The sequence below is a fragment of the Pseudoxanthomonas sp. Root65 genome (assembly GCF_001427635.1).
In the GTDB taxonomy this organism is placed as follows: domain Bacteria; phylum Pseudomonadota; class Gammaproteobacteria; order Xanthomonadales; family Xanthomonadaceae; genus Pseudoxanthomonas_A.
This window is the reverse complement of the sequence record NZ_LMHA01000001.1, coordinates 395,968-452,044: the sequence shown is the minus strand read 5'-3', so window position 1 is coordinate 452,044 and position 56,077 is coordinate 395,968. Positions and strand designations below refer to the sequence as shown.

The following is a 56,077-nucleotide window of genomic DNA, read 5'->3' as shown; positions in this document are numbered from 1 at the left end:
CGCCCCGCTGGAAGCGCAGAAGGCGTCCGGCGCATCGCGGCAGATGATCGGCCTGGTCATGGACGAGAAGGGCGTGCTCCGGCACGGCCAGAAAGTGCTCACCGCCCACGGCGACGGCGAGATCCTGTCCGGCACCTTCTCGCCGACGCTCGGCAAGGCCATCGCGTTCGCGCGCGTGCCGGCCGGCGACATCCCGCTGGGCGCCGGCGGCGACGTGCGCGTGGACATCCGCGGCAAGGAGGTGCCGGTGCGCGTGGTGAAGTTCCCGTTCGTGCGCGAGGGCCAGGCGCAGCCCGGCGTGCTGGAGTGAACGGCGTGCGGTCACTTTCCCCCGCGCATTCCTCCGCTAAACTATCTTCCCCTTCCCGAGCCACGCTGCGATCCGGAGCACCCCTATGAGCGAGATTCCTGGCGATCTGAAGTTCCTCAAGTCCCACGAGTGGGCCCGCCTGGAAGCGGGCGGCCGCGTCACCGTCGGCATTTCCGATCACGCACAGGGTCTGCTCGGCGACCTGGTCTACGTCGAGCTGCCCAACGTCGGCGACCGCATCGAAGCCGGCAACGCCAGCGCCGTGGTGGAGTCCGTCAAGGCGGCGTCGGACGTGTACAGCCCGGTCACCGGCAAGGTCGTCGAGGTCAATGCGGCGCTGTCCGACAAGCCGGAAACCATCAACGAGGATGCCTACGGCGAAGGTTGGATCTTCGTGATCGAAGCCGAAGAGCTGGACCAGCTCAACGAACTGCTGTCGCCCGACGACTACGCCGAGCTGCTCGAAGACGAAGACCACTGAGGTCGCCCACGGGCAGCCCCTCGCGGGGAATCGGTGACGGCGGAGTTCCTCCCCGGTCCCGGTTCCCCGTTTTTTTTGCGCCGTGGGGATGACGGCGAGCGGGGCGAAGAAGGCGAGGCGCCCGGCGATGCCATCGAGGCGGAACGCGATGTGCATGCCGGCGCACGCGGCGTTGGCGACCGACGAACGGCGAGCATGCGGCGGGTGGTGCCGACCGGAACGAAGGTGGTAGGGAGTGCATCGCCCGCGCCGCGCGAAGACGCTTCGCATCGTCGCGCGAGGCCGTCGACGCGTCGACAACGTCGTCGACGGACGGAAAAATCTTTGCGCATTTCCGCGCAATCGGGCTTGTGCGACGCGAAATCGGAAGGCCTTCCGGAAAGTTTTTTTTAGCCTGCGTTCAAGCCGTTGGCGCACGCGTCGGCAGGGTGCCGGTGCGCGCACCGTCGTGGCGGCGGTGCTGTCCGCGCAATGCCGCGAAGAAAAAAAAGCGCGTTTTACCGATGTTTTTTTTCAAGCCGATGTCCGTCCGGCAAATCCGGCGCGGTCGATCGTCGTGCGCCGCTGCCGTTGTCGCCGCTTTCCGATGCCGCCCCGGCATGACGGCCAAGGAAAAAAAGTTGCTCGAAGGTGTTGACACCTTGAAAAACCGTGATTAGGTTTCGCCCCAAGCAGCGCTTGCTGCGGAAGCGAGTGAGTCGAATCAACACGAAGGCGCGAGAGACAACACAGCCCATCGTCCGCACCCGGAACGCGGTGGACGCAGGACTCGCTTCCCCCGGAAAAACGCACCACCCCCTTTTCTTCGCACCCGTGTCGCCTGGCGACACGGGTGTTTTCGTATTTGTAGGGAGCCGGGTTTCGCACGCCCGGCACCCTGGGGAATCCGCATCGCCGCGCGTGTCGCGACGACGGCTGCCGACGGGTCCGACTCCCGCGGCGTTTCTTGCAGCTGGGCCTGCCTCCGGGCAGATGTGCTGTAGCCAGACGTAAAAATCCATAGTTCACTGACGAGGAGCCATCACATGGCAATGAAGAAAGCTGCGAAGAAGAAACCGGCCGCCAAGAAGGCCGCCAAGAAGGCCACCAAGAAGGCGGCTGCGAAGAAGACCGTGAAGAAGGCAGTCAAGAAGGCTGCCAAGAAGGTCGCCAAGAAGGTCGCCAAGGCCAAGAAGGCAGTGAAGAAGGTCGCCAAGAAGGCTGCGAAGAAAGTAGCCAAGAAGCCGGCGAAGAAGGCTGCCAAGAAGACCGCGAAGAAGGCCACCAAGAAGGCTGCCAAGAAAGTAGCCAAGAAGCCGGCCAAGAAGGTTGCCAAGAAGGCCGCCAAGAAGACCGCGAAGAAGGCTGCCAAGAAAGTAGCCAAGAAGCCGGCCAAGAAGGCCGCGAAGAAGGCCGCCAAGAAGCCTGCCAAGAAGTCCAAGAAGAAAGCGGCCCCCGTCGCGCTGCCGGCCACCCCGGCTCCGCTGATCTAAGCCCACCCCGGTTATCCGTAACACCATGGACTCTCTCCCTGTGCCCAGCGGGGGGAGAGTTTTTTTATGGGCGAACGGCTAGGCTGCCGTTCCCCGGATGCCGAGGAGGCGGCGCATGAAGTTCATCAGGTGGGTGCTGGCGGCCATCGTCGTGCTGGGACTGGTCTTCGTGGCGGGCGGCCTGCTGCTGCCGTCGACGACCCATATCGAGCGCAGCGTGGTCATCGACCGCAGTCCGTCCCAGGTCTTCGCCACGCTCGATTCGTTCGAGCGCTTCGCGGCATGGTCGCCATGGGCCGAGTACGATCCCCAGGCGAAATACACCTTCGAGGGACCTGCTCGTGGCGCGGGCGCGCGCATGCGCTGGGTGGGCAATCGTGCAGTCGGCAGTGGCAGCCAGGAAATCACCGCCAGCGAGCCGCACCGTCGGATCGTGGTGGCGCTGGACTTCGACGGCAGCCAGGCGCAGGCGAGCTACCTGCTGGCGCCGGAAGGCCAGGGCACGCGGGTGACGTGGGCGTTCGACAGCGCGCACGGGTTAAACCCGTTCAAGCGCTGGCTGGGCCTGGTGTTCGACCGCATGATCGGCGCGGACTACGAGAAGGGTCTGGCCAGACTCAAGGCCATGCTGGAAGCAGACCCGCGTTCCTGACGAAGGCGGCGGCCGTGCGCCGCCGCGACGTCGTCAGCGCGGCGATGCGGTAGCGCGCTGCGAGGACGTGCCGCTGTCCTTCCTGTCGGTGGCGGGCGTGCCATCCGGCGACTCGGCCAGCAGCAGGTCGTAATCGGCGGGCGTCTCGACCCATGGCTGGCCCGGCAGGCCCATCGCGCGATCGAGGATCGTCGGCAGCAGTCCGGACGGCAGCGAGCTGTCGCTGTTCCAGACCAGCGCCACGCCGAAGTCCTGGCCGGGCACCAGCGCGACCAGGCCGCGATAACCCTGCACCGCGCCGGCATGGAACACCACCTGTTGGCCCGCGTAGTCGAACACGCGCCAGCCCAGCGCGTAGCTGGCCGAGTGGATGCGTTCGCGACGCCAGCCGCCGCGCATCTCGCCCGGCGTGTTCACCACCGGCGAATGCAGGGTGGCCAGCAGCGGCGCGGGCAGCACGTCGGGGCGATGGCCGGTCTGGGCGATCAGCCATTGCGCCAGGTCGCTGGCGCTGGCGTTGACGCCGGCGGCAGGCGGCAGGCGGTAGTAGGTCGGTTTGGGCGTCAGCGACACCCAGCCGTTGCGGCTGCGCACGTGCGGACGTGCCCAGCGCGTGCTGCCCTCGATGCCTGCCAGGCCCATGCTCGCGTCGTTCATGCCCAGCGGCTTGAAGATGCGGCGATCCACCGCCTGATCGTAGAACGTGCCGGACGCGGCGAACACCACGTCGCCGATCAGGCTGAAGGCCACGTTCTGGTACGCGTAGCAATCGCCGGGCGCGCACTTCAGCGGCGCGTAGGCGAGCTTGCGGGCGACGTCGTAGTACTCGGCGTTCGCCTCGATGTCGCGGTCGAAGGCGTTGTGCGCCTGCAGGCCGACACTGTGGCTCAGCACATCGGCGACGGTCACGTGCGAGGTCGCATTGGGGTCGCGCAGCTGGAAGCCGGGCACGAACTGGTTGACCTTGCTGTCCCAGCGCAGCGAGCCGTCCTGCACCATCAGGCCGGCCAGCGTGCTGGCGAACGCCTTCGACAGCGAGGCCAGCCGGAACACGGTGTGCGAATCGACGGGCTGCGGATTGACGACGTCGGTGACGCCGTAGCCGCGCGCGCTGAGCACCCTGCCGTTGTGGACGATGGCCATGGCCAGGCCGGGCACGCGCTGGCCGACGGTCAGGTGCTCGGCCATGGTCTCGAACGCGCGCACGTCGAAACCGGCCGCGAGCGGCTGGATGTTCTGTCCCGGAAGCGAGGTGCGGTACGGCTGCGGCTGCGTCGGCGAGACGCGCGGCGCCATACTGGCCGCTCCACTGCCCGAAGTCGCGGTCGCCTCGGAGCCTGACGGGGAGGACGTCCAGCGCAGCGGCGTCTGCGCCGTGGACGACAGCGTCAACGGAAGCATCAGCCCGACCAGACCGATCCGGAAGATGTCCAGCGATCGCCGGCTTGTCTTGTGTTTCATCGTGCGTGACGCCTGCGTGAGCGGGGGCTGTCAAGGATCATAACGCCGCTTTTTTCGATTGCACAAACAACGAGAAGTTCAATGTCCATGTTGTTCATCCTGCTGCTGATGGCAGATGTGGCGGGCGTCCCAGTTTGCGGGGCTTGCCCACGGATCGACGCTCGATGAGCGCGACGCATGCGTTCATGCAGGCATGCGTGCAGGAGGACATGCAACTTCCGCGCCGATCCCTGCGTCATTCAGGCGCGGACGTGCGCGCAGTGACGCTATTCGACATGGTGGGCGCGTATTCAGCTGGATTCTCCGCGTCAGCTGAATACGCAGGAGAATCGCCTTCGCCCTCGAGAAGGCAGGCGATCGAGCGACGCGTCGCGCGGATCAGTCCGAGCAGACGAGCGCGGGGGCCTTGGGCGTCACCTGAAGCTGGCCGCCGGCCAGTGGCGGGATGCCGCGGATCAGGTCCGATGCCCGCTCGGCGATCATGATGGTGGGGGCGTTGGTGTTGCCGCCGATCAGCGAAGGCATCACCGATGCATCGATCACGCGCAGTCCCTCGATACCGCGCACGCGCAACTGCGGATCGACCACCGCGTCCTCGTCCTCGTCGTCGCCGATGCGGCAGGTGCCGACGGGGTGGTACACGGTCTCCGCCTTGGCGCGGATGAAGGCGACCAGCTCGGCATCCGAGAGGTCGTTGCGCGCGGGATGGATCGGTGCGCCACGGTACGCATCGAAGGCCGGCTGGGCGAACAGTTCGCGCGACAGCTTGGCGCACTCCACCATCATCTTCAGGTCGAATCCTTCCGGATCGCTCAGGTAGTTCGCCTCGATGCGCGCGTCGGTACGCGGATCGGCGCTGGCCAGCAGGATGCGGCCACGACTGTGCGGGCGCAGGAAGCACGCATGCGCGGTGTAGCCGTCGCCGGCCAGCCGGTTGCGGCCGTGGTCGTCCAGCATGGCCGGCACGAAATGCATCTGGATGTCGGGGCGCTCGTCCGGCGCCAGCGGGGAGCGGACGAAGGCCCCGGCTTCGGCGATGTTGCTGCTGCCCGGGCCACGGTGGCCGCGCAGGAAGTAGTCGAACGCGGTCCGGAGTTCGCTGGTGCGGTCGTAGGTGATGCGCTGGGTGCTGTGCTGCAGGGTGCAGATGTCGAGGTGGTCCTGCAGGTTGCGGCCGACGCCCGGCAACGCATGGCGTACGGTGATGCCGGTGTCCTCCAGATGCGCCGCCGGGCCGATGCCGGACAGCATCAGCAGTTGCGGCGAATTGATCGCGCCGCCACTCAGCAGCACCTCGTTGTCGCAGCGTGCGACGACCTCGTGGCCGCCGCGGGCGTAGGCCACGCCGACCGCACGTCCCTTCTCCAGCAGGATGCGGCGAGCCAGTGCGCCGGTGACGATGTCCAGGTTCTGGCGATCGCGCGCGGGGTCGAGGTAGGCGACCGCCGACGAACAGCGGGCGCCGTCCTTCTGGGTGACCTGATAGAGGCCGAAGCCGGCCTGCTCGGCGCCGTTGAAGTCGTCGTTGCGGGCGAACCCAGCCTGCACGCCGGCCTCGATGAAGGCGGCCGACAGCGGATTGGTGTAGCGCAGGTCGGCGACATGCAGGGGACCGTCGCCGCCATGCAGCGCATCGGCGCCACGCGCGTTGCGTTCGGAGCGGCGGAAGTACGGCAGCGCGCTGGCCCAGTCCCAGCCGTCGGCACCGGCATGGGCCCAGTCGTCGTAGTCCTGCGGCACGCCGCGGATGTAGCACATCGCGTTGATCGAACTGGAACCGCCCAGCACCTTGCCGCGCGGCCACCAGAGGCGGCGGTTGTCGAGGTGCGGCTCGGGCGCGGTGTCGTAGTTCCAGTTCACGCCTTTCTGGCCGACCAGCTTGGCCAGCCCGGCGGGCATGTGGATGAAGGGATGCCAGTCGCGCGGGCCGGCTTCGAGCAGCAGCACGCGGCACGCGGGGTCTTCGCTCAGGCGGTGGGCCAGGACGCAGCCGGCGGAGCCGGCGCCCACGATGATGTAGTCGTACACATGCTGCCCTGTAGCGAAGTCCGGCCGAACCTAGCGGCGGGGGATAGAGCAAATGCTCGGGCCATTGCAGCGGCGGGCGGGAGAGAGGGCCTGCATGCGTTTCCGGTCGCCGGGCGAGCATGAAACGCTGGCGATGTTGCAGTGCATCGGATACCTTGCGCGCCACAGGCGGGCGGTGCCCGCGTCCCGATGATGCGATCGCAGGCCGCGCCCCATGGACCCGTCTCCCCCAGCGATCTCCCGGTTCGGCCGATTCCGCGCGGCGGTCTCGGAGTCGCCGCCGCTGCTGTGGGCCTTCGTCTACTTCTTCTGCCTGCTCAGCGGCTACTACGTGCTGCGGCCGGTACGCGAGGCGATGGCGGCGTCCAGCGACATCGAAGCGGTGTTTCCTCCTGCGCTGATCGCGTTCTTCGCCGGCCGCGGCATCGCGCTGGGCGAGTTCACGCTGCAGTTCATCTTCAGCGCCGTGTTCCTGATCATGCTGGTGCTGCAGCCGGTGTACGGCTGGCTGGTGAGCCGCTTCCCGCGCCGGGTCTTCCTGCCGGTGATCTACGGCTTCTTCATCGCCACGCTGCTGGTGTTCTACGCCATGTTCGACAGCGGCATCGCCGGCCGCGGACTGGCCTTCATCCTGTGGATCACGGTGTTCAACCTGTTCGCGGTGGCCGTGTTCTGGAGCTTCATGGCCGATGTGTTCACCAATGTCGAAGCGCGCAAGTACTACGGCTACATCGGCGCGGCCGGCACGATGGGCGCGTTCCTCGGCCCGGCGCTGACCAAGGCGCTGGTCGTGCGCGTGGGCATCCCCAACATGATGCTGGTGTCGGCGTTCCTGTTCTCGGTCTGCGTGCTGTGCATCTTCAGGCTGCGGACCTGGGCCGTGGCACGCGAGGCCGAGCGGCGCCAGGCCAGTGGCGAGATCCCGATGGGGGGCGAGGTGCTGGCGGGACTGAAGCTGATCGTGCGCGAGCCGCTGCTGCGCTGGCTCGCCGTCATGGTGGTGATGGGGGTCGGCGTGGGCACGCTGCTCTACAACGAACAGAATGCCATCGCGCGCACCATGTTCACCTCGGCCGAGGCCCGCGCCGACTATTTCGCCACGCTGGACCTGGCGGTCAACTCGCTGACGCTGGTGGTGCAACTGCTGCTCACCCGCACGCTGCTGTCCCGCTTCGGCATCGCGCCGGCGCTGCTGATCCCGGGCGGCGCGATCATCCTCGGGTTCTCGATCCTTTCCGCGTCGCCGCTGCCGATGATGGTCGCCATCGTGCAGGTGGTCACCCGCGCCAGCGAGTTCTCGCTGGCCAAGCCGGCGCGCGAGACCATCTACACGCGCGTGGGCCGCGAATGGCGCTACAAGGCCGGCGCCGCCATCGACACCGTGATCTACCGCGGCGGCGACCTCAGCTTCGTCTGGCTGCACAAGCTGCTGTCCGCCTTCGGGTCGAACGTGGTGTTCGGTGCCGGCCTGCTGGTCGCCAGCGCCATGACCTTCAGTGCGTGGCGATTGCTGCGCGAGGAATCGAAGCTGCCGTCCGAGCGGGCCGTCGCCGCTACGCCGCCGGCCGCCGCCAAGGCCTGACGCGGGCTGGCAGACGCAGGGTCACGCAGCCGCTATGCTGCCGCGATACGACGGCAGGGGAAGCGGGAATGGGAACGATCGCGACGGTACTGGTGGTGCTGGTGGCAGTGCTGCACGCGTACTTCCTGGTCCTGGAGATGTTCCTGTGGACCACGCCGCTGGGCCTGAAGACCTTCCGCAACACGCCCGAGAAGGCAGAGACCACGCGCGTGCTGGCGGCCAACCAGGGTCTCTACAACGGCTTCCTCGCTGCCGGCCTGCTGTGGGGCCTGGTCACCGCGCAGGGGAACGTCGTGATCTTTTTCCTGCTGTGCGTGGTCGTGGCCGCGCTGTACGGCGCGTGGAGCGTCAACAAGCGCATCTTCTTCGTGCAGGGCCTGCCGGCGATCGCGGCGCTGGTGGCGGTGTGGTTTCGCTGAGCGCCTTCAGGACCGACGTGGGAGCGACGTAAGTCGCGATGGGGCCGTCAAGGCGCATGGCCAGCCTCAATGCAGGCCGATGTCGTGCGATCGCGACTTACGTCGCTCCCACGCCTGCCTCGCAGAACTCAGTGCGTGTCGCGCGCGGGCTTCGGCGACACCCACATGCCGATGCGGGCGCGGAACACCAGCTCGCCCTGCGCGTCGCTGACCACCACGTCCATCGGCAGGTCGTAGCCTTCCTCCGATTCGCGGGGCTCGAACGCCGGCGTGGCGACGGCCTGCATCGTGCCGACGGCCTTCTTCAGGTATTCCACCGTCATGCCCTTGGGAATCCAGCGCATCGAGCGCGGGATGCTGACGTCGGTGGTCAGCCCGCCGACGAACTCGGCCAGGTTGCACAGCGCGATCGCGTGCACCGTGCCCAGGTGGTTGGTGACTGAACGCCGGTGGCGGATCGTCGCCTCGCCACGTCCCGGTTCCAGCCGCGTCATGCGCGGGCCGATGCTGCCGAAGTACGGCGCCTTGAAGCAGATCAGGCGTGAGAACAGCCAGTGGCCGAACGGCTTGCGGCTCAGGCTGCGGTAGATCTTCAGGACATCGGCGCTCATCGGAACTCCTGTCGTGACGACGGCGGGACATGCCCGCCGTCGTGATCGTTGCTGGGGTCTGCGTCAGGCCGCTTCGCGCGGCTGACGCTTGTGCTGCGGCAGGTCGTAGAAACTGGCCGCGCGCAGTTCGTGGGTGTCGAAGTCGTCCACGGTGATCGTGTCCAGCGTGATCGCGCGCAGCTCTTCCAGCAGCTTGCGTTCTTCGACGGTGATCCAGCCTTCGCGCACGCCTTCGTCCAGCTGCGCGCTGTAGTCCAGGGCTTCGATGTCCTTGGTCTTCAGCGCCTTCAGGAACTTGCGCTCCACCGGCTCGGCGGCGACGGCCGCGGCCAGGTAGCTGTCGATGCGGCCGCCGGGGTTGTTCTCGCACGGGGTCAGGAACACGCCCTGGCCCAGGCGGTCGCGCGCCTCGTTCGGCGCCATCAGCAGCATGGCGACGCGGTGGCTCAGGCGGTCGCCCGGGGCCACGGCGCGGCGGCCGAACGGAAACACCACCGGCCACAGCAGCCAGCCCAGCGGCTTGATCGGGAAGTTGCGCAGCGCCTGCGACAGCGCCAGTTCGATCTCGTACGCGCTGTTGTGGAAGGCCCAGGCCAGCAGCGGCTTGTCGGCTTCCGGCGTGCCGTCGTCGTGGTGACGCTTCAGCACCGCGCTCATCATGTATAGGTGGCTCAGCACGTCGCCCAGGCGGCCGGACAGCGATTCCTTGAACTTCAGCTTGCCGCCCAGCGCGCCCAGCGAGATGTCGGTCAGCAGCGCCAGGTTGGCGGCGTAGCGGTCGAGCTTGCGGAAGAACTTCTTCGTGTACGCGTCGCCCGGCGCCGCACCGATCTTCGAGCCGGTGATGCCGAACCAGAACGAGCGCACGGCGTTGGAGATCGCGCCGCCGATGTGCGGATACAGCACCGCGTCCAGCTGCTGGATGCCTGCCTTGGTATCCGGATCCTGCGCCGCGCGCATTTCCTTGATGATGTACGGGTGGCACAGGATCGAGCCCTGGCCGAAGATCAGCAGGCTGCGCGTCATGATGTTCGCGCCTTCCACCGTGATGGCGATCGGCGAGGCCTGCCATGCGCGGCCGGCGAAGTTGCGCGGGCCCAGGATGATGCCCTTGCCGCCGACGATGTCCATCACGTCCTTGGCGACGTCGCGGCCCATGTTGGTGCAGTGGTACTTGGCGATGGCCGACGGCACCGACGGCACGTCGCCGCGGTCGACGGCAGCGGCGGTCGCCTGCGACAGCGCGCTGATCGCGTAGGCCTTGCCACCGATGCGCGCCAGCGCCTCTTCCACGCCCTCGAAGCGGCCGACCGACAGGCCGAACTGCTTGCGGATGCGCGCGTACGCGCCGGTGACGCGCGCGCCGGCCTTGGCGCCGCCGCTGGCGGTAGAGGGCAGGGTGATCGAACGGCCCACGGCCAGGCACTCGTTGAGCATGTTCCAGCCCTTGCCGGCCATCTCTACGCCGCCGATCAGCTGGCTCAGCGGGATGAACACGTCCTTGCCGTGGATCGGGCCGTTCTGGAACGGCGAGTTGAGCGGGAAGTGGCGGCGGCCGACGTCCACGCCGGGCGTGTCGCGCGGCAGCAGCGCCAGGGTGATGCCGATGTCGCGGGTGTCGCCGATCAGGCCGTCCGGGTCGTACATGCGGAACGCCAGGCCGATGATCGTGGCGACCGGTGCCAGCGTGATGTAGCGCTTGTCGAAGGTCAGGCGGATGCCCAGCACGTTGGCGCCGTTCCACTCGCCCTTGCAGACAATGCCGTAATCGGGGATCGAGGTGGCGTCGGAGCCGGCGAATGGACCGGTCAGGCCGAAGCAGGGCACTTCCTGGCCGATCGCCAGGCGCGGCAGGTAATAGTCCTTCTGTTCCTGCGTGCCGTAGTGGTTGAGCAGTTCGCCCGGGCCCAGCGAGTTGGGCACGCCGACGGTGGAGCTGACCACGCTGCTGACCGAGGCGATCTTCTGGATCACCTTGTGGTGCGCCAGCGCCGAGAAGCCCAGGCCGCCGTACTGCTTGGGGATGATCATGCCGAAGAACTTGTTCTTCTTGATGTAGTCCCACAGCTCCGGCGGCAGGTCGGCGTGGATATGGGTGATTTCCCAATCGTTGGTCATCCGGCACAGCTCTTCCACCGGACCGTCGAGGAAGGCCTGCTCCTCCTCGCTGAGCTGCGGCTTCGGATAGGCGAGCAGCTTGTTCCAGTCCGGGTCGCCGGTGAACAGGTCGCCCTCGAAGCCGACCGAGCCGGTTTCCAGCGCGATGCGCTCGGTCTGCGACAGCGGCGGCAGCGCGCGGCGCAGGAAGCCCAGCGCCGGTGCGGTGATCAGCGGCTTGCGGATCGCCGGGATCAGCAGCGGCAGCGCGATCGCCACTACGACCAGTGCGGCGACGACGGTGGCGGCGGGATTGGCGCCCAGCAGCCAGCACGCGACCAGCAGGCTGGCGGTGATCGCCGCCCAATAGGCGAGCCGGAGCCGGTGGTAGGCGGCGAACGCACCCGCCAGCAGGAAGGCGAGGAAGGGGATGACGATGCTCATGGGGTTGCTCCGGACACGGATTCGGTTACATCGGATTCGGCATTACCGGGCGAGGCCGACAGGCTTGCCAGGTATTCCAGCACGACGGCGGTAAATGCGTCGTTGTCGTCGCCGGCCACCATGTGGGTGGCCTGCGGCAGGTGCACGTGGCGCGCATGCGGCACCAGCGTCTTGAACTCTTCCACGGTCTTCTCGGAGACCAGGTCGCTGCGGCCGCCGCTGATCAGCAGCACCGGGCACTGCACCCGGCGCGCCGCCTCGGCGATGGCGTCCTGGTGCTGCGCGCTGTCGCGGGCCAGTTCGTCGACCAGGCGCGGATCCCAGTGCCAGTGCCAGCGTCCATCGGCGCCTTCGCGCAGCAGCTCGCGCAGTTCGTCGGCGGATTTGCGCGAGCGGCGCTGCGGCTGGTACGCGGCGATGGCGTCGGCGGCGTGGTCGAGCGAGTCGAAGCCGTCCGGGAACGCGGTCATGAAGGCGAGGATGCGCTGCAGGCCGGCGTGTTCCCAGCGTGGGGTGATGTCGACCAGCACCATTGCGCGGAACAGGCCGGGCCAGCGCGACTCGGCGATCAGGCCGAACAGTCCGCCCATCGATGCGCCCACCAGCACCGGCGGCTCCGGCTGTTCGCCGGCCACCACGATCAGGTCGTCGGCGAACTGGTCGCCCGTATAGTGAAGGTCGGCGGCATTGCGGTGCGACTCGCCATGACCACGTGCGTCGTAGGCCAGGCCGGCATAACCGTGCGCGGCCATCAACTCACCGGTGCGGTTCCAGGCACCGCGTGTCTGGCCGAAGCCATGCGCGTAGATGAGTGCAGGATGCGACTGCAGCGGGCCCGGTGAGGCGAACTGGCGGATCGCCAGTGCGATGCCGCCCTGTCCGTTCAGCACGCGATCCGATCCGGCGTCAGTGACGTGGGAGGAGGGCGTGAGGGCAGGAGAGGCAGGGATCACCATACGGCCTAGTATGGGTTGTCGCATTTAGAGCAGTCAATCGGTTCGCCATGGGAATTTCACATGCAACCGATTGATTCGGCTTTATTTGTGGTGCGTCGCAACAAACGTACCGCTACACACCCCGGCGTATGGTTAAATGCGGCACATGAGCACACCCCGTCCGGAAACACCCGCCGCTGCGCCCGCCCGCAATGCCCGCCTCAGTGCGGACGACTGGGCCCAGGCGGCGCTCGACCTGATCGCCGAGCAGGGGGTGTCCGCGGTCGCGGTGGAGCCGCTGGCACGCCGGCTGGGTGTCACAAAGGGCAGCTTCTACTGGCACTTCCCCTCGCGCGATGCGCTGCTGCAGGCGGCGCTGGAGCGCTGGGAGGCCGGTGAGCAGGAGAACATCTTCGGCAGCCTGGAGAAGGTCGCCGATCCGCGCGAGCGCCTGCGCACGCTGTTCCAGCTGGTCGGCCACGAGGTGAAGCCGCACATCATCTACAGCGAGCTGCTGAAGGCGCTGGACCATCCGGCCGTGCAGCCGGTCATCGACCGCATCTCCCAGCGCCGCCAGGAGTACCTGGTCGCCATGTTCCGCCAGGCCGGCCTGCAGCGCACCGATGCCACCCACCGCGCGCGCCTGACCTATGCGGCCTACGTGGGTTTCCTGCAGCTGTCGCTGCAACTGCAGCAGCCGCGCATGACCTCGGAAGAATTCGAGACCTACCTCGAACACGTCATCTCGACCTTGATCCCGACCTGACCGTAGGGTGGGCCTTGGCCCACCGCCCGTCATCCTGTCATCAAAGGTGGGCCGAGGCCCACCCTACGAAGCCGACTTGAGACGCGCCGCGAAGCAGCGGTGGCGGCGTCATTGAATCACTCCGCAGCATCTGGGATGACGCTCTTGGTCACGCCCCAGTTTTCGTCTTTCCAGTAGGTGAGCGAAAGACCGTTCCTGACGCACAGCACGATAGCGCCGCCTGCCCGATCCCACTCTTCGCAGCCGTCAGGCGCGTTGCGTCGCGCGGGTTTTCCGTAGAGCGCTTGGTATGCGCTGGACACAAACGTCGCTTCCCGATCCGTGAGTGCGGGAACAAACCGGAACGCCAGCTGGTTGACTGCTCCGTGACCGATGCCTGCCCAGAGGTTGCCTGGATGTCCGAGCATCTTGGCGGTGGGGTCCACGCAGGAAACGGTGCATTGCATGTGCGGATGCTGCTGCCGGAGCTCCGTGTAGCCGAGTCCTATGCGAGCTCCAGCCAACTCGAACGCTGTGTCATCTCCGGCGGCGACCGACATCGCGAACAGTGCTGCAACGATCATTCATCCTCCTTTGGCGCTAAACATCATGTAGATGAGGGGTAGAGAACTGGATTCCGATGGCTGCGGCGCGGCGCAACTGCTAGCGTCAGAAACCGCCGGCCTCGAAGCCTGCCCATCACTTCATCCCGCGTCGGTAACGTCAGGGGTTCTGGGCGTTCGGGATCCTCACGCCGGCCCCATCACTACTTGCCGCACCCCACCCCGCCATTCCCGCTGCTCCCGCACATACCCGCTGCGCTCCAGCCAGCGGAAGATCGAGCGCACGGTGACCACCGGGTAATCGCCCGAGAGGCGCGTACCGACCGGGTGGTCGGTGAAATCGGTGTTGGCCGAGAACAGTCCCCCCAGCACGCGCTTCGAGTAGGCGATGTGGACCGTGTCCGGCACGAAGCCGTCCCCGCGCGCGAAGGCGTAGGCACTGCGGCGGTCGTAGATGCCGCGATCGGCGAGTGCGGCGGCCATCACTTCCACGATCCACGTGGTGGAGTTCTGGTAGTCGTCGCTGCTGGGGCGTGCGATCAGGTTGTAGCGCGGGTGGTGCAGGCTGTGGCGCGGCATCTGCTGCAGGCGCTGCGCGAGCCGGTCGGCGACCTCGGGCGCGAACCAGACGATGCGCAGGTCCTGGTTCACCAGGTCGTCGGCGAAGAAGTTCACCAGTCCCTGCGCGTACAGGCCGGAGCGGTCGCTGCCGCATTCGTTGAGCAGGTGCACGACCGTCCAGCGCCCGTGCGCGTGGTCGCGCACCGCGAAGCCGGCGTGGCTGTAGACCAGTCCCTGCTTCGACAGGTCGGTGCCGACGCGCGCGAGCAACGCGACCGGCGCATCCACCTCGTCCAGCTGCTGTGCGGCGAGCAGGGCCGTGCGCGCCGCGTCCGCCACCTTGTACGGCGGCATCTCCAACGACTGGCAGGCATCGCCCGCGCGTGCCGTCCCTGGCAGCGCGAGGACGAAGACGAACAGAATCGCGAGCGCACGCATCATCCGCTCACCCGCCGTAGCGATGGCTGTGGATGTGCGGGCGGGCGGCGTCGTTGGCGATGAAGCACAGCGCCTCACCGGCGGCGCTGAGGATCCAGCCCGTGGCCACCGCCGCGACACTGACCGCCGTGCCCACCGCGATGCCCAGCCGCTTGATCGCTTCCGCGCTCAGGTACACCACGAACGAGGCCGCACCCACCACTCCCGCTGCCGCCACGGAGACTGTCACCGCCACGCTGCCGGCCACCACCGCCACGCCGGTGACCACGGCCGAGGCGCCATGCCCCAGCGCGTGGATCACCGCGACCGGTACTTCGATCGAGGCTTCCAGGCTGGCCTGCGAGAGGCGGCTGGCGCCGTCGGATTGCGCTGCGGCGTGGGCGGGCAGGGCGATGCCGCCGGACAGCGCGATCACCAGGGCAAGGGTCAGCGAACGGGCGATCAGGCGGGTCATGACGGGCTCCTGCGGGTTCGCCGCACCTTGGGCGTGGCCGGCGTGGCTGTTCAACCGGCATCGACGAGGTAAGCTCCGGCGCATCACCCGGTATAGGAATGCGCTACCGATGGCCGTCTCCGTCGACCTGATCGATGCCTTGAAGCGCTGCCTGCGCGCGCAGAACCTGACCTACCGCGAGCTCGCCACCCGCATCCGCATGAGCGAGGCCGCGGTCAAGCGCATGTTCTCCCGCCGTGCGATGAGCCTGCAGCGGCTGGAGCAGATCTGCGACGTGCTCGATGTGGGCCTGGCCGAGCTCAGCGCCGAAGCTTCGCGGGGGCGCAAGGCGATGGCGCAGTTGAGCGAGGCGCAGGAACAGGCGCTGGTGGACGATCCGCGGCTGCTGATGGCGTTGTTCCTTACCCTCAACCGTTGGCGCGAGGACGACGTGATGGGCCACTTCGGCTTCACCCCCGCGCAGTGGACCGGGCTGCTGGTGAAGCTGGACCGGCTGGAGATCATCGAGCTGATGCCCGGCAACCGCGGCCGCGCGCTGACCGCGCGCAATTTCCGCTGGCGCGCCGACGGGCCGATGGAGCGCTATTTCCGCCACACGCTGCTGACCGACTACTTCGCCGACCCCTTCGATGGCGAACAGGACGCGCTGCTGCTGCTCAGCGGCAGCCTGAGCATCGACGGCGTGAAGCAATTGCGGCTGCGGCTGGACGAAGTGGCGCGCGAGTTCGACGCCCTGCTGGCACGGGACGCCACGCTGCCGGCCGAAGACCGGGTGGGCGTCAGCCTGGTGCTGGCGCAGAAGCCGTGGCTGCTGCAGCTATTCAATCCGTACCGGCGCTCGCGCGACGCCTAGGCGCCCGGGCGGTGATCGAGCTCGGAATCCCAGGGATGGGGCTCGGAATCCCATCGATGGCCTTCAGCGCTCCATGTCCCGCCCTCCAAGCGCCATCGATGGCGCTCCGAGCTCCGTCGAGATGGCCCTCCGGGCCTCGTCGCTCGGCCTCTGAGCTCCGTCGACGGCGCTCCGAGCCCGATCGACGAGGCTCACTGCCCGGTCGATGGCTCCGGGAGTGCCATTGATGGCTTTCTGAAAGCCGTCGATGGGCGTGCAGCGCTCCGCCGTTGGCATTCCGGGGGCGATCGCTGGGGTCCGAAGCCCCATCCACGAGGCCTGGAGCCCGATCGATGGCCCTCTGATCCCCCGCGACGAGGCTCCGGGCTCCATCGGCGGGGCTCGGAGCCTAGCGCTTCGCCCTTCTCGCCGCTCCGTGAGACACAACCGCGTGCCCGTGGCGGGGATTGCGCGGCCTGCACCCCCTCGGACTGACCTCCCACCGGCCCCGGACGCGTTCTCCTCGTCAGCGGGACAGGACATTGGTATCATTTTGGTCTCACTTTTAGAGGGCGGGGCATGAACGCAGCGGTCGATGTTTTCAAACGCAACGATTTTCCGGGCAGCTCGCTGCACGCGTTGACTGCCTGGGTTGCGGAGGTCGCCGCGCTCACCCAGCCCGACCGCATCCACTGGTGCGACGGCAGCGATGCCGAAAACGCCCTGCTGACCAAGCAGATGCTGGCCGACGGCACGCTGCTGCCGCTGAACCCCGAAACCCATCCGCACAGCTGGCTGCACCGCTCCAGCCCGAGCGACGTGGCGCGCGTGGAGCACTTGACCTTCGTCTGCACGCCGCAGCAGGAAGACGCCGGCCCCAACAACCACTGGATGGCGCCGGCCGAGGCGCACGCGAAGATGGACGCGCTGTTCGCCGGCTGCATGCGCGGGCGCACGCTGTACGTCATTCCCTACTGCATGGGGCCGATCGATTCGCCGCTCTCGCGCTGCGGCGCGGAGATCACGGATTCGCCGTACGTGGTGGCGAACATGCGGATCATGACCCGCATGGGCGCGCCGGCGCTGGCGCGCATCGAGCGGGAAGGGACGTTCGTGAAGGGTCTGCACTCGACCGGCGAACTGGATCCGGACCGCCGCTTCATCATGCATTTCCCGGATGAGCTGGCCATCAAGAGCTTCGGCTCCGGCTACGGCGGCAACGCGCTGCTGGGCAAGAAGTGCCACGCGCTGCGCATCGCCTCGCACCAGGCGCGCCACGAGGGCTGGCTGGCCGAGCACATGCTGATCGTCGGCATCGAGAACCCGCAGGGCGAGACGCACTACATCGCCGCCGCATTTCCGTCGGCGTGCGGCAAGACCAACCTGGCCATGCTGATCCCGCCGGAGGGTTACCGCCAGGCAGGGTGGAAGGTGTGGACCGTCGGCGACGACATCTGCTGGATGCGCCCCGGCGCCGACGGTCGCCTGTACGCGATCAATCCGGAAGCCGGCTTCTTCGGCGTGGCGCCCGGTACGTCGGACAGCTCCAACCCCAATGCGCTGGCGACCATCAGCCACCACACCATCTTCACCAACGTCGCCGTCACCGACGAGCAGGAGCCGTGGTGGGAAGGCCTGGATTCGCGTACGCCGGCACTGGACTGGCAGGGCCGCAAGTACGACCCGGCCAACGGCCCGGCCGCGCATCCCAACTCGCGCTTCACCGTGTCCGCCCGCCAGTGCCCCAGCTATTCGACCAAGGCCGAGGATCCGCAGGGCGTGCCGATCAGCGCCATCGTTTTCGGCGGCCGCCGCGCCTCGCTGGTGCCGCTGGTGTTCGAGGCCCGCGACTGGACACACGGTGTGCTGGTCGGCGCGGCGATGGGCTCGGAAACCACCGCGGCTGCGACGGGTGCGGTCGGCGTGATGCGCCGCGATCCGATGGCGATGAAGCCGTTCTGCGGCTACAACTTCGCCGACTACTTCGCGCACTGGCTGTCGTTCGACGGCGCCGGCGCCAAGCTGCCGAAGATCTTCCACGTGAACTGGTTCCGCAAGGGCGGCGACGGCAAATTCCTGTGGCCCGGCTTCGGCGAGAACCTGCGCGTGCTGGAGTGGATGATCCAGCGCGTCGAAGGCAAAGCAGATGCCGTGGAAACGCCGATCGGCCACCTGCCGCGTGCCGAAGACCTCAACCTGGACGGCGTGGCGCTGAGCGATGAAGCGCACGAGCTGCTGTTCGGCTTCGACCGCGCCGGCTGGCAGGCCGAGTTCGCCAGCATCGGCGAGTACCTGCAGGAATTCGGCGACCGCACCCCGCAAGCCCTGAAGGACGAACAGCAGCGCATCGCCGCCCGACTGGCGAACTGATTCCCCGCCTCGCGCACCCTTTTCCTGCGCAAGCCCCGCGCACGTCCTCCCGGGACGCCGCGGGGCTTTTTCTTTCGTGGGTGGCAAGCGGCGCCAAGCCCCTCTCTCCACGGGAGAGGGGTGGGGGAGAGGGCCAACGGAGCCGTGTTCTTAGGCTGCCTTGTTCTTCACCAGAAGCGGGCCGCGGACGTTGTTGGTGCCACAGCACGCAGATCAGGCGGACCTCGCCGACCCTCACCCCCACCCCTCTCCCGCGGGGAGAGGGGCTAAGACCTCGCGCGTCTTCAACTCCCTCTGGCGAAACGCCCGGGGACTTTGCTGTGAAGATCGGCAAGCGGCTCCAAGCCCCTCTCCCTGCGGGAGAGGGGTGGGGGTGAGGGCCGACGGAGCCGCGTTCTTAGGCCGCCTTGTTCTTCGCCAGAAGCGGACAGCGGATGCTGTCGGTGTCGCAGCGCGCAGATCAGGCGGACTTCGCCGACCCTCACCGCAATCCCTTTCCCGCGGGGAGAGGGGCTTTAACCCCACGCGCCTTCAAGCGTCTCTGGCGGAAGCAAGCGCGCGTGAGAAAAAGACCGTCAAGGTTCTAAACCCCTGCGCACTTCGCTGCATCCCACTCAGTATGCTGAATGCCGTGATCGACCCTTTCGCCGACAGCCTCACGCCCGAGGACGCCGCTGCCCAGGACACCGCCCTGGCGCGCACGGCCGCCGGGGGCGACATGCGGGCCTTCGAGGCGCTTTACCGGCGCCACGCTGGCCGCGTGCACGGCGTCATCCAGCGCCTGGTCGGGCTGCATGGCGCGCGGGCGGAGGATCTGGTGCAGGAAGCCTTCGTGCGGGCCTGGCAGGCGCTGCCGGCGTTCCGCTTCGAGAGCGCCTTCGGTACCTGGCTGCACCGGTTGGCGGTGAACACCGCGCTGATGGAACTGCGCAGCCGGCGCAAGGGTCCGCGCTTCGACGACGACGAAGACGCACTGGACGGGCTGGGCCTGGCCGACAGCGCCGGGCAGGGTACGGCCCTGTCGATGGACCTGGAGCGGGCCGTTGCCACGCTGCCGCCGCGCGCACGCGCCGTGCTGGTGCTGTACGACGTCGAAGGCTGGAAGCATGAAGAGATCGCCGCCGAGCTGGGCATGGCGGTCGGCAGTTCGAAGGCCCAGCTGCACCGCGCGCGGCATCTGCTGCGCGAGCGTCTAGGAGCACACGCATGACCCCCCACGATCCCGTTCCCCTGTCCGACGACGCGCTGCGCTGGCAGTTGCGTGCCCTGCGCCAGGACGTGCCACCCGCGCGCAACCTGTGGCCCGATATCGCGGCGAGACTCGCCACCACGCCGCAGCAGGTGACGGCGACGCCCGCACGCCGTCGCCAGCGTGTGGCGCCGTTCGCCCTGGCCGCCTCGGTGCTGCTGGCGGTCACGATGACCTGGCAACTGCAACGCGCACCGCAGGGCGATGCGGTGATCCAGCGCGAAGCCGCGGCGATGACCCGCGACTACACCGGTGCCCTGGCGCAGATGGATACGCAGGCCAAGGCTTCGCCCGAATACGCCCCGGCGCTGCACGCGCTGGACCAGAGCGCGGCCGAGATCCGCCACGCCATCGCCACCGACCCGCAAGCGCGTTTCCTGCTGGAGCAGTTGCGCCGCACCTACGCCCGACGCCTGGCATTGACCCAGCGCGCGGTCATGACCTGAGGAGTTCCCCATGCGTACGTCTTCTTTCGCCCTGCTGCTGGCCACCGCGCTGCTGGCGCCCACCGCCCTGGCCCAGAGCGCCATCAACGAGACCCGCCCGCTCGATGCGCGTGGCCGGGTGGATATCAGCAACGTCAAGGGCCGCATCGAGGTGCGCGGCTGGGAGCGCAACGAGGTGCAGGTGACCGGCACGCTCGGCAAGGGCGTGGAGCGGCTGGACATCGACGGCTCGCGCGACCAGCTGAGCATCGAGGTGCGCTACCCGAAGAGCGGCGGCTGGGGCGGCAACAAGACCGGCCCCACCGACCTGGTGGTGATGGTGCCGGTGCGCGCGGACCTGGACATCGAGTCCGTGGCCGCCGACGTGCATGTCGACGGCATGGCTTCCAGCGAGCTGTCGATCAGCAGCGTCAGCGGCAGCGTGTTCGCCGCCGCCGCGCCGCGCAAGGCGGAGGTGGAAACGGTGAGCGGCAGCGCCACCCTGACCCTCAACAGCGAGGACGTAGATGTCAGCACGGTCAGCGGTTCCATCGTGCTGCGCGGTCGGTTGAACGGCGACATCGACGCGGAAACGGTCTCTGGCCGCATCGAGGTGAACGTCAACGGCGAGCGCATCCGCGACCTCAGCGCCACCACCGTCAGCGGCCGCGCCGACGTGAGCACGGCGCTGGCGCCGGCCGGCGAGATCAGCATGGAATCGGTCAGCGGCAGCCTGCTGCTGCGCCTGCCCCGCGACGTGTCGGCGCAGGTCAGTGGCGAGAGCTTCAGCGGCAGCCTCAAGGCCACCGGCGTGACCATCGAGAAGCGCCGCGGCCCCGGCGCCAGCTTCAGCACCACTTACGGCAGCGGCAGCGGCCGGGTCAGCCTGGAGACGTTCTCCGGCAGTGCGGAAGTGCGGGTGGAGTGACGCGTCGGCGGAGCCGGCGTGTCCCGTATCATCGAAGGATTCCCGATGATCGAGGCAGAGGCACCGCCGCATGACCAGCGCCGCATTCCATGTGCAACAGGCACGCCACCATCTGGAAACCGGCAATGCCGCGCAGGCGTTGGCCGATGCGGAACAGGGCCTGGCGGCACATCCCCGCGACCACGCCTTGCACCTGGTCGCCGCGCAGGGGCTGATGGCGCTGGGGCGATTCGCCGAGGCGGCCACGCGGCTCGAAGGCCTGACGGCCGCCACGCCGGAGACAGGCGAACCCTGGATGCGATTGGGTGCCTGTCGATTGCACCTGGGTGACACGGCTGGCGCGGTTGCAGCGCTGGAGCGTGGCCTGGCCTGGGCGCCGGAATCCTTCATCGCGCGTCTGCAGCTGGCCGAAGGCTTGCAGGGGCTGGGGCGGACCGACGACGCGCTGGTCCATTTCTTCCGCGCCGTCACCAGCGCGCAGGCGAAGGGACGCTGGCTCAACGAGCAGACCACCGCGCCTGATCTGCGCGACCGCGTACGACAGGCCATGGCCATCATCGACGCCGGTCGGCACGCACTGTTCTTCGAAACGATCGCGCCGCTGATCGAGCAATACGGCACCGCCGACCTGCAGCGCGTCGTGCAGGCGCTGGAAGGCTACCTGGGCCTGCGGCCCGCGGAGAGTCCCGATCCGCGGCAGAAGCCGACGTTCTTCCATGTGCCGGACCTGCAACCGGCGCCTTATTTCGACCGCGCGCTGTTTCCCTGGTACGCCGCACTCGAGCACGCCGCGGACGCGATCCGTGCGGAGCTGCAGCAGGTGCTGTCCGCGCGCGCGGGTCTGCAGCCGTTCCTGGATTTCAGTGGTGGTGCGCGCAAGGGCGACTTCCTCGAAAGCACGCAGGACCCGGACGCGGCGGCATGGGATGCCTACTTCTTCTACCGCCACGGCGAGGTGTTCGCCGATCACCTCGCCGCCTGTCCCGCGACGGCCGCTGCGCTGGCGCAGGTGCCGCTGACGCGCATCGAGGGCCATGCGCCGGAAGTGCTGTTTTCGCTGCTGTCGCCCGGCACGGTGATCAAGCCGCATCACGGCGTGACCAACAGCCGGGTGGTCACCCACCTGCCGCTGATCGTGCCGCCGGACTGCGCGCTGGAGGTGGGTGGGGTGGAGCACGCCTGGACGGAAGGCCGCTGCGTGACGTTCGACGACACCTTCCTGCATGCCGCCTGGAACCGCAGCGACCGCCTGCGTGTGGTGATGATTCTCGACACCTGGCATCCGCGCCTCAGCGAGGTGGAAGTGCGGGCGCTCAAACGCCTGGTGGAGACGATCGGCGACTTCAACGCGCGCGCCGGCGTCGCGTGAATGCCGGCTACTCGTGGGTATGGTCCGGTGTGCCGGGCTTGTCGAACAGCAGGTAGGTCGACAGGATGTACTTGTCGTTGGACACGGGCGGCGCGCCCACATGCTGGTACATCCAGTAAGGCGGGAACATCAGTAGCCGGCCGGCGCGCGGCCGCACCTCGATGTCGAGATCGGTGAAGCGGGTGGCGCCGCCTTCCTGTACGTCGTTGAGATACCAGAGGAAGACCAGGTAGCGGCCGGCGACTTCGTCGACGGAATCGAAATGCGGCTGGAAGGTATCGCCGCTGTCGGCCCGGTACTTCTTCATCGTCAACCGGTCGATGCGGGGCCGCAACGGCACGGGCAGCGTCAGCGCCAGGTCCGCGTTGTAGCGCGCCAGTGCCTGCTCGATGCGCGTCATGAAGAACCCCACGAAGGCCGGGTCCGCCAGCCGCGTCAGGTTCAGCTCGGTCCAGCGGCTGTCGTCCAGCGCGGGACGGTAGCCGCGCCCGTTCGGCATCTGGAATGGCGCGGAGGCCTCGAAGTTGTCGATCAACTGCTGGCAGAAAGCGGCCGGCAGAGCGTCGTCGTAAGTGCGGATGCAGTCGGCGAGGGCTTTCATCGGCTCATCGTACCGTCAGGTCGTAGCCCCAATGGTCGGCCACCGGCTGCAGGATCGGCAATGCGGGCGCCAGCCACGGCGCATACGGCTGCCAGCGCCCAACGGCGCGGCTGTTCACCGGTTCGACCACCTGCGAGTAGCTGGGCGTGCTGATGTAGCCCTTGCGTGCGGCATGCTGGCTGAACTGCGCCAGGAAGTCGCGGTCCTCGATGCCCAGGAAGGTACCGATGCGGTCGACCTGCGCAGGAAAGTCGCCGACCGTGTCCTCGTAGCGTAGGATCAGCGTGTCCGGCGACAGCAGCGCCTGGTGGTGGATCCAGAAACGCATCGCATTGACGTAGCTCTTCGCCAGCCGCTCCAGGCTGGAGCACAGCACCATGAAGGCCGGCGAGCGGAAGTTCTGCATGTAGCAGCTGAGCAGCACGTCGCACGGGTGGCGTAGCGCCAGGATGATCTTCGCGTGCGGGAACAACCGCACGATCATCGGCAGGCGCAGCATGTTGAGCGGATTCTTGTCGACCAGTTGCTGCCCAGGCTGGAGGGTGATGACTTTCGCCACCTCGGCCCAGTAGACAGTACGCAGATCGTCGGCCGCAGCCGCATCCAGCCGGCCGAGCCCGTGGGGATAGTCGAAGCCGCGTTTCTCTATGTGCTCGATGCAGCGCTGCAGCGTCGCGCGTTCGTCCATCGAGGCGTAGCCAGGATGCGCATCCAGCATCTGTTCGAGCATGGTGGTGCCGGAACGCGGGAAGCCGACGATGAAAACAGGAGAGGCCTTTTCGTCGGGGACGCGCGGGTCGTGACGGAAACCGCACGCGTCGTCGGCGAGCCATTTGCTGGATACCTTCAACGGTTCGGCATCGGAGTGGGCGATTTCCGGCACCACGTCTTCCGCGAGCCGGAAGTGGATGGCATGTGCCTTCTGCAGGTGCGCCATGGCCGTCGCCGGATCCTTCCGCTTGTCGGCGATGCTGGCCAAGGTGAAGTGGGCGTTGGCTTCCGCCTGCACGTGCGGTTGCAGCGCGATGACGGCGTCGGCAGCCTGATGGGCGCTGTCGTAGTCCTTGCGGCGCATGGCCAGCGAAGACTCCAGGTGCAGCAGGTCGATCTGTTCCTGGCGGCCGGCCACGGTGAGGGCGGCGCGGGCGCGGACCAGCAGTGACTCGGCCTGCTCGATCCGGTTGGTGCGCTCGTTGAGCTGGGCCAGGCGGATGATGCCGGACGCCGACTGCTGCATGCCCGGCGCCAGCAGCAGGGCTTCGGCTTCTTCGGTGCGACCCACCTGCATGAGGGCCGTGGCCAGTTCTTCCCGCAGGTGCGGTGGCAGGCTGTGCCAGACCCCGGCGGGCGGGATGAGCGACGCGGCCCGCTGCGCATCGCCGCATTCGAAACAGGCCAGCGAGGCATAGATATGGGCTTCGGCGGCACCGGGCTCCAGGTCCACGGCGTCGAGGAATCGGTGGCGCGCATCGGCGATGCGGCCCATGTCCATCAGCAGCAGCCCGTAATCTATCAGGAAGCCGGTGTTGCGGGGTTCCAGTGCCAGCGCGCGACGGTAGGCGTGTTCCGATTCGGTGTATTCCCCCAGACGACGCAGCACCAGGCCAAGGTTGGCCCAATGGCCGGCAGCCTGAGGGTGCGCGCGCGCGAGCTGCCGGTAGACCGGCGCCGCTTCCTGGTCGCGTCCCAGGTTCTGCAGGCTCATCGCCAGCAGCGTGGCGAAACTCTCATCGTCAGGAGCGTCCGCAAGCGCCTGCCTGCTCAACGTCGCCGCTTCCTCGAAGCGGCCGGTCTGCAGCAGCACGACCGCTTGCTGGATCAGGGATTGGTTCATCGCGGGATTCTAGCGTGGCAATAAAAAGGCCGCGCGGCTTACGCCGCGCGGCCCAGGGTACAGCGGTCAATTCAACCTGCTTAGAAGTTCATCGTGTAGCGTGCCCACAGGTAACGGCCGACCGTATCGAAGGTCTGCACGTCGGTGTTGGCATTCAGCACGTTGTTCTGGAACAGGGTCTGCGGCTGCTTGTCGAACGCGTTGTCCAGGCCCACCTCGACCTTCGAGTTGAACCACGGCAGCGAGTACGCGGCGCTGAAGCTGTGCACCAGGTAGTCGTCGAAGCGACGGGCATAGCAGAACTCCGGCGCGAACGTCGCGTTGCAACCCGCGTCCGCACTGGTGCCCTGGCGCAGGTCGTTGCTGCCGATGTCGAAGCCGCTGACATAGCGGGCACGCCAGCTCAGGCCCAGGTCGCCCTTGTTCCAGTTGACGAACAGACGGCCGCGGGTGCGGGCGTACATGCCGTACGACGGGTTGTAGGTGCCGGCGATGTGCTTGACGGCATCGTCTTCGCTGAGCGGGTTGGTGTCGTTGTCGTAGCGATCGATATAGGTCGCGTCCAGGCCGAACAGCCAGCTGCCCCATGCGGTGTCAGGCAGGCGGTAGCGCACGGCCAGGTCGTAGCCCTGCGTGTCCAGGCGGCCCAGGTTGACGATCGGCTCGCGGATGAAGTCCACCTGGCCATCGCTGCGACGGTTGATGAATTCGCAGAACGGGTGGCTGTCATCGTTGTAGCAGGTGTCGACGACGGTCTGCGCATCGGCGCGGGTGATCGTGTCGTCCAGGTACAGGCGCCAGTAGTCCAGGCTGACCGACAGGCCGGGAGCCCACTGCGGGTCGTACACCACGCCCCACGAGAACGACTTGCCCGATTCCGGCTTCAGGTCGAAACCTGCCGCGACGGCACCGGACCACACGCCGTTGGACTGGCTGGTGGGCGCCGGGCCGATACCGCCGGCCGGGATGTTGGTGGCGCCTGCGCCCGCGCCGCACGCATTTTCGTGGTTACGCGGCGTGCCGGTGGCGCCGTAGCCTTCGCACTTGTCGTTGAGTTGCGGGGCGTTGCCCTGCGGGCCGTCGTACAGGTTGCCGATGGTCGGGGCACGGAAGACTTCCGCCACCGTACCGCGGAACAGCAGGTTCTCGATCGGACGCCATTCCACCTGCAGCTTGCTGTTGGTGGTGTCGCCGAAGGTCGAGTAATCCGAGTAGCGGCTGCCCAGCGTCACCGACAGCAGGTGCGCGAACGGCAGGTCGGACAGGATCGGCACGTACAGTTCGCCGTAGACTTCCGTCACGTCGTACTTGCCACCGACCGGGGACGAACAGGCTTCCTGCGAGATCATGCAGCGGCCGGTGTCGTCGGCGATCGCGATGTAGTCGACTTCGCTGCGCTGGTATTCCTCGCGCCATGCACCGCCGAACGCCAGCTGCACGGCACCGGCCGGCAGGCTGAACAGTTCGCCCGAGGCATTGGCCTCAAAGCTGCGGGTCTGGTACATGGTCGAGTAGACCGGACGCGCTTCCGCCGCCTGCATGGTGGCGATCGACTGCGGGTCGAAGATGTTGAAGATGTTGAGCGGCGTGCAGCCCGCGATGATCGCGCCCGGCGCACCGCACTTCACCACGCCATCGGTGTCCATGAAGGACGGGCCCAGGGCGTCGGTCAGGCTGGCGTAGTCCACGTAGCCGTAGCTGGTGTTCTCGCTGAAGTAGTGGCCGTAGTTGAAGGCGGCATCCCACTTCCAGCTCTCGCCCACGAAGCCTTCCAGGCCGGCGACGACCTGCGAGGTGGTGGTGTCGTAGTACGAACGGCGCTGGCCCAGCGAGGTCCAGCGGGTCAGGAACTGGTTGACGCTACCGTCAGCCGCCGGACCGAAGTTCTGGTCGAACGGGTTGTAGTAGTTGTCGGCCGAGATGACCACGCCGTCGCTGTTGGCGTCGAACGGCAGGGCCGCGATCGCGAAGTTGGACGAGGTCTTGTTGTGGTAGACCTCGGCGAACGCGTTGAGGTTGTCGGTGATCTGATAGTTCGCCAGGAAGAACGCATTGGTGCGCTCCTGCGGCGTCATGATCAGGTTGGTGGCCTGGTAGTTGTACGAGTCGCGCGCACCGTTGTAGCAGCGGAAGTCGCCGGTCGAGGTGCCGCTGGTGCCCGGGGTCAGCGTGACCGACGAGCAGCCGTACTGGGTTGCCAGCGCGCTGCCGGCCGGGAAGTAGATGCGGCCGTTCGGGTTGCGGCTGGAACCGAAGACGGTGACGTAACCGCTGTACAGGTACGTGGCGTCCTTCGAGAAATCACGATCGTTGGACGAGATGCCGTCGAACTTGTTGTAGTTCAGGCCGGCGATGATGTTGCCCTTGTCGCCCACCTGGCCGAAGGTGATGGAACCGCCGCTGCGCTGGCCGTCCTGCTTGCTCGGGGTGATGCCGAAGTCGACCGAAGCGGTCAGGCCGTCGAAGTCACGCCGCAGGATGAAGTTGACCACGCCAGCGACAGCGTCCGAACCGTACACGGCCGAGGCGCCGCTGGTCAGGATTTCGATGCGCTCCACGGCCGACGCCGGGATGGAGTTGACGTCGCTGTTGACAACGCGGCGGCCGTTCACCAGCAGCAGGGTGCGGGCCGAACCCAGGCCACGCAGGTCGATGGTGGACGAACCGTCACCGCCGCCGTTGTTGACCTGCGGGTTGGTGGGGGCGCCCGACATGGCCGGCATTTCCTGGATCAGGTCGCCCAGGGTCAGCTTGCCGGTCTGTTCGATGGCGGCGCGGTCGATCACGACGACGGGGCTGGCGGTTTCGGTTTCGACGCGGGCCACACGGGAGCCGGTCACCTGGATTGCATCCAGGGTCTTGGCGCCTTCGTTGGACTCCTGCGCGAAAGCGAAGCCGGTGCCGGCGGCGCTGGTCGCACCCACTGCCAGGGCAAAGCCGATGGCTTCGCGCAGCTTGGTGGTCTTGTGGTTCATTCTCTCTCCGGGTGACGTTGATAAAGCCCTAGGGATACCCTGCCGGCCGGCCAAAAAGCGGCGACCAAAGAGCGGGGGTGGCCCGATCATAGTCGGGGGCAGCGAAGAATTAAAGTGTTGTTAAGCGGCCAACATGTGGCAAAGCGCCCAGTCAGGACGGGCAAAGCAGCCCACGCGTTTCGGTGCTCTGCCTGAATAGGGGGGGGGTGCCCCAAAGCGGTGCGCACTATCCCCGAAGACGGGCGCCGGCCGGAGCACACGGTGCCGGGAGCGGCCCGTTTCGATTGCTTCATTAACACCGCGGGCAGCGTGACGTATCGGGATGGTTGCAAGGAGCCACCCATAAAAAACACGGCCCCTTTCGGGGCCGTGTGGGTACTGCCTACGCGGAGGCCGCGATCAGAACTTCTGCTGGTACTTCATGTACATGAAGCGGCCAATGTCGTACTGACCGTGATACGACACGTTCGCGCTGGGCTGGCTGTAGAACTGCGGGCCCTGGCGATCGAACACGTTGTTGGCACCGATCGCGATGGTCGCATTCCACGGGGCGCTCCAACGGAACTCCAGGTCGTTGAACGTGACCGAACCCATCTTGTTGACCGCACGCGTCTGTGCCGGGTTGGCGGCGACGAACGTCGGATCCGTGCACTCGTCGGGGAACAGCGCGGCAGAGAGGCAGGTTTCCTTCTGCGAGGAGTAGTAACGCGCACCCCACGTGGCGCCGAAGCTGCCCAGATTCCAGGTCACATTCGCGTTGGAACGGACGCGATGCGTGCCCAGGAAGCCCGGCGACGTGGCGTAGCCCACCAGTTGCTGCGGCAGCGTGAGCGGGTTGGTATCGGTCTTGATTTCATCCTTGCTGGTGTAGGTGGTCTGCCAGGTCAGGTTGAAGGTACCGAAACCTTCGGTCGCCAGTCGGTAGCTCAGGTCTAGGTCGTAGCCTTCGGTTTCACGGAAGCCGGCATTGATGCCAGTGAAGTTCAGGCTGTTGACGTAACCCAGCACCGGATCACGCGTGAAGTTGGTGCAACGCGACGCATCGCCCTGGATGTAGCAGTCGTTGAGCATCTGCGTGGGCGTATCGGCCACGATGGTGTCTTCGATGCGGATGTTCCACCAGTCCAGGCTCACGTTCAGACCTTCCAGGAAGCCGGGGCTCCAAACGACGCCGAAGGTCTTCGACTCGGAGGTTTCCGGGATCAGGTTCGGATTGGCGCCCGAGAAGAACGCCACCGGCGTCTGCGAGTTGGTGCCCGCTGCCGGGGTGAAGCCCTGCTGCAACTGGCGGAACGTCGCTGCATTGACGATGTCGCGCTGGCAGGCGGCATTGTTGCGAGCTGCACCGAAAGTGGTATCGCAGGGATCGGTGTAGAACGAGAACGTCTGCGAACCGCCGCCGTACAGGTCGGCGATCGTCGGCGCGCGGAAGCCCTCGGCGTAGGTGCCGCGGAACAGCAGCGAATCGATCGGCTTCCACTTGAAGCCGAACTTGCTGTTCAGCGTGTCGCCGAAGGTGTCGTAGTCCGAATAACGCGTGGCGATGCTGAAGCTCAGCTCCTGTGCGCCCGGCAGGTCGGCCAGCAGCGGGATCGCCAACTCGGCGTAGATTTCATCGACCTTGTAGCTGCCATCGGTCGGGCCGGCGGACAGAGTGGTCGAATTGCCGGTGACGGCCATGGCATCGGGAATGAACTCGCCCGATTCCTTGCGGCTTTCCACGCCGACCGCGAAGCCCAGGTCGCCGCCCGGCAGGGCGAACAGCGAGCCGGCCAGGTTGGCGGTGAACACTTCGGTTTCGGTCTCGCCCGACGAGTTCAGCGTCTGGAACAAGAAGTCGATCAGCGCCTGGTTGCCGGTCAGGCCACCATCGCCCACGCGACCGAACGGGATGAACGGATTCCACGGCACGCAGGATGCCAGCGGAATCGGGGCGGCCGCGGTACCGCACTGGACCACACCCTGGGCGTTGAGGAACGACGGACCCACCGCCTGGCCGACACGGGCCACGTTGAGGTTGCCGTAGTTTTCCTGGGTGACCTTGTTGTTGTTGTACAGGTAGCCCACATCCCAGTCGAAGATGCGCTCGCCGATATCGAAGCTGCCTTCCAGTCCGGCCGAGAAGCGCCAGTTGGTCGTCGTCGGGCGATCGACGCGCGGGATTTCCCACGTGCGGCGCCAGTAGTTGACAGTCTGCGGCGTGGCGTAGCCGTGGAAGGTGCCCACGGGGTTGTAGTAGCTGTTGATCGCCATGGTGGTGCCGGCGAAGGCCGCGCTCTGGAACGGGTAACCCGCCACCTGACGCTCAGCATCGCGCTGGCTGTACATCATGTTGCTGCGGAAGCGAACCGCATCATTGATGTCGAACACGCCGTCGACAAACAGCGAGCGGCTCTCAAGCGGCGTGCGCAGGTGCGTCTGCTGGTTGGTATTGCTCTTGTCCGTCGGCGAGCCGTTCGGGTCCGCAGCACTGGTACCGGTATTGGTGTTCAGCGCGTGGAAGTTGTTGATGTTGCGCCAGTCGGCGCCGGTGTTCAGTACGCGGTTGCCGCCGGCGGCCGCCGGCAGGTTGATCACGCCCCACTGGCTGACCGTGGTCCAGCCGCGGGTCGGATGCCACTGGCCCTGCGGGTACGCGGAGTACTCGCGGTCGCCCGACATCACTTCCTCTTCCTTGCGGTACTCCACGGCGGCGGTCAGCGAGCCGCGGTCACCGGTGAAGCCCATCACGAAGTCGGCACGGGTGGTTTCGCCGTCGCCTTCGCCGTACTGGCCGTAGTAGGCCTGGGCGGTGGCGCCTTCGAAGTTGGAGCGGGTGATGATGTTGACCACGCCGGCGATGGCGTCGGAGCCGTAGATCGAGGAGGCGCCGTCCTTCAGCACTTCGATGCGCTCGACCGCAGCGGTCGGGATCAGCGAAATGTCCTGCAGGCCGCTGGTGCTGATGCCCAGGCGCTTGCCGTTGACCAGGATCAGGGTGCGCGTGGAACCCAGGTTGCGCATGCTGATGAACTGGCCACCGACGTTTTCACCGGCCGACAGCGGCTGCGCGCGGCTGATGGCGGGTGCGCCGACGGCGGAGATGTTCTGCAGGATGTCGGCGACCGACTGGAAGCCCTGCTTTTCGATGTCCGCGCGGCTGATGGTCAGCACGGGAGCGGCGTTTTCGACGTCGACCTGGCGGATGCGCGAGCCGGTGACTTCGATGCGGTCCAAGGTGGTGGTTTCGGTCTGGCCGGACTCTTGCGCGAACACCGCACCGGTGCCCACAGCCGACACTGCGCCTACCGTCAGCGCGAACGAAATCGCGTCACGGAGCTTCGTGGTTTTGCAGTTCATTGTTTCTCTCTCCCGTAAGGGGTATCCCAAGGTGTCCCTCGAGGCGGTCAAACAGGCGACCACGAAACGAGGGGGTGCCCGGATACTAGTCGGCTTTTAACGAGAATTAAACCCGCGTGAAGACCGAAGGCGGATAGAGATAAGCTTAGTTACGTAATTGTGATGTCGAGCACGCATTGCTCACGGGTCGTGCGACCCTCGGTGCCACGCAACAAGATGCCAAGCGGCAGGCACGCGTATCCGCCGCGCTGCATCAGCACGGTGGCAGGGACTTAACAAGGGGGCGTTACAGGTCCTGCTCGTACCGGACGTAAGGCACGGTGCCTTCGTCGGCGTTCTCGTTGGTCAACGAGAAAGGATTCTTGCCGCGGGTGATGACGTTCTCGGCGCCGACGGTGAGCTGTCCGCTCCACGGCGTGCGCCAGGTCAGGCCCAGGCCGAGGCCCTCGAACTTGCCGGGCTGGCCGGGTACGTCGATGACGCGCCCGATGATGTTGGCGCTGAAGGGGCCGTAGCCGCCGCCGACGGTGAGGCTGCGGCTGTTCCAGCGGTCGGCCAGGGCAGGTAGGTCGGAAGCGGGCACCAGGGTGGCCTTCGCGACGGCGCCGCCGATGGAGACGAAGCCTTCGCGACCGATGTTCTTCTGCCCGAACACGGTCAGGTCGTTCTGCTCGACGCGGCCGGTGCCGCGCCCCGACGACAGCCAGGCGGGCAGGGTGTCGCGGCCGGTGCCGGCCGACAGGCCGAGCTTGCCGCCGGGGCGGCTGAGCACGGCCGAAGCGCTGACGCGCTGGCTTGCGTTGGTGTCGTCGCCCTCGTCGCCGAGCGTGGCGAGCATGCAGTGGCTGGCCAGGTTGCCGATGTTGCCGACCACGCCGGCCTTGCGGTTGCAGACCAGGCCCAGGGAGTCGCCGCTGTCCAGACCGAAGGCGGTGGTCAGCGAATTGCGGCCCAGGCGCCAGCGGGCACCGGCCTCGGCCTGGCCGGTCGGCTCGAGCAGCAGTACCGCCTCGACCTTGCCGTCGTTGTTCCAGATCGGCAAGGCGGTGGGCTGGGCGTCGGCGGCCGGTTTGCGCGTGCTCTTCTGCGCATGCGCGTCCGCTGCCACGCCGGAGGCGAGCAGCAGGGCAAGCGACAGTGACAGGCTACGCAGTTTCATGGCTCGCTTCAGACTCCTGGGTCGACCCGGAGTTCCCCTCCCGAAGGGGAACCGATGCTATGCCGTTTATGTTTCTTTAACAAGTCCCCGGGCGGCTTGCCGGCTGCCGGACTACTGCAGGCGGCTGGGCGCGTCCACATCGACCTTGGGCTGGCTGAAAAGTTCCGCGATCTGGGGAGGCGAAAACCGGTACTCCTGCCCACAGAACTCGCAACGCACTTCGACCACCCCATCGGCCAGTGCGGCCGTCGCCTCCTCTTCCCCCAACGACTGCAGCATGCTCTCGACCCGCTCGCGCGAACAAGAGCAACCGAAGCGAACTGGGCGCTGGGTCAGGATTTGCGGCGATTCCTCGTGGAACAGCCGGTGCAGCAGGTCCGGCACCGGCGTGGCCAGCAGCTCGGCCTCGCCCAGGGTGTCGAACAGAGCGCCTGTGCGGTTCCAGCCGTCGTCGTCGCCCTCGTCGCCGGGCAGCTTCTGCAGCATCAGACCACAGGCACAGTCGCCGTTGGCGGACAGCAGCAGCCGCGTGGGCAGCTGTTCGGACTGGCGGAAGTAGTCCTCGAAGGCTTCGGCCAGCCGGCTGGCCTCCAGGCCGACCAGGCTCTGGTAACGCTGCGGCTCGCGCGGATCCAGTCCCGGGTTCTCGATGGTGATGGCCAACAGGGCATCGTCGCCCAGGTCACGCAGGTCGCGCGGTGCGTCCTGGTCGGCGGACAGCTGCGCGATGCCGCGCACGGTGCCCGACGCCGTGCATTCGGCGAACAGGCTGCGCAGGCTGCCCTGGCTGCGCAACTGGATCGACAGCCGGCCGTCGACCTTGGTGTGGCCGGTGAACAACACCGCGGCCGCGCTGGCTTCGCCCAGCAACTCGCGCGTCGACGGCGGGTAGTCGGCACGGCTCGCCACGGCCTGCCAGGTGTCGTCCAGGCGCACGGCCACGCCGCGGACGCCGGCGGCGGGGAGCAGGAATCGGGTCAGGGTGTCGGCGGAGGCGTCAGTGGCCATGGGAATCCATGCGGGGAATGCGGGGCGGTCGCGTGTCTCGGCATAATGCCGTCGATGACACGTACGAAGGGAAACACCACGATGGGGGCAAGCAACGCCATCCTCAAGCGCCGGCTCGCCCGATGAGTGCAGCCGCTGTCGCCCACGTACCGCGCCGACGCCGCTGGTTCCGCTGGCTGCTGGCCCTGCCGTTCCTGTTCGCGGCCGCCAGCGTCCTGCAGGTCGTGGTGCTGCGCTTCGTCGACCCGCCGTTCACCGCCTTCATGGCGGCGCGCGTGTTCGAGGCCTGGGGGCAGGGCGAGTTCGGTTTCCGGCTGGCTTACGACTGGCGCGACCTCGACGAGATGGCGCCCAGCCTGCCACTGTCGATGGTGGCGGCCGAGGACCAGAACTTCGCCACGCACCATGGCTTCGACCTGGCGGCGATCGAGAAGGCGCGCGTGCACAACCGCAAGATGGTCGAGCGCGCCGAGAAGCGTGGGCGGCCGGTGACGCGCCTGCGCGGGGCCAGCACCATCAGCCAGCAGGTGGCGAAGAACCTGTTCCTGTGGCAAGGCAGCAACCGTGTCACGCGTTGGGCGCGCAAGGGGCTGGAAGCCTGGTACACGCTGCTGATCGAAACGCTGTGGTCGAAGCGGCGCATCCTGGAGGTGTATGCGAACGTCGCCGAGTTCGGCGATGGCGTGTACGGCGGGCAGGCCGCCGCGCGGCGTTACTGGGGCAAGGACGCGGCACGCCTGAGCGCCAACCAGAGCGCGCGCCTGGCCGCCGTGCTGCCGTCGCCTCGCCGGTACAGCGCCCAGCGTCCAGGCCCCTACGTGCAGCGGCGGGCGACGCGGATCGAGCGCCAGGTCCGGCAGATCGGCGGCACCGGCTACCTGGAGGCGTTGCCATGAGCGGCGCGTCGCCCTGGCAGGTCACCGTGGTGGTGGCGGCCTACAACGAGGCGCAGTCGCTGCCGCTGCTGCATCCGCGCGTGATGGCGGCGCTGGATGCACTGAAAGGCGTACAGGGGCGCGTGCTGTATGTCGACGACGGCAGCCGCGATGCGACGTGGACGGTGATGCGCACGCTGGCGGCGAACGATCCGCGCGTGTCGGTGCTGCGGCTCTCGCGCAATTTCGGCAAGGAGGCGGCGCTCACGGCGGGACTGGACCGCGTCGAGACCGGCGCGGCGTTGATCCTGGATGCCGACGGGCAGGATCCGCCGGAGCTGATCGGCGACTTCGTGCGCGAATGGCAGGCCGGCTACGACAACGTCCACGGCACCCGCATCGCGCGCGATGGCGAGGGCTGGCTGAAGCGCGCCACGGCGCATGCGTTCTACCGGGTGATCGGCCGCCTGTCGAAGACGCCGATCCCGGCCGACACCGGCGACTTCCGCCTGCTGTCGCCGCGCGCGCTGGCGGCGCTGCGCGAACTGCGCGAGCGCCACCGTTTCATGAAGGGGCTGTTCGGTTGGGTGGGCTTCAACCAGAGGGCGCTGCCCTACCATCGCGAAGCGCGCGTGGCGGGCCGCAGCAGCTTCGGCTTCTGGAAGCTGTGGAACTTCGCGCTGGAAGGCATCACCAGTTTCACCACCGCGCCGCTGCGGATGGCCACCTACATCGGCGTGCTGACCGCGTTGCTGGCCTTCGCCTTCGCGCTCTACATCGTCGGCAAGGCCCTGCTGTTCGGCGATCCGGTCGCGGGCTGGCCGACGATGATGACGGTCATCCTCTTCCTGGGCGGCATGCAGCTGGTGGCGCTGGGCCTGATCGGCGAATACCTCGGTCGCCTGTACGAGGAATCCAAGCAGCGGCCGCTGTACCTGGTGGATGCCTGGCAACCTGCCTCGGCAGGAGTATCCTTGGTCGGGCCAGATCGACCCGCTCCCCTTTCCGGAGATCGCCATGCGCACGGTTCGTCAGTTGCTGGGGGCCAAGGCCCCTGAAGTCTTCTCGGTGTCGCCCGACGCGTCCGTCCTCGATGCCATCCGGCTGATGGCCGAGAAGGGCGTCGGCGCGGTGCTGGCCATGCAGGGGCCGCGGCTGTGCGGCATCGTGTCCGAGCGCGATTACGCGCGCAAGGTCGTCTTGCAGGGGCGCTCGTCTTCTAACACGCCGGTGCGCGACATCATGACGGCGAAAGTGGTGACGGTGCGGCCGGACGACAGCGTCGACCATTGCATGCAGGTGGTCACCGAGCACCGCATCCGCCACCTGCCGGTCGCGGAGGGCGAGGCCATCGTCGGCGTCATCTCCATCGGTGACCTGGTCAAGGCGGTGATCGAGGACCAGCAGGTGGAACTGGACCAGCTGCAGCGCTACATCGCCAGCTGACTCACCCTACTTCGCGTACTGCCCGCCGCAGGCACTGTCCTCGCCGGGGCCGACCTCGAGCGTGGCCAGCAGTGCGGCCGGGGGCGCGATGCTGCCCAGCGCCACCGCCACTGCGCCTCGCAGTCCCAGGCGCTTGAAGTCCGGGCGGAACGACGGATCCTTGAACGTGCCGCCGACCACCAGCGGCGAGCGCAACGCGAGGATGCTGCGATCCTTCGGGCGCGGGCGCATTTCCAGATCCAGCGTCTCGTCCTTCAGGCTGATCTGGCCCTTGCCGATGATGATCGTGTCGGTGGTGTCGAAGGCGAGCGTGCGCGCCTGCATCACGCCATCCTTCACCGCAAAATCGCCGAAGGCACAGCGCACCGGCACCGTCTTGTCCCGGGTGACCAGGAACTTCAGGGCTTCGGCGATATCCAGGCCGGCCAGTTCCATCAGCAGGTTGCTGATCTGTCCGCGTCCCATGCCGAGCGCGATGTCGCCATCCGCGGTCCCGAGGATCCCGGCAATGGAGTTGCCGGTGCCCGTCACCTTGATGTCGCCGCCGATGCGGCCGATGGCCGTCTTGGTCAGTTCGGCCTGCGGGAACAGCTCGCCCAGGTCCAGTCCGCGCGCGGCGATGGTCGCCTGCGTGCGGATGGTGTCGCTGCGTGCATCCATGCGGATCTGTGAACGGATGTCGCCCTGCGCCACGCCGAAGTTCAGCGGCTCCAGCCGCAGCAGGCCGGCGTCGAGCAACAGATGCGCATCCATGTCCTCGATGGGAAGGCGGGGAGCGTTGATGCGCTGTGCCTTCCAACGGACGTCGGCGTCCATCGCACGTAGCTTGATCAGGTTGTAAGGCGTATCGGGCAGCAAGCGCGCGTCCGTGGCCAACGCAGCGGCTTCTGCGCGCTGCTGGGCGTTGCTGGCCTCGCCCCCGCCCGTTTGCGGCGGCGCGCCGACGAACCCGGCCAGGTCATCGAAGTCCAGTCGCTTCGATACCAGGTTCGCGGTAAGCAGTGGACGCTCACGACCTACCGTCACGCTCGCCGATCCAGCCAGGTCGCTGTCGCCGACCACGCCGGTGAACCCGTCGTAGCGCCACGTGTCGCCATCGCGGGTGAAGCGCCCGTCCAACCGGTACGGCGGCGTCGGCGGCGTGGCAATGCCGATCAGCGGGAACAGGTCTTCCATGTCCTCGCCCGCCAGCCGCAGCTGCAGATCGAAATCGCGCAGGCGGAACGGGTCGGTGAGCGTGCCGCGCGCATGCGCGCGCGTCGGGCCCGCGGTCGCGCGCAGGTCGATGCGGTAGGGCTTGTCGGTGTCGCGCAGCGCGAGGGGCGAAGCGACCTGGCCTTGCAATGACAGCGCGTTGCCTGCCCAACGGCCCTTGCCCTTCAGTTCGACGGCCGAAGGTTCGTCGGCTTTCGGCTGCCGGATACTGGAAAGCCGGATGTCCAGATCAGTCTTGCGTGCGCCGTCCAAGAACAGCAGGCGTCCGTCATCGATCCAGAGGTCGCGGTACTGGGTCCGACCTTTGCCGGTGGTGTCGCCGAACACCCAGTTGCCCACGCCTTCGGGTCCACGTTCCAGTCGCATCTGCGGCCGGGTCAGGTGGATGCGCGGGATGCGGGTCTGGCGGCTGAAGATCAGCGGGAGCACTTCCACGCTCATTTCGGCGCGGTCGGCGGCCGCCATCACGGGCACCTTCGACCATGCGGCATTGCCGAACGTCAGCGCGTCCGCGCGCACCGTCGTCACCCGGCCCAGGTCCACGTCCAGATTGCCGGCTATGTGGAAACTACGGCCGGTCTGCCATTCGACGACGCGTTCGATGGGGCGCCGCAGCCAGTTCCACTCGAACAGGATGGCCACCACCACGATCACCGCCGCCAGCACACCCAGCGTGACGGCGCCGGTGCGCGACAGCGGGCGCAGGGCGAAGCGACGGCGGGGTTGGGGTGCATCGTGCATGACCCCATCCTCGGCCGCGCGGTGTTCACGTGCCGCGAAACGCGGGGTCAGCGGTTCACGCGCGGGACACGAACGTGGACGCGCAGTTCACGCCAGGCGCGGCGACAACACCTGCTGGGTCACGGCGACGAAGTGGCAGACGCTGCCGCCGATCACGAACAGGTGCCAGATCGCATGCGAGTAGCGGATCGATTCGCGATGGTAGAAAAAGGTGCCCAGCGTGTAGAACAGGCCGCCGGCCAGCATCCATCCCAGCGTCACCAGGTCGACCGAGGTCAGCAGCGGCTTGATCGCCACCACCACCAGCCAGCCCATCGCGATGTAGATGATCGTCGACAGCAGCTTGAAGCGGCCGGTGTAGAACAGCTTGAACACCACGCCGGCGAACGCCAGCGTCCAGATCGCGATGAACAGGCCCCAGCCCCAGGGGCCGCGCAGGCCGATAAGGGTGAAGGGTGTGTAGGTGCCGGCGATCAGCAGGTAGATCGCGCAGTGGTCGAAGACCTTCAGCCGTCCTTTCGCCACCGGGTGCTGGATGGCGTGGTACAGCGTGGAGGCGGTGTACAGCAGCAGCAGGGTCACGCCGAAGACGATGGACGCGCCCAGCTGCCAGCCATCGCCATGGATTGCGGCCAGGGTGATCAGCACTGCGCTGCCGGCCAGGGCCAGCAACGCGCCGAGGCCATGCGTCAGTGCGCTGGCGATCTCGTCGCGCAGGTCGATCAGGTGGTCGGCGCGCTTGCGGGCGCGCAGGGTGCGCAACGGAGTGGGGTCGGTACTCATGGCGACAAAACTACCGCAACGCAGCAACCGGCGCATCCCTGCGCCCGCCGTGGATTCAGCATGGCCGAGCCGACAGACGGTTTGATCGACACCGATAAGCGCGGATAACGGCAGATAAAGCCTTTCTCATCGGCTTTATCCGCTTTTATCCGTGTCTGCCTTCTTCGGCCGCTCGGTCGAGATTGGCGCCGCTCCTGCAGAAGCGCCGTCAGCCGAGGTCGACGCTGTGGGCGTGCTCGCGGGTCGCCAGGAACTGCACGTCCGGCGCGCGTTCCTGCGCCAGCTGCAGGTTCACCCGCGTCGGCGCCAGGTAGACCAGCTCGCCGGCCGCGTCCAGCGCCAGGTTCATGGCGTTCTTGTCACGGAATTCCTCGAGCTTCTTCGCGTTGTCGCAGCGGATCCAGCGCGCCGTGGCCACGCTGACGTTCTCGAACGACGCATCCACGCCGTACTCGTCCTTCAGCCGGTACGCCACCACGTCGAACTGCAGCACACCCACCGCGCCGAGGATCAGGTCGTTGCTCATCAGCGGACGGAAGAACTGGGTGGCGCCTTCCTCGCTCAACTGGGCCAGACCCTTCTGCAACTGCTTGAGCTTGAGCGGGTCGCGCAGGCGCGCGCGGCGGAACAGTTCCGGCGCGAAGTTCGGGATGCCGGTGAACGACAGCGCCTCGCCCTCGGTGAAGGTGTCGCCGATGGAGATGGTGCCGTGGTTGTGGATGCCGATCACGTCGCCCGGGTACGCCTCGGCGGCGATCTCGCGGTCGCTGGCCATGAAGGTCAGCGCGTTGGCCAGCTTCATCTCCTTGCCGGTGCGCACGTGGAAGGTCTTCATGCCGGCCTCGAAGCGGCCCGAACACACGCGCATGAACGCCACGCGGTCGCGGTGCTGCGGGTCCATGTTGGCCTGGATCTTGAAGACGAAGCCGGTCAGCTTGTTCTCCGCCGGCTGCACCTTGCGGCCGGTGGTCTCGCGCGGCTGCGGCGACGGCGCGTGCTCGACGAAGAAGTCCAGCAGCGGCTGCACGCCGAAGTTGTTGACGCCCGAGCCGAAGAACACCGGCGTCTGCTTGCCCTCGAGATACGCCTGCTTGTCGAACGGATGGCTGGCGCCTTGCACCAGTTCCAGTTCGTCGCGCAGCTGCGCCAGCATCTCCTCGCCGATCTTCTCGGCAAGGCCGGGCGCGTCGAGCGACGGGAAGATCGTCGAATCCTGGCGGGTGAAGTTGCGGCCCGGCTCGTACAGGTGCACCTCGCCGGTCAGCAGGTGCACCACGCCTTTCAGGCGCTGGCCCATGCCGATCGGCCAAGTGACCGGCGCGCACTGGATGCCGAGCACGCTTTCCACTTCGTCCAGCAGGTCGATCGGGTCCTTGCCCTCGCGGTCCAGCTTGTTGATGAAGGTCATGATGGGCGTGTCGCGCAGGCGGCAGACTTCCATCAGCTTGATCGTGCGTTCTTCCACGCCCTTGGCCACGTCGATGACCATCAGCGCGCTGTCCACGGCGGTGAGCACGCGGTAGGTGTCCTCGCCGAAGTCGGCGTGGCCCGGCGTGTCCAGCAGGTTGACGATCTTGCCTTCGTACGGGAACTGCATCACCGACGAGGTCACTGAGATGCCGCGCTCCTTTTCCAGCGCCATCCAGTCGGATGTCGCATGGCGCGCGGCCTTGCGGCCCTTCACCGAGCCGGCCATCTGGATCGCGCCGCCGAACAGCAGCAGCTTCTCGGTCAGCGTGGTCTTGCCGGCGTCGGGGTGGGAAATGATGGCGAAAGTGCGGCGACGTGCCGCTTCGGGCGCCACGGGGCTGTTCGGATCGGACATGGGGCGGGCGCCCGGACGGGCGTGGCGGAAGCAGGGAAGGGCGCGATTATAGCGGGCTGCGCCGGCCGGATCGCCGGGGTGGGCTCAGCGGCTGGCCGGGAACTGCAGCTGCCCCAACGGCCCGAACATGCGGAAGGGCACCGATTCCAGCCGCATGCCGCGGTTGGCCTGCACCACGAAGTGCAGGTGCGGTGCCGTCGAGAAGCCGGTGTTGCCGGACAGGCCGATGTACTGGCCCTTGCTCACGTACTGGCCCACGCGCACCTGGGCGCCCTCGGCCTTCAGGTGGGCGTACAGCGCCATGCTGCCGTCGGGGTGCAGGATGCGGATGAAGTTGGCGCGGCCGCCGTACTTTTCGCGGTTCAGGCCGGCCTTGTCGAAGTCCGACTCCACCTGCATCACCAGCCCTTCGCGTGCGGCGACGATCCGCGTGCCTTCGGGCACGGCGAAATCGATGGCGTGCAGGTTCTGCGCGTCGCTGTGGCTGAAGCGTCCGCCCGGCCCCTGGTCCACGCGCACGCGGCCGTAGTCGAACGGCAGGCGGTACTCGTAGTCCTGCGGCTGGCTGGCCGGATCGCCGGGCATGCCGTCCAGGGTGAGCTCGAAATCGCCGCCGCGCAGCGGATCGGTCACGCTGATGTCGGCGACCCGCACGCTGCTGCGCGCCGGCACCACCGCACGGGCGGGCAGGGCGGGGGCGCTGCGCACATCGCGCTGGCGGCGGAAGCCCAGTTGCACTTCCACCGGCCCGTGCATCAGGTTGTCGGCCCAGGCTTCGTAGCGCGCGCCCTGTTTCTCCAGGCGCAGCCGCACCAGCGCACTGGGCGGATTGCGGAAGCGCATGACGTCCAGGCCGCTGCCGGCCAGCTGCTCCGGCGGGGGCGGCTGGTCGCCGTACTGGGTGTAGCCCTGCTTGTCCTTCCAGCGGTACAGGCGGGCGGCGTCCGCCCCGCCGACGCTGCCGACCAGCACGGCGACGCCGCAGGCCAGGGCCAGCAGGCGCGCCTTCACCGCGGACAATCGCCTTGCAGGTCGAGCGCGCGGGCGATGTCGCGCAGGTCGAAGGCCGCCAGCGACACGTCGTTGTGGAGGGCGAACAGCGCGCCGGCCGGGAAGCGCGGAGTGGGCATGGCGTAGACGGTCTCACCGTCGGTGTTGGCGGTCACGTTGCCCGAGAACACGCCGGCCGGCGCCAGCGTGGCGCGCTCGAACAGGCGGAAGCGGGTGGGCGTCAACTGGTCCACCGCCACCCAGTAGCCGCTGTCGGCGCTGCACGACCATAGCGCGATGCCCTCGGCATCGGCGTCGAACACCGGCAGGCTGTGGCGGTTGTAGGTGCCGGTGGCCAGCCGGTAATCGCGCAGCGTGGACCCTACGCGGCGGTCCTCTTCGGCGACCAGCAGGCGCCCGTGCGCCGGGTCGCCGGCGATCGACTCGACCATGCGCAGCGCGCCGGCGGGGCCGGTATCGCCGAACTGGCCGAGCAGCTGGGTTTCCAGCGTGCCGCCGTCCTCCACCCGCACCCGGAACCGCTTCACCCGGCCGTCCAGTTCCGCCATCGGCGGCAGGGTCATGGTGCGGAAGTCGGCCATGTAGCTGTCGGTGACGAACAGCTCGAGCTCGCCGGGCGCCGCCTCGTGCACCCACAGGCCGTAGGGCGAGCGCAGCACGTCGGCGCCGAACGCGCCGAGCGGCGCGAACTCGGGCAGGCGGAACGCCTGCACGCGATGGTTGTCGCGTTCGGCCACGAACAGCAGATCGCCGAACACGGCGATGCCGTTGGGTCGGTTGAACTGGCCCACGGCGCTGCCGGGTCCGCCCACGGTGCGCAGTCGCTGGCCGCTGTCGGCATCGTAGAGGGCCAGCCGATGGGTCGCCTTGGCGGTGGCGATCAGCCAGACCTGGCCGTCTTCGGTGGGCCAGGCGACCAGCGAGTCCAGCTCGTCGCCGGCGACGGGTTCGGAGACCCAGACCTCCGCGATGACCGCATCGGCGGCGGTTTTCGGGGCCGGGGCGGGTGGGGTGGAGGTGTGCAGCGGGGCGGTGGAGCAGGCGGCCAGGCAGGCCACGCAGAGAGCGCCAAGGACGGATTTCAATGTCATGTAAGGAATTATGCGGCATTGCCGCACCGGCCGGCAGCGCGACCGCCGTCAATATTCATCGCTTCATCCGAATAAAGCGATTGACATCCGCGGCAGAGGCGGGCAAAGTCCGTCCACCATCGAGACCGGCAGAGGGACAGGCCCGAAGAAGCCGGGGCAGCCAGCGACGCGCAAGCGCCGTGGTGGTGCCAAATCCTGCGGGGACCTCAGCGTCTGCCGGAAGATGGTTCGTACCGTGTCCTCAGCACGGCGAACGCGAGCTCCGCGAAGCTCGGTGGTGCAGTCCCGTCCCGCAAGGGATCACGCCCACCGGATGCCGCCATGAGTTACGCCAGTCCCGCCCTGAACCGCCTGCCCGAACCGTCGTCGATCGACGGTTTTCCGTTCCCGTCCACGCAGGACGACGGTCCGCGCGCGCTGCGCGGCGAAGTGGTGGTGGAACTGGCCATGCGCCACGCCGGCACGCGTGCGGTGACCCTGCGGTACGAACTGCAGGGGCCGGCCGGCGCGCCGGTCGTGTTCGTCGCCGGCGGCATCTCCGCGCATCGCCACCTGGCGGCCAGTGGGGTGTTTGCCGAAAGCGGCTGGCTGAACGAGCTGGTCGGCGCGGACCGCGCGCTGGACCCGTCGCAGCGCCAGCTGCTCGCCTTCGACTTCGTCGGTGCCGACGGCCGCCTCGACGCGCCCATCGACACCGCCGACCAGGCCGACGCCATCGCCAGGCTGCTGTCGGCGCTGGGCGTTGCGCGGCTGGAGGCCTTCGTCGGCTATTCCTACGGCGCGCTGGTCGGCCTGCAGTTCGCCGTGCGCCACGCCGAGCGCCTGAAGACGCTGGTCGCCGTCAGCGGTGCGCACCGCGCGCATCCGTATGCCGCCGCCTGGCGTGCCCTGCAGCGCCGTGCGGTGACGCTGGGCCAGCTGCAATGCGCCGATGCGCAGGGCCTGTCGCTGGCGCGCCAGTTCGCCATGCTCAGCTACCGCACCCCGGAAGAATTCGGCGAGCGCTTCGATGCCGCCCCGGAGATCGTCAACGGCCGCGTGCGCGTGGCCGCCGAGGATTACCTGGACGCCGCCGGCGCGCAGTACGTGGCGCGCACGCCGGTGACCGCCTATGTACGCCTGTCCGAATCCATCGACCTCCACCGCGTCGATCCCGCCGATGTCCGCGTGCCCACGCTGGTGGTCGCGGTGGAAGGCGACCGCCTGGTGCCGCTGTCCGATTCCGTGTCGCTGGTCGAAGGCCTCGGCACGCTGGGCCAGCTGCGCGTGCTGCGCTCGCCGTACGGCCACGACGCCTTCCTGAAAGAAACCGACCGCATCGATTCCATCCTCACCTCGGCCCTGCGCGCCGCCGGAGACCTCGCATGAGCAGCTACGCCCCCACCGATACCGACGCGCCCTGTCGTCCCGCCACCGCCGCCGTGCGCGCCGGCATCGACCGCGACACCGCCTATGGCGCGGTGACGCCGCCGATCGTGCTGTCGTCGAACTTCAGCTTCGCCGGCTTCGCGCAGAAGCGCGAATACGACTACACCCGCAGCGGCAACCCCACCCGCGACCTGCTGGCCGAAGCGCTGGCCGACCTGGAAGGCGGTGCCGGTGCCGTCATCACCGCCACCGGCATGGGCGCCATCACGCTGGTGTTGAACGCGCTGCTGGAGCCGGGCGACCGCCTGGTGGTGCCGCACGACGCCTACGGCGGCAGCTGGCGCCTGTTCAACGCGCTGGCGAAGAAGGGCCACTTCGAGCTGATCACCGCCGACCTGACTGATCCGCGCTCGCTGGCCGACGCGCTGGCGCAGTCGCCCAAGCTGGTGCTGATCGAAACCCCGTCCAACCCGCTGCTGCGGATCACCGACCTGCGCTTCGTCATCGACGCCGCGCACAAGGCCGGCGCGCGCACGGTGGTGGACAACACCTTCCTGTCGCCGGCATTGCAGACGCCGATCGCCTTCGGCGCCGACGTGGTGCTGCATTCCACCACCAAGTACATCAACGGCCACAGCGACGTGGTCGGCGGCGCGGTGATCGCCCGTGATGCCGACACGCACCAGCAGCTGGTGTGGTGGGCGAACGCGCTGGGCCTGACCGGTTCGCCGTTCGACAGCTTTCTGACCCTGCGTGGCCTGCGCACGCTGGATGCACGCCTGCGTGCGCACCAGGAGAACGCCAACGCCATCGCCGCGCTGCTGGACGCGCACCCGGTAGTGTCGAAGGTCTACTTCCCCGGCCTGGCCGCGCATCCGGGCCACGCCGTCGCGGCGCGCCAGCAGAAGGGCTTCGGCGCCATGCTGAGCGTCGAACTGGAGGGCGGCGAAGACGCGGTGCGCGCTTTCGTCGACGGCCTGCGCTACTTCACCCTGGCCGAATCGCTGGGCGGCGTGGAGAGCCTGGTCGCGCACCCGGCCACGATGACGCATGCGGCGATGACCCCGGAAGCGCGCGCCAAGGCCGGCATCACCGATGGCCTGCTGCGCCTGTCGGTCGGCATCGAAGCGACCGACGACCTGCTGGCCGACCTCAGCGCCGCGCTGGCGCGCGCCGAGGCCGTTGCCGCGGAATCCAAACGCAAACTCGCCGACGCATGAGCACCGTCGTCCGGCTCGCGACCGCGCCGCGTACCGCGCCGAAGCTGGCGCTGCTCGGCACCGGCGTGGTGGGCAGTGCGTTCGTGGCGCGCTACGAGCGCTTGCAGGAACGCGCGCTGCCCGTGCCGGCGCTGGCCTGGCTGGCCAACTCGCGCGCGCTGCAGGCCTGCGGACGCTCGGCCCGGGAGGCATTGGAGGCTGCCAACCTGTCCGCCGCCCATGACGGCGACGTGCCGCCGTGGGCGGAGGGCGAGGCGCTGCGGGCGGGCGACATCGTGGTGGATGCGACCGCCAGCGACAGCGTCGCCGACTGGCATGCCGAATGGCTGTCGCGTGGCGTGCATGTGGTGACGGCCAACAAGCTCGGTGTCGGCGGTGCATGGTCTCGCGCGCAGGCCATCGCGCGCGCGCGCGCCGGCTCCGGCGCCCGCTACGGCGATGCCGCCACCGTCGGCGCCGGCCTGCCGCTGCTGCGCAGCCTGCGCGCGCTGGTCGCTGGCGGCGACCGCATCCATCGTGTCGAAGGCGTGCTGTCCGGTTCGCTGGCGTGGCTGTTCAACCACTATGACGGCATGCGCGCGTTTTCCGGCTTCGTCCGCCAGGCGCGGCAGGCCGGCTACACCGAACCCGACCCGCGGCTGGACCTGTCCGGCGAAGACGTGCGCCGCAAGCTGCTGATCCTCGCCCGCGCCGCCGGGCTGCCGTTGCAGGCCGAGGACGTGCGCGTGGATTCGCTGGTGCCGGCGGAACTGGCCGCGCTGCCGCTGCCTGCGCTGGACGCGGCATTGCCGCAACTGGACGCGCCCCTGGCCGCGCGGTTCAAGGAGGCCTACCGCAACGGCGCGCGCCTGCGTTTCATCGGCCGCTTCGATGCCGAACGGGCGAGTGTCGGCCTGCAGGCGTTGCCGCTGGACCATCCGCTCTGCGGTGGCGGCGGCACCGACAATCGCGTGGCGATCTACAGCGACCGCTATCCCGACCAGCCGCTGGTCATCCAGGGGCCGGGTGCCGGTGCCGACGTCACCGCCGCCGCGCTGCTGGACGACGTGCTTGCGATCGGCGAGTGAGTCGAGAGAAGTGAGGAGTGAGGAGTGAGCCGGCGGCGCGGGGAGGCAGGAGCAAGCGCTTTCACTCAGTCCTCACTCCTCTCCGCTCACTCCTGCATGTCCCGTCTCACTGCAGCGCGTCGAGCAGGGCGCCGTTGAAGCGCGCCGGATCCTCGACCTGCGGCGAGTGGCCCAGCTCGGCGAACTCCACCAGCGTTGCGCCCGGGATCGCCGCCGCTGCGCGCTTGCCGAGCACCGGATAGTCGCCGATGCGTTGCGCCACTTCGGGCGAGGCGAGGTCCTTGCCGATGGCGGTACGGTCCTTCTGGCCGATGAAGAGCGTGGTCGGTACCGCGATCTGCGGGAGTTCATGGACCACCGGCTGGCTGAACACCATGTCCGAGGTCAGCGCCTGGCTCCACGCCACCACCTCGCGTCCCTCACCGGCGTACATGCCGCCGAGCATCCGCACCCAGCGCTCGTACGCGGGCTTCCATTCGCCGCCGTAGTACACGGTGCGCTGGTAGTCGCGGATGCTGTCGAACGAGGTCTTCTGCTCGCGTGCGTGCCAGGCGTCGACGCTGCGCCACGGCACGCCCTCGGCCTTCCAGTCCTCCAGCCCGATCGGATTGACCAGCACCAGCCGTTCCGTCGCCGCCGGATACTGCAGCGCATAGCGGGCGGCGAGCATGCCACCCATCGAGTGGCCGACGATCACCGCACGCTCGATGCCCAGCGAGGCGAGCAACGCGTGCGTGTTGGCCGCCAGTTGGCCGAACGAATACTGGTAGCCCGGCGGCTTGCTCGATTTGCAGAAGCCGATCTGGTCCGGCACGACCACGCGGTAACCGGCGTCGACCAGCGCGGCGATCGCCGCTTCCCAGGTGGCCGCGCAGAAGTTCTTGCCATGCAGCAGCACGACGGTGCGGCCGTTCGGCGTGGCCGGCGCGATGTCGAGATACGCCATCTCCAGCGGCTGCGCCTGCGAGGTGAACGCGTACGTGCGCACCGGATGCGGATAGTCGAAGCCTTCCAGGCGGGCGCCATAGGTCGGCAGAGAACTGGCGTGCGCCGTGGCGGCAGCCAGCAGAAACGCCGCCGTGGCGAATATCGAGGGAAACATCTTCATGCGGGCGCTTCCGCGACAGGGCAGGCCATCGTAACGCGAGGGTGTCGCGGCGCCGTCACACCCGCGGCGGTGCCGGCGGCGAAGGCGTCGGATGATGCGGGCCACGCAGCACCAGATGGCCGCGGCGGACCAGTTCGCCGGGGTCGCGCCGCAGCAGGTCGGGATCGAGCGACGGCAACGGCAGCGGCGTCGCTTCGTATAGGGCCCAGCCGTTGCGGCCATGCGCCTTGACGTCGTAAAGCGCGCGATCCGCCAGCGAGACCAGCTGCTCCCAGCCCAGCAGGTCGGGTGCGTCGGGGAACGGCGGATAGCCGATCAGTCCCAGCGACGCAGTCACCTGCAGCCGCGCGCCCGACACCTCCACCGGTTCGGCGGCGATTGCCGTGCAGATGCGGCGACCGAGCGCGTGCAGTTCGTGGCGCGGCATGGGCCGGAACACCATCAGGAATTCCTCGCCGCCCCAGCGGATGACGTAGTCGCCATCTCGCGACAGCGTGCGCAGGCGGTGCGCCACCGTCTGCAGCACATGGTCGCCGACCTGGTGGCCGTGGCCGTCGTTGATCGACTTGAAGTGGTCGATGTCGAGCAGCGCGAACGCCAGCACGTCCACGCCGGCGGCGAAGCCCGGCGTGCGCTGGTAATAGGCGATGTCGGCGGGCAGTTGCCGGGTCAGGTAGCGGCGGTTGTGCAAGCCGGTCAGCGGATCGGTGAGGCTGATCGCCTCCAGTTGCCGGTTGGCCTGCTGCAGGTCGCGCGTGCGCTGCTGCACCAGGCGCTCCAGCGCCACGCGGCGGTTGTGGTGGCGGCGCAGCACCCAGCGGTTGGACAGCAGTACCAGGATGCCCAGCGCGATGGCCAGCAACAGGTAGAACCACGCGCTTTCATAGAAGTAGGGTGTAATGGCGAAGGCCTGCGTGGCGGCGGCGCGTCCGGATACGCCGCTGTTGTTGGTGCCCAGCACCTCGAACACGTAATGGCCCGCCGGCAGGTTGGTGTAGGTGGCGCTGCGCTGGTGCGGGTCGTCCAGCAGCTTCCAGTCGTCGTCGTAGCCCCTCAGGCGATAGCGGATGTCGATATGGTCCGACGCCTGGAAGCTGAGCGTAGTGAACTCGAAGCGCAGGTCGCGCGCGGCGCTGGGCAGTGCCCATTCCGTCGCGCGTTCGGCGGGTCGCCATTGTCCCTGCACCTGCACGCGTTCGATCACCGATTCGGGCACATAGTCGTTGGCCAAGGGCTGGTCGGTCGCCATCACCACCACCCCGTCGCGGGTCGGCAGCCACAGCGCGTTGTCGGCCATGAAGCCGCGGCTGTTGCCGGCGCCGTTGCAGCAGTCTCCCTTCTGGCCGCCGTGGCGGTCGCCGCGCTCGTTGAGCAGCGTCCGCGCAGTCACCTTGAACGTGGGGTTATCGGCGGCGCCCAGCAGGTCGGCCACCGACACCCGGTAGATGCCACGCAGACCGCCTGCCCACAGAAAACCGCGGGTGTCCTCGGCGAAGAAGAACGGCGCATTCGCCGGTATCCCGCGCGCCTTGTCCAGGCGCGTCCAGCGGCGGCCGTCGAACAGCAGCATCATTTCCTCCGACAGCGCACCGGCCAGCCACTGTCCGCCGGCCAGTTCGTGCAGGGAGACGATATGCGATGCGTCCAGTCCCGTTCCGGTCAGCGGAACCGCGACCAGGCGCTCGTCGACGAATTCGTACAGCCCGCTCTGCGTGCCGACCAGCAAGCGGCCATCGCGCGTTTCCAGCAGCACGCGCACGCGCACGTCGCGCAGGCCGGCGCGCTCGCCGTAGTGGTGCAGACGCTCGCCGTCCTGCCATCGGTACAGGCCGGTGCTGGTCGCGAACCACAACCGGCCATGGCGGTCGCGCACGATGCCGTTCACCTGTGCGGCATCCATCGCTGCCAGCGCACGCGGCCGCTGTATGCGGCCATCGCGATACAGCGCGGCGCCGTCGCGCGTGCCGATCCAGGTCTGCCCGTGCTCGGGCAGCAGGCTGTAGGCGGCCGGGTGCGGCAGCTCGCTGCCCTTGACCAGCGAGCGGAAGCGGCCGTTCTCCAGCACGCTCACGCCGTCGTCGCTGCCCACCCAGACGCGGCCATCCGGCGCCTGTGCGATGGACCACAGCAATGGCTGCCGCAGGCCCTCCGCACGGCTGTAGCGGCGGGTCCAGCCATTCCACGTCCGGCTGGCCCCTTCGCTGTTGCTGCCCAGCCACAGATTGGACTCGCGGTCCTCATAGAATGCGCGGATCTCCGCCAAAGGCCCGGTCGCGTCGATCCGCTCCAGCAGGCGGCCCTTCTGCAGCCGGTACAGGGTGTCGCGGGTGCTGGCCCACAGGATGCCGTCGCGATCTTCGTGCAACGCCTGCACGCCGCCGGCGACGGGCGCGACGGTGGGGTCGCGTCGCCAGTGCGCGCCGTCGAGCACGAACAGGCCGGTGTCGCAGCCGGCCCACAGGCGGCCATCGTGGCGGGCCAGCGAGGTGACCGTGGCGAGCGATGCACCGGCCGGAAGCGTCTGGACGCGTTCGCCGGTGCCGTCGAAGGCATGCACGCGTCCGCGTGCGCCGACCCAGAGCGTGCCGGTGTCGTCGACGTGCAGTGCCAGCGCGCCGCCGTCGTCGATCGGATGCAGCGTCTGCAGGCGGTCGGCCACCACGACCATGACGCCGCGAGGCGTGGCAAGCAGCAGGCGGCCGCGGACGTCGCGAGCGAGGGCGCGCACGTCGACGACGCCGGCGGCCTCGCCGGGGGCGAGCGACAGCGTCTTGATGCGGTTGCCGTCGCGGACGGCCAGTCCCTGCGGGGTGCCGATCCACAGGCGGCCTTCGCGGTCGGTATGCAGGGCCTGGATCCAGGTGCTGGGCAGGTCCGGGGTGTTGTCGAGGTCGAAGTTGGTGAAGCGCACGCCGTCGAAGCGGCTCAACCCGGCCTGGGTACCGAACCAGAGGTAGCCGGGTTTGTCCTGGGCGATGGCCAGCACGCTGAGCTGGGGCAGGCCCTGTTCCAGCGCCCAGTGGTTGCGCACGTAGTGGTGGAACGACTTGGAAGGGTCCAACGCCTGCGCGGGCGGGCAAAGCGCCGCCATCCCGCCCAGCAGGGGCAGGCACCAGGCCGCCAGTCGACGCCGCCACCAGGGCGTGCCGCGGCGGTTCTTGTCCAGGTGCTCGGACAGAACGCGTCTCCGGTAAGTAGGTTTACCAAGAACGGTATCGGCGCGGTTCTGCAGGCCTAAAGGGGCGAGTGCCCGGGCCGGCGTGTCGTCACTCCGTGGCCGGAATAACGGGGATGGTGCAGGTGGGTGGCCAACGTGGTCGGGGCCACGTAGCCCAGGTCAGGCCGAAGGCCGCACCCGGGACGCGCGTCGGCAAGTCGGACCCCGGGTGCGCTCCGCTTACCCGGGCTACACGGGCTGGGTGGCCCGCTGTCAGGTCAGATGCCGCACCAGGTAAGCGTCAATGGCGGACGTTCGAACGGGAAGCGCGCTTGCGCGCCAGGTCCGGCAATCATCCGCCTCGACGGTGGGTACGAAGGGTCGCCATTGTGTGACTGTGCCGCGGAAGACCCGACCACGTCGCGCAGTGCCGTCAGGGAGACTGATCACAATGTCAGCCACGCCGTGCAGATCGGCTACGCACTGGGCCGATTCCTCCCGCAACTCGCGACCTGCACAGGCATCGGCGGTCTCCCCCGCGTCCACGAAACCGCCCGGCAACTCCCACACCGCGCGTCTCGGGTTGTGCACGAGCACCACGTCGTCGTCGAGGGTGGCGATCACCAGGGCGAAGGCGGGTAGCACGGCAAAATCGCTGGCGACAATGGAGAGCAGCCGTTCACCCCGTTCGTTGACGATGTCCTCGTTCAACACTCGATCACATTCACCGCCAACCCACCGCGACTCGTTTCCTTGTACTTGTCCTGCATGTCGCGCCCGGTGTCGCGCATGGTCTTGATGACCTTGTCGAGCGAGACCTTGTGCTTGCCATCGCCGCGCATCGCCATGCGGCTGGCGTTGATGGCCTTCACCGCGCCCATCGCGTTGCGCTCGATGCAGGGTATCTGCACCAGGCCACCGATCGGGTCGCAGGTCAGGCCGAGGTTGTGTTCCATGCCGATTTCGGCCGCGTTCTCGATCTGGCTCGGCGTGCCGCCCAGCGCGGCGACCAGTCCGCCGGCCGCCATCGAACAGGCCACGCCCACTTCGCCCTGGCAGCCGACTTCGGCGCCGCTGATGCTGGCGTTCTCCTTGTAGAGGATGCCGATGGCCGCGGCGGTCAGCAGGAAGTCGAACACACGCTGCTCGCTGGCGCCGGGGCAGAAGCGGTCGTAGTAGTGCAGCACCGCCGGGATGATGCCGGCCGCACCGTTGGTGGGCGCGGTGACCACGCGGCCACCGGCGGCGTTCTCCTCGTTCACCGCCAGCGCGTACAGATTGACCCAGTCCAGCACCGTCAGCGGATCGCGCATGGCGGCCTCCGGCTTGCTCGACAGTTCGCGATGCAGCGCAGGCGCGCGGCGCGAGACATGCAGGCCGCCCGGCAGCGTACCTTCCTGCCGGATGCCGCGCTCCATGCAGGACTGCATCGCGTTCCAGATCGCGCGCAGGCCGTGGCGGATCTCCTCTTCGCCGCGCCACGCCTTCTCGTTCTCGAACATCATCGCGGCGATGCTCAGTCCGCTGCGCTGGCACTGCGCCAGCAACTCGTCGCCGCTCTTGAACGGGTACGGCAGCGGTGTTTCGTCGGCGACGATGCGGTCCACCGCGGCATCATCTTGATTGACCACGAAGCCGCCGCCGACCGAGTAGTAATCGCGCGTGGCGATCACCTCGTCGTTCGCGTCGAAGGCGGTGAAGCGCATGCCGTTGGTGTGGTACGGCAGCTTCTGCCGTTTGTTCATCAGCAGGTCGCGCTTCTCGTCGAAGGCGACTTCGTGGGTGCCGCCCAGCAGGATGCGCTTGTCGCTGCGGATGCGCTCCAGTGCGGGCGGGATGACGTCCGGGTCGATCTCGTTGGGATAGTGGCCTTCCAGCCCCATCAGCACGGCCTTGTCGGTACCGTGCCCGCGCCCGGTCAGCGCCAGCGAACCGAACACCTCGGCGCGGATGCGCACCACGTCCTGCAGGCGGTCGGCATCGACCAGCCAGCGCGCGACGAAGCGCGCCGCCGCCCGCATCGGCCCCACGGTGTGCGACGAACTCGGCCCGATGCCGATCTTGAACAGGTCGAACGTGCTGACTGCCATGCTGCGAACCACCGCGGAAAGGCCGCTATTCTAAGCACGTAGACGCCGGACGCCTCTCATTCCTCAGCCGCCATGCCCCTGATCCTCTATCAACGCGACGACTGTCATCTCTGCGACCTGGCGCTGGACGTGCTCGCCGAGGCGCGCATTCCCGAGTTCGAGAGCGTTTTCATCGATGACGACCAAGCGCTGGAAGCGCGTTACGGTATCCGCGTGCCGGTGCTGCATCGCAGCGACACGGGTGCGGAACTGGATTGGCCGTTCAGTGCGGACCGCGTGAAGGCCTGGCTGTCATGACGTTGGGCGGTCTGTCCCGCTGGGTCGCGCTGCTGGGCATGGCCTCGGGAAGCGCCGCGGCGGCCGATGTCGACCTGGCGAAGGCCGGCGCCGGTTCGTCCGGCACGTTTGCGTGGGAGGGACGCACGCTGGCGCAGGTGCTGCCGGTGGACAGCATCGAGCGCATCGTGCTGCTGAAGGCGGTGACCAGCGCACCGGCCCGTCTCGATCTGCAGAATCTGCGCCGCATGCTGCGCGACGCCGCGGATGCGCCGCTGCACACAGCGGACGACGGTGCGCGCACGTTCCTGCAGCTGGGTGGCCACGACACGATCTGGGAAGCCGTGCTGCTGACCCGGACGGGCGAGGTGTTCGGCCTGGTCGTCCGTGCCGACGACGAAGCCGCGCGCGTGCCCGGCCGTCATCGTGGTTGCCTCACCGACGCGGCGGGCCGGCGCGGATGTTTCGGGATTCCGCCGGTACCGGCCGGCTGACGCCGTCCTGCCTCAGGGCTTGGGTTTCAATACGACCTTCGTACTGATCGCGACCTCGTTCGGAATCGTCGACGTGTCGGCCCACTCGCCGCCGCCCACGCCGAAGTCCAGCCGCTTCACCGTCGCCTTGCCGGCCAGCACCGGTTGCGCGCCCGGTGTCCAGGTGAAGGTCAGCGTGACCGGCTTGCTGACGCCGCGCAGCGACAGCGTGCCGTCTGCCGCGTACTGGTTGCCGCCCAGCGCGCGGAACTTGGTCGCCGTATAGCGCGCTTGTGCGAACTTGGCCACGTTGAAGAAGTCGGCCGACACCAGCGTGCCATCGCGGTCGCCATTGCCGGTCTGCGTGCCCGCGAGCTGGATGGCGACATCGAGCTTGCTGGTGGCGAGTTGTGCCGGATCGAAACTCAGCGTGGTGGTGAAGCCACCGAACTTGCCGGTGAACGTCTCGCCCTGGTAGTTGCTGGCGAACACCAGCGTGGAGCCCGGCGCCTGCACGTAGTCGGCGGCCAGGGCCGGCGTGGCGGCCAGCAGCAGGGAAGCAAGCGCCAGGCGCGCGCGGTCAGCGGTTTTCATCGGGGGAATCCTGCGGGACGGGGGGAGAGGGCATCGGGGCGGCAGCGGTGGCGCGCTTGCCCGGCAACATGCGGCGCAACGTGGCGTCGCCCTGGAACAGATGGTGGTACAGCGCGGCGCCGGCGTGGGCCAGCACCAGCACCACCAGTACCCAGAACAGCAGTTCGTGCGCGCCTTCGGCCGCCTCGTGCACGCCGTCGCTGCGTCCGGTGATGGCGGGCAGGTTGAACAGCTTGAACCACTGCAGCGGATAGCCGGCCGACGAATTCAGCACCCAGCCCGACAGCGGAATGGCGAACAGCAGCGCATACAGCAGGACATGCGTCACCGAGGCGATACGTTGCTGCCAGGTCGGCGTGCCGGCAACCGGCGCCGGCGCGCCCGCGTACAGACGCCACAGCACGCGCAGCGCCACCAGCGCCAGGATGGTCAGGCCGATCGACTTGTGCAGCGCATAGATGTCGATCTTGCGCGGCCCGTTCGGCAGGTCGCCCATGGTCAGGCCCAGGTAGGCCATCACCAGGATCAGCACCACGATAAGCCAGTGGAACAACTGGCTGACGGCGCCCCAGCGGTCGTCGGTGTTCTTCAGGGTCATGGCGTCGGCTCCGGGCTGGCGGGTGCGGGCAGGGCAGGGGCGGTTTCCATCTCGGTTTCCTCGTCGGCCTTGCCGTCGTAGGTGGCCTCGGCTTCGATGCGCAGCGCCACCTCGTCGCCGATCACCGATTTCCACGCGGTGATGCCGAAGTCGGCGCGGCTGAGGGTCGTGGTCGCGGTGAAGCCCACGGTGCGCCGGAACGGCGGCATGGGATGGCGCTTGGCGGCGTTGAGGGTGACGTCGAGGACGACCGCGCGGGTCACGCCGCGCAGGCTGAGGTCGCCATGCACTTTCGCGTGGGTCGCATCGACCGGTTCCACCCGGGTCGAGACGAAGCGGGCCTCGGGATGGCCTTCGGCATCCAGCAGCGACTTCGCCAGCGTGGCCTTGTTCCAGTCGGCATCGCCGAGGTCGGCGCGTGCGATCGGCACGCGGACATCGACGCGCGCGCGGGTCCAGTCGTCCGGATCGAACACGACGGTGCCGGTGCTGCCGGACACGGTGCCCAGTGCGTTGGAAAAGCCGGCGTGCGAGATGGCGAACATCACCCGCGTGTGCACCGGGTCCAGCGTGTACTCGGCGAGGGTGTCGCGTGCGAACGCCGCCGCAGGCAGCAACGCCAGCAGGCAGAGGAAGCGCAACAGCGCGCGACGGGCGGTGGATCCGGGCATGGGGACGGATTCTAGGGGCCGGCCCATGAAGATACCCCGCTTGCGCCTGCAACGGTCCGTTGCGACGATGCCCGGCAGGGGCGACCACGGAACGAGGGGCGGGCAGGAATGGCGATGCGTGCGTGGTGGTTGCTGCTGTTCTGCCTGCTGTGTGCGCCCGCGCCCGCCGCCGTGCCCGAGATCCCGCGCTTCCGTCTGCTCGGTGCCGGTGACGGCCTGCCTTCCACCACCATTCCCGCGTTGGCGCGCGACCGCGCAGGGCATCTGTGGATCGCCACCTGGGACGGCCTGGCGCGCTACGACGGCGTCAGCTTCAGGGTCTGGCGCCACGATCCGGCCGATCCCGCCTCGCTGGCCGGCAACGTGGTGCAGGCGCTGCATATCGATGCGCGCGACCGCATCTGGGTGGCTACCGAGAACGGCGGCCTCAGCGTGATGGAGGCCGACCGTCGTGGGTTCCGCCATTACCGCCAGGCGCAGCATCCGCAGATGGGCAGCGATGACGTGTTCGCCATCACCAGCCGCGGCGATGACGTGTGGTTCGGCACCTTCGGCGGCGGCCTGCACCGGCTGGCAGCCGACGGCACGATCATCCGCTTCGCCGCCGTCGTGGAAGGCGAGGATGGCCTGCCATCGGACAACGTGCTGTCGCTGGCCTTCGATGCGAAGGGCGTGCTGTGGGTCGGCACCATGGGCGGGCTGGCCCGTTACGAGGGCGGGCAACTGCGCCGGCTGGCGTTGCCCGGCGGCGATGGCCTGATCATCTATTCGGTGACCGCCGATGCGGACGCGGTGTGGGTGGGTGCTTCCGACGGCGTGCATCGCTGGTCGCCGGACGTGGGCTGGATGTCGCCGCCGTGGTCGCCGATGTTCGCGCGGCCCAATGCATTGATCGCGATGACCAGCGATGGCCAGGGCGAGTACTGGCTCGCCAGCCAGGGCGGCCTGTGGCGTACCGAAGGCGACCGCGCACCGGCGCCGGTGAACTACGACGCGCAGAACGTGGGCATCGGCCGCGTGCTGCAGACCGTGCTGGCGCTGCCGGACGGTGGCCTGTGGGTACCGGTGCCGACGCGTGGTCTGGCCTATCTGCGATCGGACTGGCGGCGGATCGCGGCGTTCTCGT

49 protein-coding genes and 1 riboswitch (2 of these 50 running past the window's edge) are annotated in these 56,077 nt (G+C 68.0%); of the genes, 23 read left to right on the top strand and 26 right to left on the bottom strand.

Going from position 1 to position 56,077, the window contains the following annotated elements:
* The 5 genes from gcvT to ASD77_RS02035 all read left to right on the top strand — a co-directional run.
* Window positions 1-310, top strand: partial view of a glycine cleavage system aminomethyltransferase GcvT gene (gene gcvT / locus ASD77_RS02050; RefSeq protein WP_055936627.1) — the final stretch only. It extends 812 nt beyond the left edge of the window; the window shows 310 of its 1,122 coding nt (coding positions 813-1,122); its start codon lies off the left edge, out of view; its stop codon occupies window positions 308-310.
* 85 nt (window positions 311-395) lie between these two features.
* Complete coding sequence (gene gcvH / locus ASD77_RS02045; protein ID WP_055936625.1) at window positions 396-791, top strand: glycine cleavage system protein GcvH; 396 nt, start codon at window positions 396-398, stop codon at window positions 789-791.
* Between the two features lie 235 nt (window positions 792-1,026).
* Window positions 1,027-1,428 carry a hypothetical protein gene (locus ASD77_RS17975; RefSeq protein WP_156383428.1) on the top strand — a complete coding sequence of 134 codons (402 nt, stop codon included), beginning with the start codon at window positions 1,027-1,029 and terminating at the stop codon, window positions 1,426-1,428.
* Window positions 1,429-1,816: 388 nt separating this feature from the next.
* Entirely contained in the window at window positions 1,817-2,263 is a 447-nt protein-coding gene (locus ASD77_RS02040; RefSeq protein ID WP_055936622.1) for a hypothetical protein, read from the top strand.
* A gap of 115 nt (window positions 2,264-2,378) precedes the next feature.
* Window positions 2,379-2,915, top strand: coding sequence for an SRPBCC family protein (locus ASD77_RS02035; RefSeq protein WP_055936619.1), 537 nt, complete (start codon window positions 2,379-2,381; stop codon window positions 2,913-2,915).
* 33 nt (window positions 2,916-2,948) lie between these two features.
* On the opposite strand, the gene ASD77_RS02030 is transcribed toward ASD77_RS02035, so the two are convergent.
* On the bottom strand, window positions 2,949-4,376 hold the full coding sequence (locus tag ASD77_RS02030; protein ID WP_055936616.1) for a serine hydrolase domain-containing protein: 1,428 nt from the start codon (window positions 4,374-4,376) through the stop codon (window positions 2,949-2,951).
* A 378-nt stretch (window positions 4,377-4,754) separates the two neighbouring features.
* The gene (locus ASD77_RS02025; RefSeq protein WP_082563073.1) at window positions 4,755-6,404 is read right to left on the bottom strand and encodes a choline dehydrogenase; all 1,650 of its coding nucleotides are present in this window, start codon (window positions 6,402-6,404) and stop codon (window positions 4,755-4,757) included.
* Between the two features lie 214 nt (window positions 6,405-6,618).
* Here ASD77_RS02025 and ASD77_RS02020 point away from each other — a divergent pair, with 214 nt between their 5' ends.
* On the top strand, window positions 6,619-7,986 hold the full coding sequence (locus ASD77_RS02020; RefSeq protein WP_055936613.1) for an MFS transporter: 1,368 nt from the start codon (window positions 6,619-6,621) through the stop codon (window positions 7,984-7,986).
* 68 nt (window positions 7,987-8,054) lie between these two features.
* Window positions 8,055-8,405, top strand: coding sequence for a DUF1304 domain-containing protein (locus ASD77_RS02015; RefSeq protein ID WP_055936610.1), 351 nt, complete (start codon window positions 8,055-8,057; stop codon window positions 8,403-8,405).
* Window positions 8,406-8,533: 128 nt separating this feature from the next.
* Here the strand turns inward: ASD77_RS02015 and ASD77_RS02010 are convergent, their stop codons facing one another.
* The 3 genes from ASD77_RS02010 to ASD77_RS02000 form a co-directional block, all read right to left on the bottom strand.
* The gene (locus ASD77_RS02010; protein ID WP_055936607.1) at window positions 8,534-9,016 is read right to left on the bottom strand and encodes a hotdog fold domain-containing protein; all 483 of its coding nucleotides are present in this window, start codon (window positions 9,014-9,016) and stop codon (window positions 8,534-8,536) included.
* Between the two features lie 63 nt (window positions 9,017-9,079).
* Entirely contained in the window at window positions 9,080-11,557 is a 2,478-nt protein-coding gene (locus tag ASD77_RS02005; RefSeq protein WP_055936602.1) for an acyl-CoA dehydrogenase, read from the bottom strand.
* The gene (locus tag ASD77_RS02000; protein ID WP_235578507.1) at window positions 11,554-12,426 is read right to left on the bottom strand and encodes an alpha/beta hydrolase; all 873 of its coding nucleotides are present in this window, start codon (window positions 12,424-12,426) and stop codon (window positions 11,554-11,556) included. The genes ASD77_RS02005 and ASD77_RS02000 overlap by 4 nt, the downstream gene beginning before the upstream one ends.
* A gap of 232 nt (window positions 12,427-12,658) precedes the next feature.
* Between ASD77_RS02000 and ASD77_RS01995 the strand changes: the two genes are divergently transcribed.
* Window positions 12,659-13,258, top strand: coding sequence for a TetR/AcrR family transcriptional regulator (locus ASD77_RS01995; protein ID WP_156383427.1), 600 nt, complete (start codon window positions 12,659-12,661; stop codon window positions 13,256-13,258).
* Between the two features lie 116 nt (window positions 13,259-13,374).
* Here ASD77_RS01995 and ASD77_RS01990 read toward each other — a convergent pair whose 3' ends face one another.
* From ASD77_RS01990 to ASD77_RS18290, 3 genes are all read right to left on the bottom strand, one after another.
* On the bottom strand, window positions 13,375-13,821 hold the full coding sequence (locus ASD77_RS01990; protein WP_055936591.1) for a hypothetical protein: 447 nt from the start codon (window positions 13,819-13,821) through the stop codon (window positions 13,375-13,377).
* A gap of 165 nt (window positions 13,822-13,986) precedes the next feature.
* Complete coding sequence (locus ASD77_RS01985) at window positions 13,987-14,799, bottom strand: DUF2145 domain-containing protein (protein WP_235578448.1); 813 nt, start codon at window positions 14,797-14,799, stop codon at window positions 13,987-13,989.
* 7 nt (window positions 14,800-14,806) lie between these two features.
* The gene (locus ASD77_RS18290; RefSeq protein ID WP_162247574.1) at window positions 14,807-15,253 is read right to left on the bottom strand and encodes a hypothetical protein; all 447 of its coding nucleotides are present in this window, start codon (window positions 15,251-15,253) and stop codon (window positions 14,807-14,809) included.
* A gap of 109 nt (window positions 15,254-15,362) precedes the next feature.
* Between ASD77_RS18290 and ASD77_RS18285 the strand changes: the two genes are divergently transcribed.
* The 6 genes from ASD77_RS18285 (at window position 15,363) to ASD77_RS01945 (ending at window position 22,426) form a co-directional block, all read left to right on the top strand.
* Window positions 15,363-16,106 carry a helix-turn-helix transcriptional regulator gene (locus ASD77_RS18285; RefSeq protein WP_055936582.1) on the top strand — a complete coding sequence of 248 codons (744 nt, stop codon included), beginning with the start codon at window positions 15,363-15,365 and terminating at the stop codon, window positions 16,104-16,106.
* Window positions 16,107-16,664: 558 nt separating this feature from the next.
* A complete protein-coding gene (locus ASD77_RS01965; protein ID WP_055936576.1) occupies window positions 16,665-18,455 on the top strand; it encodes a phosphoenolpyruvate carboxykinase (GTP) in 1,791 nt (596 codons plus the stop codon).
* Between the two features lie 619 nt (window positions 18,456-19,074).
* Window positions 19,075-19,665 (top strand): sigma-70 family RNA polymerase sigma factor, encoded by a 591-nt coding sequence (locus ASD77_RS01960; protein WP_055936573.1) that lies wholly within the window; start codon window positions 19,075-19,077, stop codon window positions 19,663-19,665.
* Entirely contained in the window at window positions 19,662-20,150 is a 489-nt protein-coding gene (locus ASD77_RS01955; protein WP_055936570.1) for a hypothetical protein, read from the top strand. Before ASD77_RS01960 ends, ASD77_RS01955 begins: the two co-directional genes overlap by 4 nt.
* Before the next feature lie 10 nt (window positions 20,151-20,160).
* A complete protein-coding gene (locus tag ASD77_RS01950) occupies window positions 20,161-21,057 on the top strand; it encodes a DUF4097 family beta strand repeat-containing protein (protein WP_055936567.1) in 897 nt (298 codons plus the stop codon).
* A 70-nt stretch (window positions 21,058-21,127) separates the two neighbouring features.
* Window positions 21,128-22,426, top strand: a complete 1,299-nt coding sequence (locus tag ASD77_RS01945) for an aspartyl/asparaginyl beta-hydroxylase domain-containing protein (protein ID WP_055936563.1) — start codon at window positions 21,128-21,130, stop codon at window positions 22,424-22,426.
* Between the two features lie 7 nt (window positions 22,427-22,433).
* Here the strand turns inward: ASD77_RS01945 and ASD77_RS01940 are convergent, their stop codons facing one another.
* From ASD77_RS01940 to ASD77_RS01915, 6 genes are all read right to left on the bottom strand, one after another.
* On the bottom strand, window positions 22,434-23,027 hold the full coding sequence (locus ASD77_RS01940; RefSeq protein WP_055936560.1) for a 2OG-Fe(II) oxygenase: 594 nt from the start codon (window positions 23,025-23,027) through the stop codon (window positions 22,434-22,436).
* A 4-nt stretch (window positions 23,028-23,031) separates the two neighbouring features.
* Entirely contained in the window at window positions 23,032-24,861 is a 1,830-nt protein-coding gene (locus tag ASD77_RS01935; RefSeq protein WP_055936557.1) for a tetratricopeptide repeat-containing sulfotransferase family protein, read from the bottom strand.
* 80 nt (window positions 24,862-24,941) lie between these two features.
* On the bottom strand, window positions 24,942-27,836 hold the full coding sequence (locus ASD77_RS01930; RefSeq protein ID WP_055936555.1) for a TonB-dependent receptor: 2,895 nt from the start codon (window positions 27,834-27,836) through the stop codon (window positions 24,942-24,944).
* A 399-nt stretch (window positions 27,837-28,235) separates the two neighbouring features.
* The gene (locus ASD77_RS01925; RefSeq protein ID WP_055936552.1) at window positions 28,236-31,175 is read right to left on the bottom strand and encodes a TonB-dependent receptor; all 2,940 of its coding nucleotides are present in this window, start codon (window positions 31,173-31,175) and stop codon (window positions 28,236-28,238) included.
* Between the two features lie 286 nt (window positions 31,176-31,461).
* Window positions 31,462-32,328, bottom strand: a complete 867-nt coding sequence (locus ASD77_RS01920) for a hypothetical protein (protein WP_055940875.1) — start codon at window positions 32,326-32,328, stop codon at window positions 31,462-31,464.
* A gap of 117 nt (window positions 32,329-32,445) precedes the next feature.
* Window positions 32,446-33,342 carry an Hsp33 family molecular chaperone HslO gene (locus ASD77_RS01915; protein ID WP_055936549.1) on the bottom strand — a complete coding sequence of 299 codons (897 nt, stop codon included), beginning with the start codon at window positions 33,340-33,342 and terminating at the stop codon, window positions 32,446-32,448.
* A 122-nt stretch (window positions 33,343-33,464) separates the two neighbouring features.
* Between ASD77_RS01915 and mtgA the strand changes: the two genes are divergently transcribed.
* From mtgA to ASD77_RS01900, 3 genes are read left to right on the top strand one after another with little or no spacing between them, the layout of a single operon-like run.
* The gene (gene mtgA, locus ASD77_RS01910; RefSeq protein ID WP_055936546.1) at window positions 33,465-34,238 is read left to right on the top strand and encodes a monofunctional biosynthetic peptidoglycan transglycosylase; all 774 of its coding nucleotides are present in this window, start codon (window positions 33,465-33,467) and stop codon (window positions 34,236-34,238) included.
* A complete protein-coding gene (locus tag ASD77_RS01905) occupies window positions 34,235-35,275 on the top strand; it encodes a glycosyltransferase family 2 protein (RefSeq protein WP_055936543.1) in 1,041 nt (346 codons plus the stop codon). Before mtgA ends, ASD77_RS01905 begins: the two co-directional genes overlap by 4 nt.
* Window positions 35,235-35,663 (top strand): CBS domain-containing protein, encoded by a 429-nt coding sequence (locus ASD77_RS01900; RefSeq protein WP_055936540.1) that lies wholly within the window; start codon window positions 35,235-35,237, stop codon window positions 35,661-35,663. Before ASD77_RS01905 ends, ASD77_RS01900 begins: the two co-directional genes overlap by 41 nt.
* 6 nt (window positions 35,664-35,669) lie before the next feature.
* Here ASD77_RS01900 and ASD77_RS01895 read toward each other — a convergent pair whose 3' ends face one another.
* The 5 genes from ASD77_RS01895 to ASD77_RS01875 form a co-directional block, all read right to left on the bottom strand.
* A complete protein-coding gene (locus ASD77_RS01895) occupies window positions 35,670-37,619 on the bottom strand; it encodes an AsmA family protein (RefSeq protein ID WP_082563070.1) in 1,950 nt (649 codons plus the stop codon).
* A gap of 87 nt (window positions 37,620-37,706) precedes the next feature.
* Entirely contained in the window at window positions 37,707-38,402 is a 696-nt protein-coding gene (locus ASD77_RS01890) for a hemolysin III family protein (protein ID WP_082563069.1), read from the bottom strand.
* 208 nt (window positions 38,403-38,610) lie between these two features.
* The gene (locus ASD77_RS01885; RefSeq protein ID WP_055936537.1) at window positions 38,611-40,227 is read right to left on the bottom strand and encodes a peptide chain release factor 3; all 1,617 of its coding nucleotides are present in this window, start codon (window positions 40,225-40,227) and stop codon (window positions 38,611-38,613) included.
* An 84-nt stretch (window positions 40,228-40,311) separates the two neighbouring features.
* Window positions 40,312-41,238 (bottom strand): M23 family metallopeptidase, encoded by a 927-nt coding sequence (locus ASD77_RS01880; protein ID WP_082563214.1) that lies wholly within the window; start codon window positions 41,236-41,238, stop codon window positions 40,312-40,314.
* A complete protein-coding gene (locus ASD77_RS01875) occupies window positions 41,235-42,329 on the bottom strand; it encodes a hypothetical protein (RefSeq protein WP_082563068.1) in 1,095 nt (364 codons plus the stop codon). The genes ASD77_RS01880 and ASD77_RS01875 overlap by 4 nt, the downstream gene beginning before the upstream one ends.
* Before the next feature lie 113 nt (window positions 42,330-42,442).
* Window positions 42,443-42,559, top strand: a riboswitch (SAM riboswitch).
* A gap of 91 nt (window positions 42,560-42,650) precedes the next feature.
* On the opposite strand from ASD77_RS01875, the gene ASD77_RS01870 reads away from it, so the two are divergent.
* From ASD77_RS01870 to ASD77_RS01860, 3 genes are read left to right on the top strand one after another with little or no spacing between them, the layout of a single operon-like run.
* Entirely contained in the window at window positions 42,651-43,697 is a 1,047-nt protein-coding gene (locus ASD77_RS01870) for a homoserine O-succinyltransferase (protein ID WP_055936529.1), read from the top strand.
* A complete protein-coding gene (locus ASD77_RS01865) occupies window positions 43,694-44,917 on the top strand; it encodes an O-succinylhomoserine (thiol)-lyase (RefSeq protein WP_055936526.1) in 1,224 nt (407 codons plus the stop codon). Before ASD77_RS01870 ends, ASD77_RS01865 begins: the two co-directional genes overlap by 4 nt.
* Window positions 44,914-45,984, top strand: coding sequence for a homoserine dehydrogenase (locus ASD77_RS01860; protein WP_055936523.1), 1,071 nt, complete (start codon window positions 44,914-44,916; stop codon window positions 45,982-45,984). Before ASD77_RS01865 ends, ASD77_RS01860 begins: the two co-directional genes overlap by 4 nt.
* A 106-nt stretch (window positions 45,985-46,090) precedes the next feature.
* Here the strand turns inward: ASD77_RS01860 and ASD77_RS01855 are convergent, their stop codons facing one another.
* The 4 genes from ASD77_RS01855 to ASD77_RS01840 form a co-directional block, all read right to left on the bottom strand.
* On the bottom strand, window positions 46,091-47,092 hold the full coding sequence (locus tag ASD77_RS01855; RefSeq protein ID WP_055936520.1) for an alpha/beta hydrolase: 1,002 nt from the start codon (window positions 47,090-47,092) through the stop codon (window positions 46,091-46,093).
* Between the two features lie 55 nt (window positions 47,093-47,147).
* Window positions 47,148-50,183 (bottom strand): ligand-binding sensor domain-containing diguanylate cyclase, encoded by a 3,036-nt coding sequence (locus ASD77_RS01850; protein WP_082563067.1) that lies wholly within the window; start codon window positions 50,181-50,183, stop codon window positions 47,148-47,150.
* A 339-nt stretch (window positions 50,184-50,522) separates the two neighbouring features.
* On the bottom strand, window positions 50,523-50,960 hold the full coding sequence (locus ASD77_RS01845; RefSeq protein ID WP_200947347.1) for an NUDIX domain-containing protein: 438 nt from the start codon (window positions 50,958-50,960) through the stop codon (window positions 50,523-50,525).
* The gene (locus ASD77_RS01840) at window positions 50,957-52,339 is read right to left on the bottom strand and encodes an L-serine ammonia-lyase (RefSeq protein ID WP_055936511.1); all 1,383 of its coding nucleotides are present in this window, start codon (window positions 52,337-52,339) and stop codon (window positions 50,957-50,959) included. The genes ASD77_RS01845 and ASD77_RS01840 overlap by 4 nt, the downstream gene beginning before the upstream one ends.
* Window positions 52,340-52,411: 72 nt before the next feature.
* On the opposite strand from ASD77_RS01840, the gene ASD77_RS01835 reads away from it, so the two are divergent.
* Window positions 52,412-52,636: a glutaredoxin family protein gene (locus ASD77_RS01835; RefSeq protein ID WP_055936506.1), complete on the top strand. Its 225-nt coding sequence runs from the start codon at window positions 52,412-52,414 to the stop codon at window positions 52,634-52,636.
* A complete protein-coding gene (locus ASD77_RS01830) occupies window positions 52,633-53,109 on the top strand; it encodes a hypothetical protein (RefSeq protein WP_156383426.1) in 477 nt (158 codons plus the stop codon). Before ASD77_RS01835 ends, ASD77_RS01830 begins: the two co-directional genes overlap by 4 nt.
* 12 nt (window positions 53,110-53,121) lie before the next feature.
* Here the strand turns inward: ASD77_RS01830 and ASD77_RS01825 are convergent, their stop codons facing one another.
* The 3 genes from ASD77_RS01825 to ASD77_RS01815 are packed head-to-tail and all read right to left on the bottom strand — an operon-like array spanning window position 53,122 to window position 54,951.
* Window positions 53,122-53,682 (bottom strand): YceI family protein, encoded by a 561-nt coding sequence (locus ASD77_RS01825; protein ID WP_055936500.1) that lies wholly within the window; start codon window positions 53,680-53,682, stop codon window positions 53,122-53,124.
* Window positions 53,669-54,280, bottom strand: a complete 612-nt coding sequence (locus ASD77_RS01820) for a cytochrome b (protein ID WP_055936497.1) — start codon at window positions 54,278-54,280, stop codon at window positions 53,669-53,671. The genes ASD77_RS01825 and ASD77_RS01820 overlap by 14 nt, the downstream gene beginning before the upstream one ends.
* Entirely contained in the window at window positions 54,277-54,951 is a 675-nt protein-coding gene (locus tag ASD77_RS01815; RefSeq protein WP_055936494.1) for a YceI family protein, read from the bottom strand. Before ASD77_RS01815 ends, ASD77_RS01820 begins: the two co-directional genes overlap by 4 nt.
* 114 nt (window positions 54,952-55,065) lie before the next feature.
* Between ASD77_RS01815 and ASD77_RS01810 the strand changes: the two genes are divergently transcribed.
* Window positions 55,066-56,077, top strand: partial view of a hybrid sensor histidine kinase/response regulator gene (locus tag ASD77_RS01810; RefSeq protein WP_055936490.1) — the 5' portion only. The gene runs 2,567 nt beyond the window's last position; only the first 1,012 of its 3,579 coding nucleotides appear in the window; the start codon lies at window positions 55,066-55,068; its stop codon lies beyond the right edge, outside the window.

Excerpts from the sequence above, each read along its gene's own strand:
- gcvH (WP_055936625.1), top strand. The coding sequence starts at position 396 with ATGAGCGAGATTCCTGGCGATCTGAAGTTCCTCAAGTCCCACGAGTGG.
- ASD77_RS02040 (WP_055936622.1), top strand. The coding sequence starts at position 1,817 with ATGGCAATGAAGAAAGCTGCGAAGAAGAAACCGGCCGCCAAGAAGGCC.
- ASD77_RS02035 (WP_055936619.1), top strand. The coding sequence starts at position 2,379 with ATGAAGTTCATCAGGTGGGTGCTGGCGGCCATCGTCGTGCTGGGACTG.
- ASD77_RS02030 (WP_055936616.1), bottom strand. The coding sequence starts at position 4,376 with ATGAAACACAAGACAAGCCGGCGATCGCTGGACATCTTCCGGATCGGT.
- ASD77_RS02020 (WP_055936613.1), top strand. The coding sequence starts at position 6,619 with ATGGACCCGTCTCCCCCAGCGATCTCCCGGTTCGGCCGATTCCGCGCG.
- ASD77_RS02015 (WP_055936610.1), top strand. The coding sequence starts at position 8,055 with ATGGGAACGATCGCGACGGTACTGGTGGTGCTGGTGGCAGTGCTGCAC.
- ASD77_RS02010 (WP_055936607.1), bottom strand. The coding sequence starts at position 9,016 with ATGAGCGCCGATGTCCTGAAGATCTACCGCAGCCTGAGCCGCAAGCCG.
- ASD77_RS02005 (WP_055936602.1), bottom strand. The coding sequence starts at position 11,557 with ATGAGCATCGTCATCCCCTTCCTCGCCTTCCTGCTGGCGGGTGCGTTC.
- ASD77_RS01995 (WP_156383427.1), top strand. The coding sequence starts at position 12,659 with ATGAGCACACCCCGTCCGGAAACACCCGCCGCTGCGCCCGCCCGCAAT.
- ASD77_RS01990 (WP_055936591.1), bottom strand. The coding sequence starts at position 13,821 with ATGATCGTTGCAGCACTGTTCGCGATGTCGGTCGCCGCCGGAGATGAC.
- ASD77_RS01985 (WP_235578448.1), bottom strand. The coding sequence starts at position 14,799 with ATGCGTGCGCTCGCGATTCTGTTCGTCTTCGTCCTCGCGCTGCCAGGG.
- ASD77_RS18290 (WP_162247574.1), bottom strand. The coding sequence starts at position 15,253 with ATGACCCGCCTGATCGCCCGTTCGCTGACCCTTGCCCTGGTGATCGCG.
- ASD77_RS18285 (WP_055936582.1), top strand. The coding sequence starts at position 15,363 with ATGGCCGTCTCCGTCGACCTGATCGATGCCTTGAAGCGCTGCCTGCGC.
- ASD77_RS01965 (WP_055936576.1), top strand. The coding sequence starts at position 16,665 with ATGAACGCAGCGGTCGATGTTTTCAAACGCAACGATTTTCCGGGCAGC.
- ASD77_RS01960 (WP_055936573.1), top strand. The coding sequence starts at position 19,075 with ATGCTGAATGCCGTGATCGACCCTTTCGCCGACAGCCTCACGCCCGAG.
- ASD77_RS01955 (WP_055936570.1), top strand. The coding sequence starts at position 19,662 with ATGACCCCCCACGATCCCGTTCCCCTGTCCGACGACGCGCTGCGCTGG.
- ASD77_RS01950 (WP_055936567.1), top strand. The coding sequence starts at position 20,161 with ATGCGTACGTCTTCTTTCGCCCTGCTGCTGGCCACCGCGCTGCTGGCG.
- ASD77_RS01945 (WP_055936563.1), top strand. The coding sequence starts at position 21,128 with ATGACCAGCGCCGCATTCCATGTGCAACAGGCACGCCACCATCTGGAA.
- ASD77_RS01940 (WP_055936560.1), bottom strand. The coding sequence starts at position 23,027 with ATGAAAGCCCTCGCCGACTGCATCCGCACTTACGACGACGCTCTGCCG.
- ASD77_RS01935 (WP_055936557.1), bottom strand. The coding sequence starts at position 24,861 with ATGAACCAATCCCTGATCCAGCAAGCGGTCGTGCTGCTGCAGACCGGC.
- ASD77_RS01930 (WP_055936555.1), bottom strand. The coding sequence starts at position 27,836 with ATGAACCACAAGACCACCAAGCTGCGCGAAGCCATCGGCTTTGCCCTG.
- ASD77_RS01925 (WP_055936552.1), bottom strand. The coding sequence starts at position 31,175 with ATGAACTGCAAAACCACGAAGCTCCGTGACGCGATTTCGTTCGCGCTG.
- ASD77_RS01915 (WP_055936549.1), bottom strand. The coding sequence starts at position 33,342 with ATGGCCACTGACGCCTCCGCCGACACCCTGACCCGATTCCTGCTCCCC.
- mtgA (WP_055936546.1), top strand. The coding sequence starts at position 33,465 with ATGAGTGCAGCCGCTGTCGCCCACGTACCGCGCCGACGCCGCTGGTTC.
- ASD77_RS01905 (WP_055936543.1), top strand. The coding sequence starts at position 34,235 with ATGAGCGGCGCGTCGCCCTGGCAGGTCACCGTGGTGGTGGCGGCCTAC.
- ASD77_RS01900 (WP_055936540.1), top strand. The coding sequence starts at position 35,235 with ATGCGCACGGTTCGTCAGTTGCTGGGGGCCAAGGCCCCTGAAGTCTTC.
- ASD77_RS01895 (WP_082563070.1), bottom strand. The coding sequence starts at position 37,619 with ATGCACGATGCACCCCAACCCCGCCGTCGCTTCGCCCTGCGCCCGCTG.
- ASD77_RS01890 (WP_082563069.1), bottom strand. The coding sequence starts at position 38,402 with ATGAGTACCGACCCCACTCCGTTGCGCACCCTGCGCGCCCGCAAGCGC.
- ASD77_RS01885 (WP_055936537.1), bottom strand. The coding sequence starts at position 40,227 with ATGTCCGATCCGAACAGCCCCGTGGCGCCCGAAGCGGCACGTCGCCGC.
- ASD77_RS01875 (WP_082563068.1), bottom strand. The coding sequence starts at position 42,329 with ATGACATTGAAATCCGTCCTTGGCGCTCTCTGCGTGGCCTGCCTGGCC.
- ASD77_RS01870 (WP_055936529.1), top strand. The coding sequence starts at position 42,651 with ATGAGTTACGCCAGTCCCGCCCTGAACCGCCTGCCCGAACCGTCGTCG.
- ASD77_RS01865 (WP_055936526.1), top strand. The coding sequence starts at position 43,694 with ATGAGCAGCTACGCCCCCACCGATACCGACGCGCCCTGTCGTCCCGCC.
- ASD77_RS01860 (WP_055936523.1), top strand. The coding sequence starts at position 44,914 with ATGAGCACCGTCGTCCGGCTCGCGACCGCGCCGCGTACCGCGCCGAAG.
- ASD77_RS01855 (WP_055936520.1), bottom strand. The coding sequence starts at position 47,092 with ATGAAGATGTTTCCCTCGATATTCGCCACGGCGGCGTTTCTGCTGGCT.
- ASD77_RS01850 (WP_082563067.1), bottom strand. The coding sequence starts at position 50,183 with ATGGCGGCGCTTTGCCCGCCCGCGCAGGCGTTGGACCCTTCCAAGTCG.
- ASD77_RS01840 (WP_055936511.1), bottom strand. The coding sequence starts at position 52,339 with ATGGCAGTCAGCACGTTCGACCTGTTCAAGATCGGCATCGGGCCGAGT.
- ASD77_RS01835 (WP_055936506.1), top strand. The coding sequence starts at position 52,412 with ATGCCCCTGATCCTCTATCAACGCGACGACTGTCATCTCTGCGACCTG.
- ASD77_RS01830 (WP_156383426.1), top strand. The coding sequence starts at position 52,633 with ATGACGTTGGGCGGTCTGTCCCGCTGGGTCGCGCTGCTGGGCATGGCC.
- ASD77_RS01825 (WP_055936500.1), bottom strand. The coding sequence starts at position 53,682 with ATGAAAACCGCTGACCGCGCGCGCCTGGCGCTTGCTTCCCTGCTGCTG.
- ASD77_RS01820 (WP_055936497.1), bottom strand. The coding sequence starts at position 54,280 with ATGACCCTGAAGAACACCGACGACCGCTGGGGCGCCGTCAGCCAGTTG.
- ASD77_RS01815 (WP_055936494.1), bottom strand. The coding sequence starts at position 54,951 with ATGCCCGGATCCACCGCCCGTCGCGCGCTGTTGCGCTTCCTCTGCCTG.